Origin of the sequence: Ochrobactrum teleogrylli (genome assembly GCF_006376685.1) — a bacterium.
In the GTDB taxonomy this organism is placed as follows: domain Bacteria; phylum Pseudomonadota; class Alphaproteobacteria; order Rhizobiales; family Rhizobiaceae; genus Brucella; species Brucella teleogrylli.
In genome coordinates this window covers 172092-221854 of the sequence record NZ_VEWL01000008.1, presented here as the reverse complement: position 1 = coordinate 221854, position 49763 = coordinate 172092, and the positions used below count along the sequence as shown (strand labels likewise).

The following is a 49763-nucleotide window of genomic DNA, read 5'->3' as shown; positions in this document are numbered from 1 at the left end:
CGCCACCCGGCAGATGCCCGCACTGTCAGAAGCTGCTGGCACACGCCCGAGAATCTAAACTGCCAAAGTAGTGCTAGCCAGCTTCCATTTTTGGAAGATGGATTGCCGCGGTTCTCGGCAGTTTCGGCGAACCGTCGACGGGTTCGTCATTTTGCTCAAATTGCTCCCACAAATTTTGCAAAATCCACGGCTTGAACGGTTGATCCATCAATGGAACTCTGCTCAATAGTTCTATGAAAGCGGTGACTTAGGGAGGGGATCGCTGAATGTCTGTAATGCCCGAATTGCGTGCTGATACCATAATTTATAACGGCACGATCTGGTGTGGATACGAAGAGGGTACAGTCGAAGCCCTGGCAATCTGGCAAGGCAAAGTGCTTGCCACCGGCACTAAAGATCAGGTCTGGGGCCTCAAGGGCGATAAGACGCAGTTGATCGATCTGGAAGGGCGTTTCGCCACACCGGGACTAAACGATTCTCATCTTCATCTGATATCGGTCGGGCTGACGCTCAAATGGATTGATGCAACGGCTGATGCCGCACCCACGCTGGAAAGTCTTCTGAATGCAATCCGCGAAACGGCGGCTTCTGTTCCTCCGGGCACCTGGATCAAGGCGCGCGGCTACGACCAGACCAAGCTGGATATTGGTCGTCATCCGCATAAATCGGAACTTGATGCGGTTGCGCCAGACCATCCCGTGATGCTCGTGCGCGCCTGCGGTCACGTTTCGATCTTCAACTCGAAGGCCTTCGAACTTGCAGGGATCGATGAAAATTCTCCGGTTCCCGACGGCGGCTTGATCGAGCAGCGGAACGGCGTGCTGACCGGCATGGTTGCCGAAAATGCGCAAGGCGCGGTTCGCAAGGCCATCCCGACCGCGACGACAGAGGAAATGATCGAAGCTATCGAAGCAGCAGGCAATCTGCTGCTTTCTTACGGCATTACCAGCGTCATGGATGCAGCGGTCGGGCAGGTTGCAGGTTTCGACGAAATTCGCGCCTATAATATTGCCAAGCTGCAAAAGCGTTTGCCGGTGCGAACGTGGCTGGTACTGCTGGGCGATCCGGGCCCGTCAATCGTTGAAAAATGCTATGAGGCCGGGCTGGTCTCCGGTGTCGGTGATGACATGCTGACGGTTGGTGCCGTCAAGATATTCCTCGACGGTTCTGCGGGCGGTCGCACGGCCTGGATGAGCAAACCATATCTGGGTGACGACAACAATATTGGCGTGCAGATTTTGCCCGATGCGGAGCTTGAGGCACTTGTGCTTGATGCGCACAAGAAGGGATTTCAGCTTGCCTGCCACGCGATTGGTGATGCTGCCATCGGGCAACTCATCACCGCTTATGAGAAAGCTTTGACCGCCTATCCAGACCCGAACCGCCGTCATCGCATCGAGCATTGCGGATTTTCAACGCCGGAACAGCATGCGCGCATGCAGAAGGCGGGCATTTATCCATGTCCGCAGCAAGTCTTCATCTATGATTTCGGGGATGCCTATATTTCAGTTTTGGGCGAGGAGAGGGCTCTTTCAAGCTATCCGCTCAAGACGTGGAAAGACCTTGGTTTCAAACCGGCAACGGGAAGCGATGCGCCGGTCTGTCATCCAAATCCCTATCCCAACATCTATTCGATGCTGACGCGCGAAACGGGCAAGGGAACGGTGATGGATGCGCGACAGCGTGTGACCATTGAAGAGGCTCTTCAGGTCTATACGGAATATGGCGCGTTTTCGCAGAAGTTAGAAACCGTAAAAGGCAAACTGATCCCGGGACAAGTGGCTGATATTGCAGTCTTTTCGCGCAATATGCTCACCGCGAAGCCGAAGGAAATTCTCAACGATACGCATTGCGTGCTCACCCTTCGCGAAGGTGAAGTGGTGTTCGAACGTTCGTAGGGAGAACAGGCAGCGAAGCCTCGGTTGCGCTGCCTGAATACGTTCATTCATCCGATCTACAAAAATCAAAAGGGGAAGATCATGAGGAAATTTGCGTTGCTTGCGGCGGCGTCCGTCGCATTGTTGGCCGGAACTGCGGCCTTTGCTGCCGATACGCCGCGCTCGGGAGGCGTCGTCAACTTCGTTGCGCCTTATGGCGACAGTTTTTCGACACTGGATATTCAGGCATCGCCTGCAACACAGGACGAATTCTACGCCAAGGCCATTCATCGCACGCTCTATGACTGGGATGCGGATCTGAACAAGCCGGTTCTGGCGCTGGCGACAGATGTAGGTGTTTCGGACGACAAGCTCGTCTATACTTATAAGCTGCGTCAGGATGCATTTTTTCATGACGGCAAGCCATTGACGGCAGACGATATTATCTGGAGCTACACCCGGATAATGGACCCGAAGAAGGCCATGCCTCCAGCGCGCTATATAGCGGAAATCAAGGGCGCTGAGGATTATGCACAGGGCAAGGCCAAGGAAATTTCGGGTCTGAAGAAGATCGACGATCACACGCTGGAAATCACGTTGAAGCAGCCGATTGATCCGGGCTTCCAGTTCATGCGCAACAATACCGCAATCTATCCTGTGGGACAGGGCGACAGCGAAGAGTTTCAGCGCCATCCGATCGGTCTTGGACCTTACAAGTTTGCCGAATATGTGCCCGGCTCGCGTCTGACGGTCGAGAAGTGGGACAAATATTACGATAACGGCAAGCCCTACGCTGACAAGATCAATATCATGATCATGGGCGATGCGGCAGCGCGCGATGTTGCCTTTCGCAACAAGGAAATCGATGTGGCCGTGCTCGGGCCGGCACAATACAGCACCTATCGCGCGGATCCGGAACTTGGCAAAAACATGCTCGAAGTTGCTGAAGCCTATACGCGCGCGGTCGGTTTCAATCCCGATTTTAAGCCGTTTCAGGATAAGCGTGTTCGCCAAGCCATCAATTACGCCATCGACAGTGATCTGATCATCAAGCGTCTCGTCAAGGATAAGGCTTACCGTGCGGTTGGCTGGCTCCCGAACTCGTCGCCTGCTTTCGACAAGGATGCCAAGCCCTACCCCTATGATCCTGAGAAGGCAAAGGCTCTGCTCGCAGAGGCCGGTTATCCGGATGGTTTCGAATTTGAACTCACTGCCACGCAGAATGAAAGCTGGGGCTTGACCATTGTTCAGGCCATCATTCCGATGCTCGCAAAGGTTGGGATCAAGGTGAAGGCAAAGCCTGTCGAAGCATCGGTTCTTGCCGATGTGGTTCCGGCCGGTAATTTCCAGGCCTATATGTGGTCGCTGGAAAGCGGCCCGGACGCATTGACGGCGATGCAGTGCTTCTATTCCACGACACCGCAGTCGGCCTGTAACTATCAGAAGTTCTCCAACGCGGAATTCGACAAGATTGTCGATGCCGCGAAAGCCGCCAAAACCGACGAAGAGAAGAATGAGCTTCTGAAGAAAGCCAACAATCTGTTGCAGGACGAAGCGCCGGTCTGGTTCTTCAACTATAACAAGGCTGTCATGGCGCATCAGCCATGGCTGCATGGCTTGCAGCCAAATGCGGCAGAGATTGCAATTCAGTCCTATGAAAAGCTTTGGGTCGACGACACGGTTCCGTCGGGTCGTTAATCCGAGCCTCCATGGACCGGCCCGCTCTTTTTCGAGCGGGCCACAAATCCCCTTTGCTCCAGCGTTTCATCGCTGATCCGAAAGGAGGACTGCGTGCTCTATTTTATTGTCCGCCGCGTCTTGCAGATGATACCGACAGTTCTGGCGGTATCGTTGCTGGTCTTCGTCATATTCAGCGTTGTTCCGGGCAGTATTGCTTCCGGCCTCGTCGCCAGTGGCAAAGGCATGAGCGACCCGAAACTGGTCGAAAAGATCACGCAGGAATTCGGTCTCGACAAACCCGTTCACGTGCGTTTTGGCAATTATCTCGTGCAATTGGCGCAGTTCGATCTCGGTACGTCCTATCGCTCGCGGCAGCCCGTTGTTTCGCTTATTCAGGAGCGCATGTGGCCGACATTGAAGCTCGCTTTTGCGGCCATGGGACTTGCGATTTTGATTGGTGTGCCGCTGGGCTTTCTGGCCGCGCTCAAGCCCGGAAGCATACTCGATAGCACGACCATGATCGGCGCGGTGTCGGGCCTTTCCATGCCGCAATTCTGGCTTGGTTTGCTGGCGATGTATCTGTTTGCGCTGACACTCGGCTGGTTACCAAGCTTCGGTTACGGCGATGGAGGCATACGCAATATCATCCTGCCTGCTCTGACTTTGGGCGTTGCGCCCTTGGCGTTGCTGGCGAGAACCACCCGTGCAGCTGTGCTGGAAGTGATGGGGGCCGATTTTATCCGCACGGCGCGTTCAAAGGGCATGAACAGTTTCAGGCTGGTGAAATGGCACGTCATGCGCAATGCGCTGGTGCTGATCATCACGACCATCGGTCTGCAATTCGGATCGATGATGGGGCAGGCCGTGGTGGTGGAAAAGCTTTTCTCCTGGCCGGGGCTTGGTTCATTATTGATCGACAGTGTTTCGCTGCGCGATATCCCGGTGGTGCAGGGTGCAATTCTCGTGATCGTTTTATGGTTCCTCGTCATCAATACGATCGTTGACATTCTCTACGCGGTCATCGACCCGCGTATCAGCCACGAGTGACGCCCATGAAGCTCCGTTTCAATCTCATATTCGGCGGGCTGGTATGCATCATCATTTTGATGGCGGCAGTCTTTGCACCGCTGCTGGCGCATTATAATCCGGTTCTTGATGCCGACCTGATGAATGCCGAACTGCCGCCCGATGCCCAGTTCTGGTTCGGGACCGACGCACAGGGGCGAGACGTCTATTCGCGTATCCTCTATGGCGCGCAAGTGTCTCTGACGGTTGGTATCGTCTCACAGTGCATCAACACGGTGATCGGTCTTAGCTTTGGCATATCGGCTGGCTATTTCGGCGGCTGGTGGGATGATTTTGTCAACGGGTTGACCAATCTGATGCTTGCAATCCCGTCGCTGATCTTTGCGCTGGCCATCATGGCGGTTCTCGGTCCCGGTCTCCCAAGTCTCTTACTGGCGCTTGGGCTGACCAACTGGTCATGGACGTGCCGCATCGCCCGCAGCTCAACGCTTTCGCTTAAGAAGCAGGGCTATGTGCAGGCTGCAAAGATGCTCGGCTACAGCGATATTCGCATCATGATCACGCAGATCGTGCCGAATATGATCGGGCCGATCCTCGTTATCGGCACGCTTGGAATGGGCGACGCCATCCTTGCAGAGGCGGCACTTTCCTATCTCGGGCTCGGTATCAGCCCGCCAGATCCAAGCTGGGGCAATATGTTGACCGACGCGCGCGAACTGATCGTCAGCGCGCCATGGGCGGCAATCTTTCCGGGTCTGGCGATTTTCTTCACCGTGCTCGGCCTCAATCTGTTTGGCGATGGGCTGCGCGACTGGCTCGACCCGCATATGAGGACACGCAAGGTATGAGCGAAGAAACACTTCTGGAGGTGGAAAACCTTCGCATTGATATCGTTTCCGGTTCTTCCCGACACAATGTGGTGGAAGACGTGTCTTTCACCATTGGCGCGGGTGAAACCTTTGGCCTCGTGGGGGAATCCGGTTGCGGCAAAAGTATCACGGCTTTGTCGATGATCGGCTTGCTGCGCAAACCGCTGGCGATTACCGGCGGCGCCATACGCTTTAAAGGGCAGAATCTGGCTGCCCTGCCGTCCCGCGAGATGCGCAAGCTGCGGGGCAATCGTATCGCCATGATTTTCCAGGAGCCGATGACGGCACTCAACCCCCTATCGCCGGTAGGGCGGCAGATCGCGGAAATGTTTGTGCTGCATCAGGGCGCGACATGGCATGAGGCTGAACGCAGGGCCGTCGAAGCGCTTGCAAGTGTTCAGGTTCCGGCACCCGATCAACGGGTCAAAAGCTATCCCCATCAGATGTCGGGCGGCATGCGCCAGCGCGTGATGATTGCGATTGCGCTGGCCTGTGATCCCGATCTTTTGATCGCCGACGAACCGACCACAGCACTCGACGTGACGGTACAGGCAGAAATTCTGCGTCTGATGCAGGACCTTTGCACCGCCAGAGGAACCTCTGTGCTGATGATCAGCCACGATCTCGGCGTCATTGCCAAAATGTGCCGTCGTGTCGGCGTCATGTATGCCGGGCATCTGGTCGAGGAGCGCATAACGGCGGGGCTGTTCCGACATCCGTCGCATCCCTATGCGCACGGACTTCTGGCATCGCTGCCACAACTCGGTTCGCGCCAGAAGGAAGGTCAACGGCGACTTCAGGAAATCGAAGGCGTCGTGCCATCTATTTCCGCCTTTCCAAAAGGCTGCCGGTTCGAACCGCGCTGCACACGCGCAACCGAAATATGCCGTGCGGAAAAGCCCGGCTGGACTCCGCTTCAGGATATGGGTGTGGTGAGGTGTTTTCATCATGAATGACATGCGTTCAACCCAGACGACCGATGCGCTCGTTACTATTGACGATCTATGCGTCTATTTTCCCGTCAGCGGTGGACTATTCAGCCGTTCCGGGCAGTTGCTGCGCGCTGTCAACAATCTCAGCCTGACGCTCAATAAGGGCGAGTGCCTGTCGATCGTTGGCGAATCCGGCTGTGGGAAATCCACCCTCGCGCTTTCAATTGTCGGATTGCAAAAGCCGACGAGCGGCGAGATTTACTTTGAAGGCCGTCCGATCACTGGCAAGAACGAGCCATCGCGGCTTGAGCGCTCGCAAATGGCGCAAATGGTGTTTCAGGACCCGTTCGCTTCGCTCAATCCGCGCCAGACCGTTTATACATCACTCGCTGCGCCTTTGCGGCTGCATGGGGTGGCATCGCGCAGCGAAGTTGACGGGCGGGTTGAAGATATTTTGCGTCTGGTCGGTCTCAAACCTGAGCATGCGAAACGTTTCCCGCATGAGTTTTCCGGCGGTCAGCGTCAGCGCATCGGCATTGCGCGGGCGCTGTTGCTCAATCCGAAGGTGATTGTCCTTGATGAGCCTGTTTCGGCACTTGATGTTTCCATTCGCGCGCAGATCATCAATCTGTTGCTGGAATTGAAGGAAAGGCTTGGCCTGTCCTATATCATGATCAGCCACGATCTCAGCGTCGTGGAGCATATGAGCGACCGCGTGGCGGTGATGTATTTCGGGCAAATCGTCGAAAGCGGGCCATGGGACCGGATTTTCTCCAACCCCACCCACCCTTACACAAGGCGATTGATCTCAGCTATTCCCGATCCGATGACCGAACTTTCCGGTGGGCGTCTGCTCGACGATGGCGCAGCGCCGCCGGCGCCAGAAGGCTATATGTTCTATCCGCAGGGTTTTGGCGGGCATGATGTCCACCAGATACCACCGCCCACGCAATTCATCGACATTGGCGGCGGGCAGCGCATTCGCGTTATTGAGAGAGCGTGAGAAGCAGCGCAGATTGATATAACGCCGATATTGAAATGGGTCGCAGAACGCGCACCAGCATTTCTGTTGGAACGTCATCCGCTTCGCCTGCCACGGCGAAGCGGGTGACCAGAACTAACACTACTTCGGCGGAGCCACCGCGACATAGACGACACTGTGTCCGTTATACTTTGGCTCGAACCAGTTTCCGTTGCAGTCCTTGTAGCTTATGCCGTTGACCACGACGTTTGTGCAATCTGGTGGAACATTGGCAATGACCGAACCGATGGCCACGGCTGCGGCTGTGCCAACAATGGCCGCTGCTGCCGGATCCCAACCGCCATTCCAATAGCCCGGCCAATATGGACCCGGCGGTGGTGGAGGAGGTGGTGGTGGCGGTGGTAAAGGATGCGGTCCTGGCCCCGGATGAGGCGCGGGACCCGGTCCGGGATGCGGGGCTGGCCCAGGGCCGGGATGTGGTTTCGGCGCTGGGTGTGGAGCAGGATGCGGAGCGGGATGTGGACCAGGCGCAGGGTGGTGCGCTGGATGCGGACTTGGCCCCGTTCTCGCATGCGGAATATTGCCACCCCACGTGCGCGGCATGGACGGATTAAAGCGCGGCTCGAAATGGGCTGGCCCGTTGAAACCGCCCATCCGGGGGCCATGAAAGCCGCCACCGAACCCGTGCATCCCGCCGCCGCCCAAATTCATACGCGGCATGCGTCCGCCAAAGCCACCACGAGCCTCGGCAATCTGGGGGGCAATCATCGCCGTGGCAAACAAAATTCCTATCGTGACACGAAAGAGTTTCATTGCTGGTTCCCCTCTTCCAGGAAGCGGAGCTTTTGCGCATCAGCCGGCGGTGTGAATTCGAAAGCGCTCGCCTGAATATCGGGTGTTTCGTTCCAATTGAGAACGGCGGTCATGCGCGGACGGGTTTGGTCGTCACGATCCACCAGTGAAACCTTGAGAGGCAAGGGTGGGCCGTCCGATGCAATCCACACTTCAAAGTCCTGGTCTCCGGTACGATAAGCCCAATGATCTGTCGGCTTCCCGTTCACCATTGCATTGCCGACGTGAAATCCTTCGGCGATTTTGTCGATGGGCGCGTCCGGCGTACCCCAGGCGAACAGATCCGCCAGTGGGAACGTCAAATGATACTTCTGGGCGGCTTCCTCCAGCGTTTCTTTGATTGTCGCGGGGACGGGAGCTTGAGCATAGGTATTGTTGCTCGGAGAGACGTAGGTGAGGGTTGTTCCGTTATAAATGAATTCACCCTGCACGACGTCTGTTTTCAGGTCGATGCGGAGCTTGTTCGGTCTTTCCACCTCATAGGATACCTCGCCGCCGATCTCCAGTTTCTGGTCGGTATCCAGAACCGCGTCCACGCTGGTTTGGGAGTTCAGGGAGAATTTCTGCAAGGATTGCAGATGCTTGCCCATATTCTCTAAGGCCTGGATTGAAGCTGGTTCAATCCTGTCGGAAGCGGCCTCGCCCTCCTGTGCGGCAGATATGGTAATCATGCCGAGCAGAAATAACCCGCTTGCTGTACATCGGAGAATGCGCCTGTTGAGCGGCATTGGAGTCCTCCTCGAATGACTATGGATTGCGGATGATGCATGGGGAACGAGAGGCTTAGTCGAAGGCATAAATCTTCTTCCAATCATTCTTCATGTCGACGATTACCCAATTTCTCTCCGGAGCTTCGGTCAAAGCCTTGTCCAGTTTTCCGAATGAGGACTGCCGGTCATAGGCGTATTCCCGGTCTCCGTCCGTGTGATGGACGATGATACCAAGGCTGTTCGGGGAGGCAGTGCCCCACCGCAGCATTTCGTAATCACCATCCGAATTGCCCGCGACGAAAATCGGCCTTTTGCCGATGACCCGATTGATGCCGACAGGTTTGCCGGGACCATCATCGATAAAATCGATCTCCGGCAGGCGTTTCAGCACGGGTTGGTCGTTCTCGATTGCGTATTGCGTCTTGATACTGCTGCCGATGACCTGTTGCGAAGGTATGCCGTAAGCCTTCTCCGTCATGGGGCGCATGAATTCCACACCACCGCCAGACACGATGAATGTCTGGAAATCGTGAGTGCGGAGATAATCAAGCAGCTCGCGCATGGGAAGGAATGTCATTTCCGAGAATGGCTTGCCCGTCTTTGGGTGCTTGGCCGTTGTATACCATTCCGTGACGATTTTGTTGAATACGTCGGTCGTCATGCCAGCGTGGGTCACCATCCCAAGCTCCACAACACCTTTCTCGCCACTTTTGGCAATGCCGGCCAGATCACCGGTCAGGATGGATTTGAACGGTTCTGTTGTCTTCCACTCCGGATGGTCGGGCGCCAACGCCTTCACACGGTCAAGCATGAAGGCCAACTGGAAGTAATAGGGTTGCTCGGTCCAAAGCGTGCCGTCATTGTCGAAGACAGCGATCCGGTCCGCAGGCGCTACGTAATCTTTACTTCCCTCTTTTGTCACTTTATCGACGAAATCAACGATCTGCTGTTTGGATTTGACATCGTTCCAGGAGGCGAGGTCTTCAGCCCACGCGGAGGTTGAGATTTGAAGCGTGGCGATCAGTAAAATCTGCGCAAACAAACGCATGAAATTCCCCTCAATTTGTTGGTCTTTTCACACACCGGAATCCGACATGACTGGTGGAAGTGTCTTCGGGCTCTGCATGTCGCGCCGCCGGGCGATAACGGCGGCAATAGTCGGGTGAACAGAGGTGAGAACCACCTTTTAGAACACGTCTGGCAATGCGAATGGCGGGCTGCTGCGGGTCAAAACTTGCGAGAGCTTCGCCGCCGCGTGGATTGCGCGGGATGCAACACGGGCTTGCCGCTGGTTCGGCATGTCGGGACGTCCAGTAGTCATTCGTCCATTCCCAGACATTGCCGATCATGTCGTAAACGCCATAACCATTGGCTGGAAACGACCGCACTGGCGAGGTTCGTTCGCGTCCGGCGGGCTTGGTACTTTTCACGGGAAAAATGCCTTGCCAGGTGTTGGCCATGGCAACGCCGCCCGGCATGAGTTCGTCGCCCCATGCATATTCCAGATCTTCAAAGCCCCCCTTGGCCGCGAACTCGAACTCGGCTTCGGTCGGCAGATCAAGACCTGCCCATTGTGCATAGGCAAGGGCATCGCAGTGCGCCACATGGACGACTGGATGATCGAGTTTGCCGCGTAGATCGCTGAGCCCGCCCAATGGCTTACGCCAGTTCGCTCCGAACTTGAATTTCCACCACTGGCCGATATCCCGGCCCTCGACCCGCTTTGGGGGCGTGAACACAAGAGACCCAGCGCGCAACATTTCGGGCAGCGCGCCCGGATAGTCCTTCGGGTCCGGCGCTTTCTCGGCCATCGTGATATAGCCTGTTTCGTCGACAAAGCGCGAAAACTGTCGGTTGGTAACAGGTGTCGTGCTAATCCAGAACCCGTCCACCTTCACGGGATGGCGTGGCGCTTCTTCGGGATAATGGTTGTCGGACCCCATCAGAAATGTGCCCCCCGGTATCCAGGCCATTTCGTCTGAAAACTGCTCGGAATAACGTTTGCTCGAAGCGTCCATACCCATCGTCATCCTCCGCGAAATTATGGAAAGCTTGCCTTTGCGCTACTCCGGCGAGAAGTACGTTACGGTAAATCGGGTAGCTTCACGGGTTCAGTTCCAGAAGCGCGGGTGGTTTTGTGGCGTGTTTATGCGAAAGGCGGTTCATAACGCCGTGAGCAAGAACGCGCCGGTCGATTTCCCCGGAGTGGCCCTTTCCGTATAGCTGCCGCTGGAGAATTTCGACCTGTGCGGCAAGCGACCCGTCGTTCGCGGCTGCGGCCCAATCATGGATGGAAGAGTAACCAAGACGGCGCGACCAGACTTCCAGTGCCGCATTTATCCGGGCGTAATCGCCTGTACTGATAATGCGGAGGGTCTGCCGTCTTTGATGATGAAGCGAATTCCGGCGCTGCTCATTCCATCGGCGCAGCACGTCGACAAACCGAGACCTATACCGCATCGCGATGGCTAAAAGGCCGGCGATCAGAAGCGCGGCTATTGCCAATGTCCAAAGGAACTTGCCGTTAAGCGTGCCTTTACTGGCGGGTTCAACGGGCGTGGCAGATTTCGTGGCGCCTGTGGTGACGGTCACGGTTGTTTCCGGTAATGTGGCGGTCTGAACCTGCTGTGATTTCACGTCAAACCAGCGATACGAAATTGCAGGCAAGGTGAAGGTTCCGGGTTTGGAAGCGGTATAGACGATGGTTTCGATGCGACGGCTCGCAGTTTGTCGCCCGACTGAAACGTTATCTGCGACTGTCGCCGGTTTGACATACTGGTCCAGCCCTTCTGGAGTTCCAATATTGATGGGCGGGATGGTGATCGCTACGGTATCTGTGGCGGTAATGGTCAGGGTTCTGACCAGCGCATCTCCTGTTTGTAATTTATCCGGCGGCCGGTCGAAACTTTGTGACAGTTCCAGCGATCCCGCGGCAAATTGCGGCTGCCCTTTATTTTGTGCAGCGCCGACCGTGAAAGTTAGCGGCTGGCTCTTCACGGTGCCTTTTTTCGGGGCTCCATCCTCAAGGTAATCAAATGAAATCTGAATTTCTGGAATGCTATAACTGCCGCTGACTTGCGGTATGATGGAATACCGCTTTTGAATGCCACTGAACTGAACGCCATTTATCGTATCATTGGTGTTCTGGGACCGTTCGTCCGGCAAAGTGACCAAGGCATGCGGAAGCGCAAATAAAGGAAATTGCGGCGGTGAGGTGAAAAAGCCCGGAGCAAGTACATTAAGCACAAGGTGGACTTGCTGCCCCGGCACGATAGTGCCCGTTTCTTCAATTTTTGCGCGGACCATGGGTTCCTGCGCTGTAGCATCATTGATGAATAGTGCAGGTGAAACCAAGAGGATGAAAAGGACAAGCCGAAACAAAATGTTCATTTGGCGTCGCCTCTCGCTTCGATGGAAAAGCGACGCGCCAGCATGGCTGCCGGGCTGACAGCGATATTCTTGATCCACATCTGAGATGTCTGCTCGGACATGGCAATTTCGGCGTCTTTGCCTTGCTTGCCCTTATCGTCAAACTGGACACTATCAGGCTTCAGGTTCGGTGCTTCCTCCTGGTCCTGATCTTCCTTCTGCTGCGCGAGCAAGAGGCGTTTTGCTGTCGCGAGATTGGCCTGAATGTCTTCCGATGCGGGCTTCGCCTGAAGCGCCTTTTCGTAGGCCGTGACAGCCTCCGCGTACTTCTTCAAATGCATGAGCGCATTGCCCTGATTGTACCAACTGTCGGGGCTATCGATGATGGCGAAAGCGTTGATTGCATCTTGATATTTCCCAGCCCGATATGCGGCGACACCACGCCATATGGGATCGCGAAAAGTACTGGCAGCTTTGGAAAAATCGCCTTTACGAAAAGCGATTTGTCCCTGTTGATCCGGCGTCAGCCACATATCTTCGAATGACCCAGCGTGTGCCGGATCGTTGCCGATCAGATGCAAGGCAATGACAACGCTTCCCAACCGCACAACCCAGCCGCGTCTGAATGTGAATGCGAATAGCAGCACGGCGGGGATGAGAAACCACCATCCGCTGTCGCGCCAACGGCTTTCCTTGTCGGATTGCTGTTGCGCAAAATTTCCCTTTATCTGTTCGGCGATCCAGCGAACATCTGCATCGTCGTCGGTGACTGTGGTGACCGCGATTGAGTTCGAGATGCGCAGTTGCGCAAGGCTTTCGGTGTCGAGCTTGGTAACAAGGCGTGCACCACCATCGGAGGACAGAAAGCCGCCGTCGCCGGTCTTGATCGGTCCGCCATTTGCGGTGCCGATAACTAGCACTACGACGCCATCATTGCGCTCATCACCGAGCGTTTTAATCGCGGAGGCCTCAACGCCGTCCGTCATGAACAGTATCGTGCCGGGTGAACCGTCTTCTTTCAGAAGATTGGATGCAAGATCCAGTGCCGTACCCGTATCTTTGCCCGGACGCGGCATGATGCCGGTTGAAAGGGCATCGGTATAGGATTCAATCAAATCGGCGTCATCCGTGAGCGGCAGGACGAGATGAGTCGTTCCCGCATAAGCGATCACGGCGGTTCTGGCGCCAGCCCTGCTTTCCAGAATGTCGTGAATTTTAAGCTTGGCTCTCTCGATGCGGCTGGGGCTGATGTCAATCGCATCCATTGTCTGTGAAAGATCGACTGCGATCACCAGTGACGCCGTGTCGTGTACAAAGGGAGGCGTTTCCTTGTCCCAACTGGGACCGGCAATTGCGAGGATCATGATTGCCATGATGAGCGCAAGGAGTGTTGCCGGTTGAAGACGCCGCTTACTATCGCCTTCGATCACCAGTCGGTCGAGCAGATGCGGCGCGATCATGTTTTTCCACTTCTGCCTGATGTTGGCAGAACGGGCGGCAAGCCAGATCATGATCAGCGGCAATATCAGCAAAATCAGCCAGACCGGGCGCAGAAAGTGAAAGTCGGAGATCATGCTGAAGCTCTCCGCGCGATGCGTGCCTGCACAAAACCGAGGCAAAGGGAGAGTGCCAAGACCAAGAACGATATTGCAGCCGGATACTGGAACAGTTCCCGGCGTGGCCGCCATGAAAGCTCCTTCTGTTCCTGCGGCGTTATGCGGTCCAGCATATCGTAAATGGCAGACAGGCTGGCCTGATCCTGACCGAAGGAATAGCGTCCGCCTGTCTGCGCGGCGATTGCCTGCAGTGTTTGCGTATCGACCTTGTCTTCTCCTGTTGCCTTTGGGTCGCCAATGGCGACTGTGTGAATGACGATATGGTCGCCTTCGGCAATTTCAGCCGCTTTCAAAGGCGGCATCTTGCTGGCGGTATCGTTGCCGTCGGAAAGCAGGATGAGCACCTTTTCCGGCACGTTCGATTTTCCGAACATGCGAATGGCGAGACCGATGGAATCGCCCATTGCTGTTCGTGGTCCTGCTTCGCCCGGCACGAGCGAGCCGATCATAGTTCGGATCAGATCATGATCCATGGTGAAGGGCGCCAGTGGGTAGGGAGCGTCACCAAAGGCAATCAGGCCGAGCCTGTCGCTTGTCCGCTTCGAAACAAAGTCGGAAACCACTGTTTTGACCGCTTCAAGGCGGGTATCCATAGCTCCGCTTGGTGACGCGAAATCGCGTGTCTCCATCGATTGAGAGAGATCAAGCGCCAGCAGGATATCGCGCTGCGGTATGGATTTGACCATCGGTGGTTCGATCAGTTGCGGTCTCGCCAAGGCCAGCACCAGCAGGCACCAGGCCAGCATGTCGAGAACAATCTGCCACCAGCTCCGACGCGGAATGACCGACCCTTCCGTTGGTTCAACACCTGCCGCTCGTGCGACATCCTTAAAGAAGGGGAGCCGGATTGAAGCGGTCGAGACGCGATGGGTCGGCAAGAGCCACCACAAAAGCAGCGGCAGCGGCAGTAAAAGCAAAAGCCACGGATGGTCGAGCTCATACATGATGCCTCTCGATCCACAGGCGGGCCTGAGTGACGATGACAGGCATGTCGTTTGCTTGTTGGTCGGGTTCGTATTCGCGGCCCTTCAGGAATGCCTTCAGGTTGGTCCCAAGAGGTGCGGGACTGTGGCTTTCGAGGAAAGCCACCCATTGCCCGCCGGATAATGCTGCGACGTCGGCACGCGGAAAGGCCGACAAAGCCGTGCGCTTCAACAGTTCGGCGATTTCTGTTGCCGGTGCCGTGTTCGAAATGTTTTCGAGAATTTGAAGCGCTTCGCGCCGATAAGCATTTCGGCGATAGCGTTTCACCCACCGGAAGAGAAGGATGGCTAATCCTAGCAAAAGCAAAACTGCGACCAACGCCCATCCCCAGGTCTGAGGCAACCATGGCACCGATGGCGGAACAGCAATGTCGTGGAGCGTCCGCAGTGCAGTCTCCGTTGCCTGATCCATTATCGTCTCCTTTGACGCCACATGGATTTTTCCAGGAGATTACGCAGTTGCGGGGCGGTTTCTTCCGCCGCCGAGATGGGGAGCATCGGTAGGCCGAGCTCGCGTTGCCAGGAGCGAAATTCGCGCCCGCGATTGCGGGCGAAACTGTCGATGGAATTGCGCATCGATCCTTTGCCGAAGGTCAGTTCGGCCTGCGTGGTGCCTCCGCTGACGACCAGATCGCCGCTCGTCGGCAAGTCGAGCAGAAAAGGATCGTAAACCAGCAGGCAGATCACGTCATTGCGGCTTGATATCTGCAGCAGATAGTCGCGGGTTGCCTCATCATGTCCGTCGAAGTCGCTGACGACGATCACGAGATAGTCGTGATAGGCAATGGCGCTGACTTGGTGCAGAATATCATTCAACATAGATGGCGCAGGTTCATGGGCATAGCTGGCGTTCAGTGCGGCGTTCTTCTCCGCAATCTGGCTGGCCAGTCCGATGACCGCGTTGCGGCTGCGCTGTGGTTTGATCTGCGCGGTATCCGTGTCGCCGAATACGATGCCGCCGACGCGGTCGCCTGACCCCAGAATACGCCACGCACAGAGCATTGCGCATTCTGCTGCCGTTACAGATTTCATGGAGCGTCTGCTGCCGAAAAACATATTGATCCGCTGATCGACGATCACCAGCGCAGGGCGTTCCTTCTCTTCGCTATAAACCCGCACGACGGGTTTCATCGTGCGTGCAGTGACCCGCCAGTCGATAGAACGAATATCATCGCCGGGCAGATATTCGCGCAATTCCTCGAACGACAGACCACGACCACGGACCGCCGAGCGCATTCGCCCCGCAAGCTGGCGATGGCTGGGAGATTTTTGAACGAAGCTGACATCACGCGCTTGAGCTTCAAGAGCGACGAGCGCAAAAGTGTCTACGTAAACGCCGGTCTCAACGCTCGCGCCAGCCTTCATGACACGGCCACCAGTTCGGTGATGCGGTCGATGATCTGGTCTGGCGTTGTGTTGGAGGCATGGGCTTCATAGGACAACAACAGCCGGTGGCGGAAAACGTCATGCACGATTGCTTTTACGTCATCGGGGGTGACAAAGTCTCGCCCTTTCAGCCACGCATAGGCGCGGGACATGCGGTCAAGGCCGATGACACCGCGCGGACTGACGCCAACCTGTAAAAACTTGGCCAGGTCCGCATTGTAACGATCCGGATATCGTGTCGCGAAGACCAGCGCGACCATATATTTCTCGACGGGTTCCGAAACTGTAACCGTACCGATTTCCTTGCGCGCATCAAAAATGCTCTGTGCGGAGAGGCGCGTCGCCTTCTCTTTTGAAGCAGCCTTGCTGAGAGCTTCCTGTTCCTCGTTGCGGTTAAGACGCATGATCGCGGCTTCGGATTCTTCGTCCGGATAATCGACCCGGATATGAAGCAGAAAACGATCCAGCTGCGCTTCGGGCAGAGGATAGGTGCCTTCCTGCTCAATCGGGTTTTGGGTCGCCATGACCATGAACAGGTCCGGCAAAGGATAGCTCTTTCCGCCGACGGTTACCTGCCGCTCCTCCATCGCTTCCAGCAAAGCGGATTGCACCTTGGCAGGCGCGCGGTTGATTTCATCGGCAAGAATGAGATTGGCGAAGATTGGCCCCTGCTGAAACTGAAACGCGCTCTTTGTTCCGTCTGAGATATAGATCTCGGAACCGGTGACGTCCGCCGGCAGCAGATCTGGCGTGAACTGTATGCGGGAAAGTTCGGATTCGAGGTTTTTTGCCAGACTTTTGATTGCGCGGGTTTTGGCGAGACCGGGCAGCCCCTCGACCAGTATATGGCCGTTAGAAATGACCCCCAACAAAAGGCGTTCGACCATTTGCTCCTGCCCGATGACGGATTGCCCAACCCGTTCGCCGAGTTTCAGAATATCATCGCGTGCTGCCATATCGGGTGTCCTGAAATGGTGGGAAAAGGCGCGCAGTGAAAGAGCGCGCCTAAATCGTTACTTTTCTATACCGCGTTCTTTGAACGACTGATCAATCGCCTTGTCCACTTGGGCACGCACGCCTTCAAGGTTAAAGCTGGCGTTGCGTTGGCTCGGCGGAAACTGGACAAAGGTTTCCAGCAAAGCGGCAGCCTTTAGCTGGGCCTTCACAAGCAGGAAGTCATTTCGTACCAGCCAGTCATTATACTGATCGGATACGATATCGGCGCGTTCATACGGATCCATACGAAGGTTGAACAGCTTCGGTACGCGCCATGTGACCAGTGGTGTTTGCCACACGGCGAACCCTCCCGGGGCAGGCTGCTCATGGAATACAACCTTCCATTCGTCAAATCTGGTCGCCACCAGGTTGCCGTCATCATCGAAGTAAAAGAATTCATTCCGTGAACTTTTATCCGCTTTTCCGGTCAGATAATCGAGCTGGTTATAGCCGTCCAGGTGATTACGGAAAGTGGTCGTGCTGCCGTCCGGCTTCCAGCCTTTCAACAGCCTCTCCTTTACGTCCGGGTCTCCGGCTGCGGCCAGAAGTGTCGGAAACCAGTCCAGCCCGGAAAACATCTCGTTTGAAACCTGGTCGGGCTTGATATGTCCCGGCCAGCGGACCATTGCAGGAACGCGGAAAGCGCCCTCCCAATTGGTGTCTTTTTCCGAACGGAATGGTGTGGTGGCAGCGTCCGGCCATGACCACTGGTTGGGTCCGTTGTCGGTGGTGTAGACAACAATCGTATTGTCTGTGATGCCAAGTTCGTCAAGCTTCTTGAGAAGTTTGCCGACATCGCCATCGTGCTCGACCATGCCGTCGCCATACTCATTGTAAGCCATGCCGCTTTGGCCGCGCATTGACTCACGAACATGAGTGAAGGCATGCATGCGGGTCGTGTTCATCCAGGTGAAGAAGGGCTTGCCTGCCTTCGTCTGACGGTCAATGAAATCAATCGCTGCGGCTGTGGTTTCGTCATCAATCATTTCCATCCGCTTCTTGGTGAGCGGACCTGTATCTTCGACTTTGCCGTCAGCCGAGGCCTTCACGACGCCTCGCGGAGAATATGCCTTGAGAAACTCCTTGTCGTCTTTCGGCCAAGTGGGCTGCTCCGGTTCCTCTTCGGCATTCAGATGATAAAGGTTTCCGAAGAACTCGTCGAAACCATGTTGGGTTGGCAGAAATTCATCCTTGTCGCCAAGATGATTTTTGCCGAACTGGCCGGTTGCGTATCCCAGCGGCTTGAGGGCCTGCGCGATAGTGATATCGGTTGCCTGAAGACCGACCGGTGCTCCCGGCGCGCCGACTTTGCACAGGCCCGTGCGTAAGCATACCTGGCCCGTGATAAAGGTTGAGCGCCCCGCCGTGCACGAGTTTTCCGCATAATAGTCGGTGAACCTTATGCCTTCCTTGGCAATCCGGTCGATATTGGGGGTTCTATACCCGACAAGCCCATCGCTATAGGCGCTGATGTTGGTCTGTCCGATGTCGTCGCCGAAGATAACGAGAATGTTCGGTTTCCCTGCGGGTGCCGCGGGCGCAGCCTGCTGCGCATAAGCGGGCGTAACGACCGTCGCAGACGTCACTGTCATGGCCAAGGCAGCAGTCGCTGAAAGTAGTCTACGGATGACAGGCGTCTTCATAGCGGCCTCCTCAATGTGGATTTATTCAACATTCCGCACTCCTGTTTGCGAGGCAAATTGGGATGTCGTCGATGCTCTATCGATGGCAACGTCGGAAGGCTCGACCAAATCCGGAGGAAGCGTAAGTACGTTACTGTAAACATGCTCGGTGATCGGCATTTACGTTAAATCTGGCTGGCCAGCGCGAGTCGCAGAAGTGGCGCAGTGCCCACGATATTTACCGTAACGTACTGCCGTTCGTACAAATTGGTGTCATGCTTCGCAGTGAAAATCCGTTGAGGGGAGAACCGTGGCACGTGACCCAGGATGATGCAGTCCGTCGCAGCTTCAGTTCTGCATCGAGAAGCGGGCTTAGTAAACTCATGTTAAAGCTCCCATCTGTCCGTTCGCAGCTAAAGCAACTTTCCGGCGAACCGCTGATTGGTCTCTTCGAGGCTTATGACGAAGCCAGCAACATGTTGGAAAAATTGCGCAGAGCTGAAATTGGAGTCACCCCCCTTTCTCTGGAATACGAGACCATATGCAAGGAGATAGAAGAGGACGTACTGCAATATTGCTTACTACATAAATAGGGACATGCTCCGAAATGGAACATCTTATTCGCGGCAAGCTGTTATTATTGACATCGGCTTTTCGGGGACTATTTTAGCCTAAAACCGCTAATTTATTCTAATGTCGGGGCCCGAGGGGTGGTATGACACAGAATAGTAGTGCATTTGATGACCGGGGAGCGTCAGATCAAGAAGTTAAATCCGCGTTAGCCGATCTGATTGCGGATAAGCGATTTCGTGCGACCGAACGGGGCAGGGCGATCCTCAGTTACATTGCGGATCTGCATTTTTCCGGCAGTTCCGAAGGGGGTCAAGGGCTATTCGATAGCGATTGATGTTCTGGGGCGGCCTGATAGTTTCGATCCTTCCACTGACCCGATTGTACGCATAGAAATCAGCCGGTTGCGGGCAGCTTTGGTCCAGTATTACGAAGCTTTTGGCAAAGAAAAGCCGATTGAGATCGAGCTTCCTAAAGGCAAATATGCGCTTGCGTTCAACCACCGCGCCGTCGTGGATACATCTGTTTCGGACGAGGCTTCTGCGGGCGAGCCAATTCCGCCTCCGTTGCAAGCTCCATTAACTTTAAGGCGCCATCTCAAATATATGGATTTGGCGGTCGCTAGTCTGGTATTGCTTATTTCTTTTACATTAGTCTATTTTTTGACAAATCGGTCAGTCGATACCGTAAAGCCGACTGTTGCGAATGATTTCCGGGCTGAGAACCCCGCGTTCGATATAGAGGCCGAAAATGTACGGGATTCGGTGCTGATCGCACTTGGTAATTTTCATACGCTGGCGCTTCGTTCCGACAATAGCGGATCGATTGATCCACAGGTTCGGTTTCCAGCCTATACGGTTCGGATGCGCTATCGCGTTGAAGGTGAGATGAAAAGCATCTGGTGGCAGGTGAAAGACGAGGTCAAGAACGTCATTGTCAGCTCTGGTGTCGAAGAAGCTTCGGAAATGGGGCAATCCGCAGAACAGGTGCGAGCAGCTCTTTCCTCAGCTCTATCGCAAAAGCTTGCCGCCTCCACCGGGGTGATCAATACACGTCTGGTCGCAGATGTGAAGAGCCCGTTCATCGGCAATATTTGTGTTCTCAAAGCGGAAATATCGCTGGCGAAGGGACAGGCGCTATCGGACGACGAAACGTGTCTTGAGCAGACTTTAAAGAGTGATCCAAGGCAGAGTGACGCCCTGGCTGCTCTTTCCCGGGTGCTGGTGAACTCCAATGCGCCGATTATCAGCAAGGATGTGCTGGACCGCAGCCTGCAACTTGCGCAAGATGCCGTCGCTGTCGCGCCGGGATCGGATCGCGCCGAATTTGCCTTGATGGAAGCCAATTTTCGCAAAGGCAGGATCGATGAAGCGCTGGAGGCGGGTAAGCGCGCCGTGTCTCTTAACCCCAATAATCTGGAGGCGAAGGCGGCGCTGGCAATGGTGCTTTTCGCCAATGAGAATTGGGATCAAGCTGTGGCTCTCATTGAGGAAAGCGGGCAAGAATATCACAGTATGGCATTGAAGGCGCGCACCGTGCTTGCGCTTGATGCCGCCCGTCGCGGCGATTGGCACAACGTGCTGCTTCGTGCAAATCAGCTGCCTCCACAGAATGATTTCGCAACCGGTTTTAGATTGGCTGCGCTTGTTCAGTTGCGACCGGCTGATGCCCAAAAAGAACTTCAGGATGTCACACGATCCAATCCCAATCTACGCCAGTCAGTCGGTGAAAAATTGGAAGCTCTAAGTGTTCCAAACATTGTCACAAATGCCATTATCGACCAAATCCAGATCGGGCAAACAAAGTTGCAGCCGGACAAGCGATGAGAGCAAAACTGACGAACACGTTTCGCATTTGTTCATTGAACGCTTTGGAGCCAAGCTCCGTTAAGGTCAGCTTCAACGGCAATTACCAGCCCAACATTTACCGTAACGTACCCATTAGATATTGCGTGAAAAACAAATAGAAACGAGAATTATCCAAAATTAAGTATTGTTAGATTCGTCGGAATATTGAGCAGCCGTGCTCGTAGCCGAGGGGATGTTATGGGTCGAATTTCGCTTCATACGCTGTCACTGGGTTCAATTGCGGGACTGTTGCTTGTTCCGTCCGTGGCGATGAGTGCAGAAGGAGGCGCGGGTTTCTACCTGTTAGGATCGAAGGGACCAGCGGCGGGCATAACACCTCCACCCGGTGTCTATTTTCAGAACGATTTCTACTATTATCGCGGGAATCTCGGCGGAGATAAAAGCCTGCCAACTGGCGGTAAGCTGGCCGTTGGGGTCGTGGGCACCGCGGTCATTGAGGTCCCGACGGTCATGTGGGTGCTGCCGGAAACTATCGCCGGAGGCCATCTTGGTCTTGGCGGGACGATACCGGTCGGCTGGAAGAAAACCGAAGCGGATGTGGTTTTAAACGGTCCCCGGGTGGGTGAGGTCTCGACAGGTGTGCGCGATACGGCGTTCACCATTGGTGATCCGATCGTTAGCGGCTTCCTGGGCTGGCAGACGGGTAATTTCCATTACCAGATTGGCACCATGATCAATGTGCCCATCGGCGATTATCAGGACGGCGAGATATCCAATATCGCTTTCCACCATTGGGGCGCGGATGTGTTTGCAGCCGCAACTTGGCTTGACCCTGCAATTGGTTGGGATATTTCGGGCGCGGTTGGCGTAACTTTTAATGCGGAAAATCCGGCCACCGACTATCGAACCGGTAACGAGTTCCATTTCGAATGGGCCGCCGTAAAACACATCAATGCGAAATTCGATGCCGGTCTGGTGGGTTATTACTATCAGCAGCTATCGGGTGATAGTGGAGACGGTGCGGCGGCACCATTCAAGGGACGTGTGGCTGCCGTTGGTGCAACTGTCGGCTGGAACTTCGAACTGGGTGAAACACCGCTTTCCGCTCGTGTGAAGTATTTCCACGAGTTTGCTGCGGAAAACCGGGCCGAAGGAGACGCGGTTTTCCTGTCATTATCGATGCCATTGTCGATCAACAAACCGACCGTGTCTGCTGATTAACCCGGTGTGGAGATTGGCTTCTCTTTGAGGACATGGAGTATCTGAAACGCGCAGCGTGACTGATGAGGGAGAAGGATATGCATATCAGATCATTCAATACCGCCGGATTGGTTGGCATGGCTGGAATGATATTTGCGGTCCTGTCGTGTTCATCCACGCATGCTCAGAATGATAAACTGAGTGGATTTCCAGCGATGGTTCTGGGCGGGCAGACGGCCAAAGCGACTACTGTTCAATTCAGCGTTCCTTTCGACAATCTCATACGGCTGGCCGACAAAGATGTATCGCTGGGTAAAACGAGCCTCGATGAGATCCAAGCTGTCGTTGGAGGGACTGTGCACGGTCATACAACGTCATCCCTTAAAACGGCTTGGCTTTGCTATGAGGTGACGGGCGATAATTTGCCCCGTCGTATCTGGTTCATTTCGGACGGGATGAACACGAAGAAAGGTCAGGGGGCCGTTCTCAATCTGATTTCGGCGGAAATTATAAAGGACAAGTCTGCGAAATGCGGACGGCCTCGCATTGATCTGACGAACCTCAAATTGCCTATTCCTGCCTTGAAAGACAACAAACATGCGCTCGAAAAGCGGTTCGGCAAGGTAAGCGCCAAGCAATTTGCGCGTTATTCGAACGAACACAAAGTTTCAGGTGCGACAGTTGAGCAGTCGCTCGTCTACCAGCTGGATGGAGACCGGATTATTGGTGTGGCGTTCTCCCAGGCCGCAGCGAAGTAGCATATCTCGTGTCCAGTCAAGCATAGGTAAGAAAGTCGGGCATATGGGATTTCGCTTCGCGTTAGCCATGCTCATTGCAATACGGAATGTCATGGGTCTCGCGATTGGTATTTTCGTCTTATCGGCTCCATCATTTGCGCAGTCTGCGAGTGACGATATCGATGAATTGGCGCGAAAAGTCTCCAACCCCGCTTCGTTCATGATCAGTGTGCCAGTTCATTCCGATATTGATTTTGGTCGTGGAAGCGGAAAGGTGCGGGGCTTCTCTCTCGATATCGAACCAGTCATTCCAATGCGGTTCAATGATCGCTGGAACGTTATTTCCCATACCGATATTCCATTGGTTTACAGCAACACGTTTGGCGACGTCGGCAGCAATTTCGGGCTCGGCGACATAACGCAGACTTTCTCTTTCACTCCGTCCGCCCATGGCCCAGTCATATGGGCGATTGGACCGCAGTTCTCGTTCCCAACGGCGACAGACGATTTGCTGGGGTCTGGTAAGTTCTCTCTCGGGCCATCGGGTTTGCTGCTTTATCAAACAAGTGCAATCACGACTGGCCTCTCGGTAAACCATATCTGGTCCGTTCTTGGGGCAGATAGTAGGCCGGACGTGAACCGAACCGAACTCCAGCCGTTTATCGCCTGGCATATTGGCAAGGGACGAACAATTTCGGCAAATCTTGATGCTGACTATGACTGGACAGCCGATCAATGGACTGTGCCAGTGTCGGGGGCATTCTCAAAGATCGTGAAGCTTGGCGATCAAACGATGAATCTGTCGCTCGGAGCGAGGTACTGGCTGGAAGGTCCAGACGAAGGCCCCAAATGGGGAATAAAGGCGGGCGTAACCTTCCTTTTCCCCCAAACGGTCAAATAGCGCGGTTGCCACACACCGGAACACGGTGTCAAAGTCCAGCGACCTTTTTCAGATCATCGACAGCGCCGGGGGCGGCTGCAAATACAGGATGGCCTTTCAGGATATTCTCGCCGTTCACAGGGAATGGATGGGTGTACCCGCCAGCTTCGCGCACGAGGCAAAACCCAGCCATGCAATCCCATGCGTGCATGTAAGGCTCGTAGTAGCCGACAAGCCTGCCTGCCGCGACATAGGCGATCATTAGGGCGCCCGACCCGTTGCGTATGAACGTGCCACCGGCTTCCAGCAGATTTTCGACGATCTTCGCCACGGTTTGCGGAGTGACATAGTTATTTGCGCCAATGCCTGTGACTGCGTTTTGAAGAGTCTTCGTTGAATCGAGCGCCAGTTTCTTGCTATTCAGCGTCGCGCCAAGACCTTTTGCCGATGCATAGAGCTCATCGAAACACGGTGCCTTAATAACGCCAATGACAGGCTCGCCGCCTTTCAAAACGGCAAGCGACACACACCAGTTTGGCATACCGTTTACGAAAGGGCTTGTTCCATCAATGGGGTCTACAACCCAGGTAAAGCCCGATGATCCGTCGTTCAGTCCGTATTCCTCACCCAGAAAGCCGTCTTCCGGAAATTTTTCGGAAACAAGCGTGCGAATAAGCTGCTCCACTTCCCGATCAGCAATGGACACCACGTCTTGGGGATCACGTTTGAATTCTATGGTCAGCGCTTCGCGATTGTTGAAGTAGTCCAGCGCCTTGGCGCCAGCCGCCTGCGCAATGTCTTTGGCAAGCGCCAGCCGCTTTTCCAGGTCGTATTGGAGATTGTTGGTCATTCTTTGCTTCCGGCAAGAGTGATGATCGGCACGTTTTGGCGGGCTATTGATTGATAAGCGCAAGCCCGCGTGACTTGAAGTGTATCGAGACATCCGTGAGCGTTGGCAAGGCCTGTTCCGCTTCGGGGTCAACTATGAAGAGCTTGCCATGTTCGGTTTCGATCTCATACTCGATGTGATCGCCAAGATAAGCGGCATGCGCCACGCGCCCCGGAAAATCGCCTCCGGCGAGCGGCTGCAGGTTAACGGCGTTCGGTCGGATCGCCAGTTGTGCGGCCCCTGTTTTGGCGTTACGCGCAGCGACACGGTGGGTCATTGCGCCAATGCGTATGACGGCCTCGTTATTCTCGGTGGCGATCACTTCGCAGGGCACGACATTGGCCTCGCCCATGAAGTCCGCGATAAACGCCGACGCCGGTGACTCATAGAGTTCACGCGGTGTGCCTTTCTGCGCAATATTACCATCCTTCATTACGATGATCGTATCGGATACGGCCAGTGCTTCATCTTGATCATGCGTTACATAGACTGCCGTGAAACCAAGCCGTTGCTGCAATTCGCGGATTTCCGTGCGCACGCGCCGCCGAAGCCGTGCATCGAGGTTGGATAGCGGTTCGTCGAGAAGCAGCACTTGTGGTTCTAGCACCAGAGCACGCGCCACGGCCACGCGCTGCTGTTGTCCGCCCGAAAGCTCGGCGGGCAGTCGGTGGCCCATGCCGCCCAAACCAACCAGCTTCAGTCCTTCTTCTGCTCGATCGCGGGCTTCGGCTTTCTTGATGCCGGAAGATTCCAGCCCATAGGCGACGTTATCCAGCGAATTCATATGTGGAAACAGTGCGTAGGACTGAAACACCATCGAAACATCGCGTTCATTGGCTGGCAGATTGGTAACATCCTTGCCGCCGATCAGAATGCGGCCCGAGCTTGGGTGTTCCAGCCCCGCAAGCAATCGCAATGTGGTGGTCTTTCCACAGCCTGAAGGGCCAAGCAGAGTGACCAGCGTTCCCGGTTCGACAATCAGGGACAAATCGGGCAGGGCGGTGAAGTTTCCAAATTTCTTGGAGACATTCTCGAATGTGACGGAGCCGGGGCGGATCGTCGTCATGCTACTTTCTCCTGATTGGCGGATTTGATCGGCGTGACAGCGGCGACACGATTTTCTCGCCTGAGTTTTCGTTCTCCGACAAGCAACTGAAAGCCGGTGATGATGACGATCATCACCACAATCAGCATTGAGGAGTAGGCAATGGCGACCCCGAATTGCCCATTTTCAACCAGTCCGACGATGTAGGATGTCGCCATGTTATACTGCGCGGACACCAGAAAGATGACGGCGCTGATCGATGTGATCGCGCGCACGAAGGAATACACCAGCGCTGCGGTTATGGCGGGGCGCAGGAGTGGCAGAATGACCTTGCGAATGGTGCGGAAGCTGTTTGCCCGCAAGGTCAGGGAAGCTTCATCAAGGCTTTTGTCGAGTTGGCTCATTGCAGCGACGCCGCCCCGAACGCCGACAGGCATGTTGCGGAAAACGAAGCAGGCGATGAGGATTGCTGCAGTGCCGGTCATTTCGAGCGGCGGCAGATTGAACGCCATGATGTAGCTGACACCGATCACCGTGCCCGGAATTGCAAAGCTCAGCATCAATGCGAATTCGAACAGATTGCGGCCGACAAAGCGTTGCCGAACAATCAGATATGCGGTGAGCAAGCCAACAGCGGCTGTGAGCGGTGCTGAGATCAGCGAGATTTCCATCGTGGTCCAGAACGAGTTCCATGCAACACCGGTCCATGCAATGCCGGTCTCGGTCCAGCCAATGGAGAAGGCGCGGGTATAATGCTCCAGCGTCAATGTATTATCGAGTCCCCACTGGCGCACAAAGCCGCCGATAAGGATCATGAGATAGACGATGACGGTGAATATCATCCACGGGATAACAAGCACGTAGACGCCGACTTTCAACCCGTGTGGCAAGGCGGCATGCATGCCTGAGTCGCCCTTGCCGGTCACGGTCGCGAAGTTTTTGCCAGCGAGCCAAAGGCGCTGGATAAGGAATGCGGTGAGCGTGAAACACAACAACACCATGGCGAGGACAGCTGCGCGCGATGGATCATTTTGCGCACCCACCACTGCAAAGAAGATTTCCGTCGACAGCACGCCGTTGCTGCCGCCCAGAACCATCGGATTGCCGAAATCGGCCATGCTCTCGATGAAAGCGATAAGGAAGGCGTTGGCAAGGCCCGGCGCCATCAATGGCAGCGAGACCTTTCGGAAAGTGCGCCAGCGGTCTGCGCGCAAGGTTTGCGACGCTTCCTCCATCGACGGCGACACACCCTCAACAACGCCGATGAGGACCAGAAATGAAATCGGCGTAAAGGAAAGAACCTGCGCAATCCAGATGCCGGTCAAGCCATAGAGCCAACGCCCCGGCTCGACACCGAATATGTTGGAGATCTGTTCCGTGACCACGCCCGCGCGCCCGAACAACAAGGTAAGGGCCAAACCGACGACGAAAGGCGGCGTGATGATTGGAAGGATGGTGAGAAGTCGAAGCCCTTTCTTGAAAGGGAAGTTTGTGCGCGTCGCCACCAGGGCAAAGGCAAGGCCCATGATTGTCGAGCCAGAGGCCGTCATCAGTGCAAGCCATAAGGTGCGCCATGCAACACCGCAGCGACCTTCCCCCACCACGCAGGCGAGGCTCCAGATGGAGGAATCTTGTATGTTTCCGATGAACCCCTCCGGCTTGAATGAACCGTCGAAGTCCTGAACGGAACCGACAAACATGCTGAGCACCGGGTAGAAGACAAATACACCTACCAATGCGACGAGCAAGGTAATGGAGGAAACGACGAAAGCATCGCCTTTCATCACGCCACGTTCGGCAAGACCGAATGCGAAAATTAACAAAAAGCAGAGACAGGTCAGGATTGCGCCTGCACCAAAGGCTGGTTGTCCATCGGCGAGCGTGCCAAAGAGACTTTCACTGATTGTCCAATTCCAACCGGAACCGCCAACAGCCAGCCCTTGAAGGACGAGAAACCCCAGACCAAAAAGGCTTGCCCAGATCAAGATGGAACTGCGCCTGCCCACAGACAAGGCTATGCGGGCAAATGCACAAACAAGCATAAGGGCCGCCGCCACGCCGAGCCAGGGACGGGAAAAAGCAACGATTTGCAGGATGCCGGGTGCAGTTGTGCTTTCGCTGAACAGGTCGCCAAGCCAGCCAAAACCAAGAAAGCCGTCTTCTATCCGATACCAGGGCAGGAAGACGAAGGCCACCAGCGCAAATGCGAGAACAATATCCAGTCTGCGGTTTTGCTGTACCATAGTGCGTCCGCTTCATTTCGGGTCTTGGAATTGTTGCGATGAATGGCGAGGCGTTAGCGGCAACGCCATTCAGGCAGCCGCGTTGCCGGAAGCAGCAACGCGTTCAAACGGTGATCGAAGGTTTAAAACCCATCAGTTGGCGTGCGCGCCAATTTCCTTGTCCCAGCGCTCCAAGAGCTCCTTGCGTTTTGCAGGGTCACCATAGGTCTTGAAGTCATAATCGATGAGTTTGATGTCTTCGAAGCGCGGCGATTCCTTCGGCACTTCGGCAGACTTGTTCGATGGAAGCTGGAAGGATTTGGCATCCTTCATATGAGATTGTACTTCCGCGGTCAGCGCCCAGTCATACCATTTCTTGGCGTTGTCGAGGTTCTTCGCGCCTTTAATGATGGACATGGAACCGATTTCGTAACCGGTGCCCTCACACGGCGCGACGGATTTGACTGGGAAACCTTCGGCAGTCATCGACACCGCATCATGCATGAAAACGATACCAATGCCGGTTTCACCACGCGCGGCCGATTTGACTGGTGCCGAGCCTGATTTGGTATATTGGGAGACGTTCTCATTGAGCTTCTTGAGGTAATCATAGGCCTTGTCTTCGCCCATGATCTGTACCAGCGTTGCAAGCGCCGTATAGGCCGTGCCGGAAGAGTTGGGATTGGCCATCTGAATTTCGCCCTTGTAGGACGCATCCAGCAAGTCAGCCCAGCATTTTGGTTCTTTGAGCTGCTTCTTGGCAAGAATATCGGTATTGTAGCCCCAGCCGAGCGCGCCGGCATAGACGCCAACCGTGCGATAGTTCGCGCTTTCCGCCTGCTTCTTGGCCCAATCCTGCAACTGATCAAGCATCGGTGATTTATATTCGAGCGTCAGCCCTTCGCCAGCGGCCTGCAAATGGGGATCGCCCGTGCCCGCCCACCAGATATCTGTTTTTGGATTGCGGGCCTCTGCGCGAACCTTGGCATAGGTTTCGCCTGAAGAAAGCCGCACCATGTTTACACTGATGCCGGTGTCTTTTTCGAACATGTTTTTCATTTGCTCGCAGATCACTACATCTGCCGAACAAATCAGATTGAGATTGCCAGCCGCATGGGCCGCAAAAGCCATTGACGAAATACCAGCGGCAAGCGCCGCAACCAAAAATGTCGAACGCATTCTTTCCCTCCCATTTTACGACGCCTCCACGTCGACGTTTTTGCAAACGTGTGCACAGTCTTTGCCTTTTATCGATAGCTGTCAACGGTTTTGCAAAATTCATTCTGAATTTCCCAGAAATAGTTCAATTGTTCTGTTTGTTGCGAAAATATGCACAGCCGTGCAGGGTGCGAACTAATTGCATTGGCGATTATATATGAATCGTATATGGTATGCGTATCAACCGTAAGTTTGGAGCCAACGATGGGTATAGTGAAGATCGCCGATGATTTGCATGAAGAATTGCGCAAGGCGAGCGATGTCATGTGCCGTTCGATCAACGCGCAGGCAGAATACTGGATGAAAATCGGCATGCTGGCGCAGGCCAATCCAGATATGTCGTTCAACGAAATCGTGCAGATGCAGTTGCGCGCCGCACAGGTGGAAATTCCGGTCATGGCTGTACGGCCATCATGACCAAGACGCCCGCCGAATTGGAACAGATGGCGATTTCAGGAGCGTTGTTGGCTTCTGTTTTCACACTGCTGGACCGTACACCGCTTGCCGGTATGACAACGATGCAGGTCAACGATCTGGTTGAGGGTTACATTAAGGGTGAGTTGAAAGCGCGACCCGCCAGCAAGGGACAATATGATTATCCCTTTGTTCTGAACTGTTCGAAGGACGATGTCGTCTGCCACGGAATGCCGTCCCATGGTGATGTTATCGCTAATGGCGAAATCATCAATTTCGATATTACGCTTGAAAAGGGTGGCTATATCGCGGATTCCAGCAAGACTTACATGATCGGCGACGTCGCGCCGTTTGCCTCCCGTCTTGTACGCGTGACTTATGAAGCCTTGTGGAAAGGCATTGCAGCGGTTCGACCCGGCGCCACGCTGGGCGATATTGGCTATGCCATTGAGCGTCATGCCAAGCGGAACGATTACAGTATTGTGCGCGAGTATTGCGGCCACGGCATCGGACGAGAGATGCATGAAGAACCGCAGGTTCTGCATTTCGGCAAACCGGGTACGGGGGTTCGCTTGCGCGAAGGCATGGTTTTCACCATCGAACCGATGCTCAATCAGGGAACGGCCAAGGTGAAAACCGAAAAGGATGGATGGACCGTCGTTACACGCGACGGAAAACTATCGGCGCAATTCGAGCACACAGTTGCTGTCACCGGCAATGGCGTGCGCGTGCTGACCTTGCGTCCGGACGAAAAGAAAATGCTGGCAGCCATAAAGCATGCAGTATGACTGCCGATTTTGCTATCGATTGTTCTCACGCCGCCATGTCTGGAATTTCTGCTCGAATTTCTCCTTGGTGCAAGGATAAAGCCCAATTATCGCTTCACCGTTCTTGACCTCTTCGAGCACGAAATCTTCGTATGTTTCCATCCCGATGCACTCCTCGGCGATTTCTTCGCAAAGATGCGCCGGAATGACCATGACGCCATCCGCATCGCCGACCAGCACGTCTCCGGGAAACACGGCGGCGTCGCCGCACGAAATCGGTACATTAATGTCGATGGCTTCGTGCAAAGTCAGATTTGTTGGCGCCGACGCTTTTGCGCAATAGGCGGGCATGGATAATTCGCCAATTCCGGTCACGTCACGAAAGCCGCCATCGGACACAATGCCTGCCGCGCCACGCAGCGCAAGTCGCGTTACCAGTATCGACCCGGCGGTTGCCGCACGTGCATCCTTGCGTGCATCCATAACCAGCACCCAGCCGGGTGGGCAGGTTTCGATCGCAACACGCTGTTTGTGATCAGGATTGCGGAAAACAGTAATCGGGTTTCGATCTTCACGCGCGGGAATGTAACGTAAGGTAAAGGCCTGCCCGACCATGTTTTCGGGCTTGCGCGCCACTTGAAGCGCACCTTGAATGAACTGATTACGCAAACCGCGTTTATAAAGCGCCGTAGCAACCGAGGCCGTCGAAACTTTCTTCAGTTTGGCGCGGGTTTCTTCCGAGAGAACATAATCGGTCATGGTCTGCCTCTTAATAGATCACCGGTTCATCAACCGGACGGCCAAAATCGGTTTTCAGGAAATCAAAGTCGCAACCCTTGTCGGCCTGTTCCACATGTTTGGAAAACACAAAGCCGTAGCCGCGTTCATATTTGGGTTCGGGTGTTTTCCAGGCGGCGCGGCGTTCAGCCAGTTCTTCGTCTGGAACAAGCATGTTCAGGCTACGGGCGGGGATATCCAACTCCACCATATCGCCGGTCTTAAGCAGGGCTAGCGGCCCTCCAATGAAGGATTCCGGTGCAACGTGGAGCACACAGGCGCCAAAACTTGTCCCCGACATGCGAGCATCGGAAATGCGCACCATATCGCGCAGGCCGAGCTTCAAAAGTGCCTTCGGCATCGGGATCATACCCCATTCCGGCATGCCCGGTCCGCCTTGTGGACCGGCATTGCGCAAGACAAGCACGGTGTCCGGCGTCAGGGGATAATCGGGATCATCAATGATCTTTTTCAGCTCGGGGTAGCTGTCTGCAACCAATGCCGGGCCTTTATGACGATGGAATTTCGGGTCGCAGGCCGCTGGCTTGATAACAGCTCCATCAGGACAAAGGTTCCCCTTCAATACCGCCAGCGAACCCTCATGATAGACGGGGTTGGACAGTGGACGTATAACATCATCGTTCCAGACCTGGACCTTCTCCAGCCCTTCCACCAAAGCCTCACCTGTCACGGTGATAGCCGTGGGATCCAGCTTGTCCGTGAGTTGTTTCATCAATGCGCGGATGCCGCCTGCATAATAGAAATCTTCCATCAGATATGTCGTTCCCGACGGCCGAATATTGGCGATCACAGGTGTGGTGCGCCCGATGCGGTCGAGGTCGTCCAGCTCCAGTGGAATACCTGCGCGCCGCGCCATGGCAATCAAATGAATGATGGCATTGGTTGAACAACCGGTGGCCATGGCGACGACAACGGCATTTTTGACAGCAGCAGGTGTAATGATCTGATTGGGTTTCAAATCGTCCCAAACCATATCAACAATGCGGCGTCCGCATTGGGCCGACATGCGTTGGTGGTTGGCGTCGGCTGCCGGTATGGACGATGCGCCTGGAAGGGAGAGACCCATGGCTTCGGCAATCACGGTCATCGTCGACGCGGTGCCCATCGTCATGCAATGCCCGTAGCTGCGCGCAATACCGCCTTCTATGCCTTGCCATTCTTCCTTACCGATGGTGCCTGCGCGGCGCTCGTCCCAGAACTTGAACATATCCGTGCCGGACCCCAGCGTTTTCCCGGCATAATTGCCGCGAAGCATTGGACCTGCGGGCAGGAAAATGAAGGGTAGACCGGCGCTTGTTGCACCCATGATGAGTGCCGGCGTGGTCTTGTCGCATCCGCCCATCAAAATGGCTCCATCGACCGGATGCGAGCGCAACAGTTCTTCGGTCTCCATCGCGAGCATGTTGCGATAGAGCATTGTTGTGGGTTTCACGTAGCTTTCAGACAAGGACAGAGCGGGCAGTTCAAGGGGAAAGCCGCCTGCCTGCAATATGCCGCGTTTGACCCATTCGACCCTGTCCTTGAAATGGGCATGGCAGGGTTGCGCATCCGACCATGTATTGATGATCGCGATGATGGGCTTGCCCTCCCAGTCCACGGGATCATAACCCATCTGCATGGTTCTGGAACGATGGCCCGAAGAACGCTGATCATCCGGCAACATCCAGCGCGCAGAACGCAGATCGTCATATTGCTTTCTGGGCATTTCAATATCTCCCCGAAATTTTTCGGCCCGGCCTGTTATCAGCGAGCCTGCTTTAGTTGTGACTGTGCCCCACGGATCGGCGCATGAAAGCTAATCGCCACGCGTATAGTCTTGTGCTGTGAAAGCGCCGCCCTGATAGCGCCGCGTGATCGGATCGCCAGTTTCGGCGAGGTCGCCAAAACGCGAGGCGTCATCCTGCGGCACATAACCGATGCGGCTGGCATCGTCCTTTTCCCACCAGCGCCCGGCATTGGCGGAAATCCCCCAGACAACGGCAAAGCCGGTTTCCTGCGCCTCGACCGATCCGATCAACAACCGCACAAGATCGTCTTGCGAAAGCCACGTGGCGAGGTGTCGTGCTTCGGTTGGTTCAGGAAGGCAGGAGCCGATGCGCACATGAACGCTTTCGATGCCATGTTTGTCGAACATCATTTGCCCAAGCAGTTCACCATAAGCTTTCGACAATCCGTAATAGCCATCAGGCTTGAAGGGATCATCGCTGCTCAGCACCGCATCGCGTTCATAAAAGCCAATCGTATGATTGGAACTTGCAAAAATCACCCTTTGCTTTTCAGCGCGCGCAGCCTCGAAAATATGGGTAACGCCGAGAAGGTTAGCACGGGCGATCAGATTGTAAGGCTTTTCGATACTGATACCGCCAAAATGCAATATCGCATCGGTCCCGCGAACCAGTTCGGCAACCGCGTCGGCATCGCTCAGATCCGCCTGTATGAATTCTGTACCTTCGGGCAAGGCATCGGGGAATGGTTCAATGTCGGATAAGCGCAGACGGTAACCGGCTTGTGACAGTTTTCGGGTGAGCATACGGCCAAGATTGCCGGAAGCCCCGGTCAAAAGGAGGTGTTTCATTCAATTAAATTCCCTTCATGCGCGCCACTTTTGCCCCGGCAACGGTGCTGGTTGCGAGATGCACACCGCCCGATTGCGGAGCTTCGGCCAATTTGTCGGCGGGCGCCAAGCGATGCGAAGTCAGCGCGATCTGCTTCAGACCGGGACCGCAGAAACAAGGCATTGTCGGTGCAGGAACCGGAACCGAAAAGCTTGCGAGCAGATTTCCATCCGCATCGAAGCGGTTCAGGACACCAGCCGACACACCCGCACTCCAATAAGCACCTTCGGCATCGCAAGCGCCGCCGTCCGGTCTGCCGGTACCTTCGTCGAGGTCGCGAATGCGTCTCTGGTTGCTAATACGGCCCGCCATGCGGTCAAAGGCGTAACGGTCGATCCATGGTCCCCGGGAATCCGTATGGAACATCGTGGTCGCGTCCGGTGTCCATGCAAGGCCGTTTGAAACCTCAAATCCCTTTGCCATGACCGCAGCTTGCCCATCGGCAGTAACACGATAAAGTTTCGCGATAGGTTCGCGTGTCGGGCGACAATCCATGCTGCCGATCCACAGCGCACCGTCGGGACCGATCTTGCCGTCGTTGAGCCGCGATGTTTCTGGCTCATCATAGCCGCCCCACAGGAGTTGCCTGTCACCGCTATCTGGGTCGAACAGAATGACTTCGCGTGCCAGCGCGACGATCAGCTTGCCGCTTTCGGCAAGCGCGACGCATGGAACTTCGGCTTCAAAGGTCCAGTCTCGAACCGGGCCATGTTCAAGATCGATTTCGTAAAGCTTGCGCCCATTGATATCGCAGGCAAAAAGCTTCGCCCGGCGCTCGTCCCAGACGGGGCTTTCCATCAATGCGCCGCGCAGATCGGCAATACAGTGAAACGGTCCAATCATAATGCGTCTGTCTTTCTGCGGATAACATCCGGGTGGTTAAGAACGAAATCGGAGAGCTCCAAGCCAAGCCCGGCCCCTTCAAAGGGATAGATCATCCCGTTTTCAATCCGTGGCATCACCGTGACCAGATCGCGATACCATGAAGTGTAATAGGCCCGGACCGACTCTTGATAGATGGCATTGGGCGCATTGAGCGACAGGTGAATGGAGGCTGCGAAAACGACTGGTCCCGTGCAGTCATGCGGCGCAATAGGGCGCTGGAAGGCTTCGGCCATGGTGGCGATCTTCTTCGCTTCGGAAAGTCCGCCGCACCATGAAATATCCAGCATCACATAATCGGACGCATCGGCGCGCAGGACGTCGAGGAATTGCGCGCGGGTTGCCATTGTTTCGCTTGCACAAACCGCAATGCCGGATTTCTGGGCATAAACCGCAAGCGCTTGCGGATTCATCATTTTGATCGGGTCTTCCGACCAGAACGGGCGGAACGCCTTTAGCTCGCGCGCAATCGTCAGCGCCGATGTCAGGTCCCACATGGAATGGAACTCGACCATGATTTCCATTTTGTCACCGACAGCATTGCGTATCTGGCGGAACGGCTCAAGAGCCTTGTCCAGATCCTGCGCATGGATGAAATTTCCCCCCGAAACCACGGCGAATGGATCAAACGGCCATATCTTCATGGCCGTTATGCCTTCGGAAAGAAGACTTTCGGCAAGCGCGCCCGCGTCACGGTGAAAGGCAAGCTGGTCCTCGTAAGGTCCTTCCTTGCCTTCGTCCGTGTCGCCGATATAGCGACGCGCACCGCTTTTATTATAGGTGTAGCCTGCACAGGTATTGTAGGTGCGGATGGATGGGCGCGACAACCCGCCCAGCAGCTGGTGAATTGGCTGTCCGGTGACTTTGCCAAAAATATCCCAAAGCGCGATGTCGATGGCGGACGCAGCACGAATTTCCACGCCGGAAGACCGAAAGCCGACATAAGGCTCCAGCAGGAGTTTGGATATCCGGTCGATCTCCAGTGGGTTCTGCCCGATCAGTTGCGGTGCGATATCACTATGGATATAGGCCGCCACGGCATTCGCGCCGCGAAACGTCTCGCCCAGACCCACAATCCCCTCATCGGTGTGGATTTGAACCCACAAGATGTTGTTGAGGTGCGGCAACTGCACCGTCTCGACAGCCGTGATCTTCATCATAGGCTCCTGTTCAGTCTGTCACGCTAATGCGCGGATGGTTGACGGTTGCGCGCAACAATTTGCGTGGGGTTGACGAAGCGCAGCGCCAAAAGAAGCCATACCAGCGAAGTCACCATGTAGATCACGGCCATGGCGTCGATGGATTGGACGGAACGAACACCGGCTGCGAACACCGAATAATAGAGTGCCACGACGAGTGTTTGCGATGTTGGGCCCGCTGTCAGAAAGGTAAGCTCGAACATGGCCACCGTTCGCACCAGAACCAGAAGCATGGCGGCGAGAACACCGGGCAGCAACATGGGCAGGAGCACATGGATGAAGAGCTTGAATGTTCCGGCGCCGAAAACCCGCGCCGCCGCCTCAACTTTGGGGTCGATCTGTTCAATGAAAGGGATCATGACAAGAATGACGAAAGGTACGGTCGGCACGAGATTGGCAAGAACGACACCCCAGAATGTTCCACCGACGCCGAATTTATAAAGTACGGTTGCAAGCGGAATACCGAAGGTTATTGGTGGCACGAGCAGGGGTAGAAGGAAGATCAGCAGCACGAATTTCTTGCCGGGGAAATCGCGCCGCGCCATGGCATAGGCGGCGGTTACACCGAGAATGCCGGATAGGATCACAACGGCAAAGACCACCTGAAACGTCACCAGCAAGACTTGATCCAGCTGGAATTCCGCCCATGCGGCTGCATACCAGCGTGTCGTGAAGGCATCCGGCAGCCATGTGCCAAGCCAGCGTGTGCCGAAACTCGACACGACGACAGCCGTAATAACCGCCAGAACGTTGAGGACAAAGAAGCCGGTGAGAAGCCAGACGGCGGTGATCCAGAGTTTGGAGAGAAGGGATGTGTCGCGAACCATGATTTATCCCTTTCCGCCGGCTGTCGAGCCACGATAGAAAAGCGAGCGGACGCCAAGAAGTGTGCCAACGACGACCAACTGTACCGCTGCCATGATCATGGCAATTGAAGACGCCATGGAGTCGTCATATTGCTCGAACGCGGCCTGCGCCGCGGCAATGGATATGACGCGCGTGGGGCCGGATGGAGCGCCCAGAAGCACGGCGGATGGGAATACCGCGAAGGCCTGAACGAAGGTGAGGCAGGCCGCCACGACCAGACCGGGAACCAGCAGGGGCAACATGACATATCGAAAGCGCTGCCAGCTATTGGCTCCATGGGTGGCCGCCGCCCGTTCCAGTCCCGGATCGATGCCGGTTATATAGGAGAGCGTCAGTAGAAACGTGAATGGAAAAACGGTGATGACAAGTGAAGCGAACACACCCCAGTAATTATTGGTCAGCTTCAGCGGGCTGTCGATCAGGCCGATGAAAATCAGCGTGCGACTGAACCAGCCTTGCGGACCGAGATAGTTGAGAAGGCCTTCCGCGATCAGAACTGTGCCAAGCGTAATGGGCAGGACAAGTATGGTCGTCAGCAGCCGCTGGCGTCGCATCAATCGAACGCGCAAGGCGATTGGTACGGCAAACATCACACTGATGATCGTCACCGGAACAGCAAGCCAGAGGGTCGCGCCGATGGTTTTGTAAAGAAATGGATCGGAGAAGAATTTGGCGTAGTTGGCGAACGCGCCGCCTCCGTCCAGCGGATTGAACGACAGCACCAGCCCATAGAGGAATGGGTAGATGAAGACACCCACCACAAACAGCAATGCTGGGAGGATCAGTAATGTCACACCGTCGAAGCCGCGATTGGCGAGCCTTTGTCGCAGACTGGGCGTTAATGGCGCCTCGGCGTATCGCTCCTGAGCTAGATCAACCATGCCTCAGTCCTCCGCCGGAAAGACGAGTGCATTGGCTGCATCAATGCCGAGCGCAATCTGGCTGCCCGGTTCGACGCCTTTCGGGCCGTGAAAAATCAATTCCAGACCTGTTTGCGTGCGCGCTGTGCCCACATATTCGCGACCGCGATATTCGATGGTTTCAACGGTTGCCTGCAACGTATTCTGATGGCCCGAGCCGGAAACGACATCGTCGCCGCGTGCCATCAAAACGGCTTCGTCGCCAGTTTTTAAGGCGTCAACCGCACGTCCCGTCAGCGCGCTACCAGCGACGTCAACGGTTGCCTGACCATTGACAATGCGCGTGACCTTGCCGGGAAGGGCGTTTCTGAACCCCATGAAGGCTGCAACATCTCTGTAGAGCGGCGCTTCATAAAGTTCGTTGGGCCTGCCGACCTGACGAATTTCACCATCGCGCAACACCACAATGCGGTCTGCAAGCGACAGGGCCTCGTCCTGATCGTGCGTAACGTAGATCGTGGTGGAACCAAGCTGATTGTGGATGCGACGAATTTCGGCGCGCATTTCGAGGCGCAGTTTTGCATCGAGATTGGATAATGGTTCATCCATCAAGACGAGAGGAGGTTCAATGACAATTGCGCGGGCGATAGCCACACGCTGTTGCTGACCGCCAGAAAGCTGTCCGGGGAGTTTTTCTTCCTGTCCCTGTAAACGCACCAAAGCCAGCGCCGCACGCGCGCGCTTTTCGATCTCGCTTTTGGCGAGCCCGCGCATTTTAAGGCCAAAGCCGACATTCTGCAGAACGTTCATATGCGGAAACAGCGCATAGTTCTGAAAGACCATGCCAAAGCCCCGATCTTCGGGCTTCAACTGGTCAACGCGACGATTGTCGATATAGATGCCGCCGCCCGTAGTGCCGAGAAGACCGGCAATACAATTAAGAGCCGTAGATTTTCCGCAACCGGAAGGGCCGAGAAGTGCGATGAATTCGCCTTTCCGGATGGTGAGGTTGATTTCCCTCAGCGCATTGAAAGTTCCGAATGAACGGCTCATCCGGTCTAGCCGGAGTTCTTGAAAGGACATTGACGCAAACACCATGATTTGTTTGGCGATCATGGGCGCTTCCAGACGAGCCGATGTGGCTCGCCTGGAAATACCCGCTTAAGAGCGCATCCCGAAAAGTGTGAAACGGTTTTCGGAAAGGATGCGCTTTAAAACGAAGGCCTTAGCTGGCCGCGACCTCTTCATCCCAGCGCCGGAATGCTGCGACAAGCGCCTCTGGTTCAAGTGGAAGTTCAATCGGGTTGTTGGCGATCCACTCGGCATATTCGGGCCGACCGAACTCAGCTATGATGTTCTGGCTTTCCTTCGGCGCCATCTCGATCGTAACGTCTTTGACGGCTGGGCCCGGATAGAAATAACCAGCATCGTAAGAATAAGCCTGCTGGTCCGGCTTTAGCGCAAATTTGATAAACTCCATCAGGACGGCGATCTTCTCTTCCGAAACGCCTTTTGGAATTGCGAAATAATGCGCATCACAAACCCAATGGAAACCGTCGAGCTTGCTGACGCCCATTTCCTTCGGCACCACGCCGAGTGCACGTGGATTGATATCCCAGCCGGTGGTGGTCACCGTCATGTCGCGGGTGCCTTCGCCCAGTTCCTTCATCAGGGCGCCAGTGCCTGCCGGATAATATTCTATGTTTTTGTGCAGTTCCTTCAGATAGGCCCAGGTTTTATCCCAGCCCTTGATCGGGTCTTTTGGATTGCTGTCGCCGAGAAGATAGGGGAGCCCCATCAGGAACGTGCGGCCGGGGCCTGAATTAGCCGGACGTGCATAAATGAACTTCTTGGGGTTGTCCCTTGTCCAGGCTAAAAGCTCTTCAGCGTTTTTTGGCGCGGTCTTGACCTTGTCGGGATGGTACTCAAGCAGCGGTCCCGACGGGTAGTAGGACACCACCACGCCTTTGCCCTTCGACATTTCCTGCATGCGCCATGCTGGCTCAAGATAGATGTCCTGAAGCTTGGGCAGGCCGTTTTCCGGCAAGGCGATGATATCGGTCCAGATATCATCGGCAAGTCCTGCCGAAAGCGCATCAGGGCCAACAATGACCAGATCGATATCGATGCGGTTGGCGCGCTGTTGGGCCTTGATCTTGCCCGGCAGTTCCGGCGCTGGTGCTTTATTGAAGGTAAAGCGCGAAACAAGCGCCTTTTGTTCGGATGCAAAATTATCAAATATGGGCTGGGTCAAAGCGAGGTTGCCCGCAGCATCGATAACGTTCAGCGCAACGGGCGATGATGGCAGTTTTGCTGACTGGGCCCAAGCACCTTTCGGCAGCATGATGCCCATACCTGTTGCAAGCCCGGCCCCCGCCATGAATGTACGGCGTGAAATTCCCTTATTCATGTTCTCCTCCATTTTTGGTTCTGCGGTGCGCCCATCTTCTCCCTGTCAGGACGCCCTGATTTCATCTGTCAGACTAAGCCATCTGTCTCCCAACCCGCGACAATCTGCTGGAGCGTTTCGCGGTCATGTTTTTCGAGTTGCGGCAATCCGGGAAGCCGGACCTTGCCCACAGCAAGCCCCTGAATTTGCAGGGCTTCCTTGACGACCGTAACATTGGCGCCATTGCGGTATTTCGTGCGCATGGTTTCAAATTCAGCGATGCTTTCGACGACCGACCGCGCGCGGTCGTAATCACCGGCCTCCAACGCATTCCAAACAGCAAGCGAACGCTGCGGTGCGACATTGACCAGTCCTGAAGTGAAGCCCCGTCCGCCAAGCGCGTAGAAGGGCAGGGCCCAGCTTTCCGCGAGACCGCAAATCCAGGTCGCGTCCATGCCTTTGGTCGCACGGCAGCATTCGAAGAAAAGCATCGTGTTTTGCGATGCGAATTTTACCCCGGCAACTTTCGGATGGGTGGCGAGCCTGACCATTTCATCAAGCGGGATCAAGTCAGAACGGATATAGGCGACGATGGGTAGATCAATCGCTTCAGCAATCGCGATAAAATAATCAACCTGCGCATGCGGGGCCGCGAAGGGATCGAGCGGATGATGGATCATCACGCCGTCCGCGCCTGCGGCGCTGGCTGCCTTTGCCACTTTTATGGCTTCACGCACCGAACGGCCCGCAGCAGCTGTGACCGCTGCCTTACCGGCGGCAGCTTCAATCGCTATCGATTGCAGGCGAATAACTTCGTCTTCCGTCAGGCTGTAGAACTCACCGGTGTTACCACCGCTGACGATATTATGAACGCCCGCATCGGCGATGCGCGAAACGATTTTCGCCGTCAGCACCGGGTCGATTTCGCCCTGTGCGTCATAAGCGGTTGCATGCACGCCCGAAATGCCGCGAAGCACTTGGCGATAGCCTGCTAGATCCATTGTTTCCTCCCAATAGGCTGGTCAGAAGACCAGCTCGATATGCGTCTCCCCTGCCTTTACGATGTGCTCACGCATCAATCGCTCGGCCAAATCTCCGTTTCTTTTGGTAATCGCCAGCATGATAGCCTCATGCTCGTTGAATGATTGACGCCGAACGTCATCGCGAGAAAGCACCGTCACCCGGGCCGCATGGTCATACATGCGCTGAGCGTTTTGCAGTCGTCGCAGATATTCACATCCGGACGCTTCATGAATGCCGTCGTGAAATTTCTCGTTCAGTTCGATCAATTCATCGACGTCGCCGGTTTCCACCGCCGCGCGCATTTCCTCAATGGTGGCGCGAAGAAAATCAAAAGCTTCCTCGCTTCCGTGTTTTGCAGCCTGCCGCGCAATGATGCTTTCCAGCGCAGCGCGCGCCAGCATCATCTCTTCCGCCTGACGTTCGTTGAAGCAGACAAAGGTGCCGCGACGCGATTCCGTTCGAACCAGCCCTTCGCCCTCAAGCTGCCTCAGCGCTTCCTTGAGCGGACTAGTGCTGATGCCAAGATCGGCTGCAAGCTGACGTTCATTCAATTTCTCGCCGGATTTCAGCCGACCGGAAATAATCGCTTCCCGCAAGCTGTCATGCACATGGTCTCTGAGATTTCTCAGCTTAATCGGCTTGAGAGCTAATGCTTGCGAATCCAAAGCTCAAATCTCCTTGAAACTCCTCGATGAAAGAAATAGCCGCCTACTTTGTGATATGTCAATATCTGATGTATCAGATTTTATGTCGCTAAGGCCTGCCTGTCACATAACGCATGAAGCGCATTTTGTTATTTTATGGAGGCGGCGTCGTTATGCGATTGAGTTTTACGTACTGGAAAACAAAAATGGCGCCGCAGCGCCATTCTCAATAAGCCCAAAAGTGAGGTGAGAGTTATTCCGTCAGCGCCAGACGACGGCGAAGCCGTGCGGCCCTTCCACCAGCAACGTTGGCCGACAACTTTTGAAAAGCGTCGAGATAATTGTCCTTGGTGCGAAGAATATGCGCAGCCAGTATCGTGGATAGTTGGTCACGCTTGTTCTCGGCAAAGAGGCTGATCATATGCGCATGATCTTTATAGGAGCGGTCCGGTTCACCTTCTGCGCGAATGGCAAGATGAGTTCTCAAAGATGCCACGCGGCCTAGAATAAGATCGTAAGCATTTTTGAGATAGCGATTGCCGCAGTGATGAAAGAAGGCAAGGTGGAATGCGGTATCGGCGCGGCCATAAGCTTGCATATTGCCACGATCAATGGCCTCAGTCATGGCTTGCAACTGCTTCTGCAATTCGTTGACCGTCAGCGGAAGCGATTGTTGGGGCGTAAGCGCTATCGCTTGCTTTTCCAATCCAACGCGATAGTCGCAAAGTTCGGCAATGTCCTCCAGCGTCGGTGTGAAGACATAGGTGCCGGATTTTGGGACGATGATTACCAGCCCTTCCATCTGCAACAGATTGAGCGCTTCACGCACAGGCGTTCGGCTGACTTCAAATGCAGAGGCCAGAGTGTCTTCGGAGAGGTTTTCCCCAAAATCGAGCTCGGCGTCGACGATAGCCGCGCGTATTTTATCAGCGATCGTCGGGACAAGACTCTTGCGCGGGGGCGTTTTCGGCTTTGTCATGCCAGTACACGGTCTCCTCAAAGAATTTCCGGCAGCGCGTTCAAGATCGCTGCCGGTAATGTGGTCTAGTCGCGTTTCGCTTTCAAGCTCATGCAGAGGAAGAAGCTGATGATCGGAAATACTGCAAGTACCAGAAGCGAGATAGAAAAACTATCGGTCGCCGTTTTGACCCAACCCACAATATAGGGACCTGTAAAGCCGCCAATCTGTGCAAAGCCGTTGATTGCAGCCAGACCGCCAGCCGCTGCTGCACCAGTGAGGAACTGCGTCGGCAGGGTCCAGAAAACACCGAGATAGGACCAGAGAAAGAACGCGCAGATGCAAAGCAGCAGCAGGCCCAGATAGGGATTGGGCGCAAGCGCGCTGGCTGCGAGGAAGAGCCCGCCGAACAGACCGGCAATGGCCGTGTGAATCTTGCGCTCGCCGGTGCGGTCGGAACTGCGCGAAATGACGACCAAACCGAGTGCCGCGAAAATGAACGGTATGGCCGAGACAAAGCCAGACTGCAGGGTCGTCAAGCCAAAAGTCTTCACGATCTGCGGCAGCCACATAATCACACCATACACGGCGATACCGTTGAACATGTAAACCAGCGTGAGGAGCCAAACCCGGAAATCGCTGAAGATCTCGCGCAGGCTGTGACGGGTATCGGCCTGGACGTTCTTTTCGTCGGCGGCGAGCTGTTCCAGAAGCCAGGCGCGTTCGTCCGCGTCCAGCCATTTGCTGTCTTTCTGCGGTGAATCGACAAGATAGAAGAACGTGATAATGCCCAGCAGGACTGCGGGCAATCCTTCAAGGATGAACATTGCCTGCCAGCCGTGCAGGCCGAACAGACCTTCACCAGCGTCAATCAGCCAGCCCGAAATCGGTGCGCCGATGACAATCGACAATACGGTTGCGGCCATGAAGAGGGCCGTCGCACGGCCACGTTCTTTGGCTGGGAACCAGTAAGTCAAATAGAGGAGTACGCCTGGCGCAAAACCAGCTTCGGCTACACCGAGCAGAAAACGCAGGATATAGAAGGACGTCGGTCCCTGCACGAAGGCCATCGCACAGGAGACAATGCCCCAGGTGACCATGATACGGGCGATCCAGATGCGCGGACCGACCTTGTGCAGGATCATGTTGCTGGGGATTTCAAAAGCCAGATAGCCGATGAAGAAAATTCCCGCGCCGAGACCGAACATATAAGGCGTCAGGCCGATATCTTCGTTCATATGCAGTGCGGCAAAGCCGATATTCACGCGATCCAGATAGTTCACGATGAAGCAAATAAAGCAGAACAGGACAATGCGCATGTTGAGCTTGCGGATCGTCCGGTCGCGTAGACTGGTATTCAATTGAGCGCCGTCAGCACGGATAGCATCCGCCATGACATTCCTCCCTAAGCTTTGATGTCGCCCTCCGCGACACCTTTCGGCGGCACCTATAGACTGGAAAAGAAGTACGCACAAGTGGAATACATAATCTAGAACCCTAGTTGACAATCGGACCGATCTGGTCATTCTTGCCGCGGAATGAAACATGACGCCCTTTGAGGCGGGAGGATAGAAGTGCAGCAATCACAATCGGCAAACATCGGCTCCGGTTATTTCGTTGACCGAACGGTTTTGGTCACCGGCGGCGCATCGGGGATCGGACGCGCCGTTACCGACAAGCTGGTCGGTCTCGGCGCGAAAGTTGCGGTGTGGGATATCAATGCTGAACGGCTTGCTGAATGTCAGTCCCTTCACGGCGACCGGGTGCTGACGGCCAACGTCAATGTTGCGGACCGCGCATCCGTTGAAGTTGCCATGAACGCGCTTGTAGGGTCGCTTGGTGGTGTTGATCATCTCTTGAACAATGCGGGTATAATCGGTCAGCGCATGACTGTCGAAGATATGAACGAGCCGGAACTCGACCGGGTTCTCGGGGTCAATCTGAAGAGCGCTTTCTATGTTTCCAGCGCCTTCATTCGCGCTCCTTCCAGTCGTGCGGATCGTTCCGTGGTGAATTTGTCTTCGATTGCCGCGCGCACCGGCGGCATGGTTGGCAATATCGTTTACGCAACTACCAAAGGTGCGATTGCGTCCTTTACTGTCGCACTTGCCAAAGAGCTTGCGCCGAAGGCACGGGTTAACGCATTGGCGCCCGGCGTCATCAACACGGAAATCCAGCAGGACGTTTTTGCCGATCCCGCCAATATTGAAGCGATGGCCAATATGATTCCGCTCAAAAGGCTTGGCACCGCCGCTGAAGTTGCAGATGCTGCTGTTTGGCTCCTGTCCGGAGAGGCGTCCTATATCACCGGTGTTGTCGTAGACGTATCCGGCGGTCGCTAACAGGGAGAGCATAATGAAGAACACAGCTGAAAAATTGAGAGCTGATATTGAGTCGGGTCGTCTGCTTCAAGCTCCGGGTGCCGCCGACGCATTGACTGCACGTCTGGTTGAGATGGCACAATTTCCCGCCATTTACATGACGGGTTTTGGGGCGACGGCCTCGCGGCTCGGTCTGCCGGATATCGGCCTGCTGTCGCAAACGGAAATGACAACCCATGCGCGTGACATGGTCCGCGCGGTTGATATTCCTGTGATTGCTGATGCTGACACCGGTTACGGTGGCCCCGCCAATATCTGGCGAACGGTTGAAGAGTATATTCAGGCTGGCGTTGCTGCAATCCATCTTGAAGACCAGCAATTGCCAAAGCGATGCGGCCAGCGGTCGGGCGTACGCGTCATTCCGGCAGAAGAAAACATTCGTCGTTTGCGTTGCGCTGTCGAAGCGCGCGACCAGCATCCCATGTTATTGATTGCGCGGACGGATGCAATCCAGAGTGAGGGCATCGATGAAGCTATTCGTCGCGCAAAACTCTATCAGGATGCAGGCGCCGACCTCGTTTTTGTCGATGGTATCAAGAAGATCGCTGAAGTTGAGGCGGTTTCCAAGGGCGTGCAAGGTCCCAAGGTAGTCAGCATTGTTGATGGCAACGAGACCACCGCACTCAAGGCAAAAGACCTGGAAGAGCTCGGTTTCAACGTTGCTTTCTATGCGCTTTCTGCTCTTTTCTCTGCGGTTAAAGCCGTTCTAGATACACTTGATGTGTTGAAGGCAGAAGGAACCCCGCATAATCGCGCAAGCGCCATGGTATCATATGCAGAGTTCAGTGCTGTTACTGGACTTGCAGGCTATGATGCACTGGACGATCGTTACGGCTGGCCGGAACACAAGGAATAACCTCAAACGAAAACAGGTGGCCCGCTTTCCGGCGGGTCACCTGTTTTATGTCATAGTCAGGTTGGGGCAGGGGCTGCCCCAAGTGGGTTGTTTGTTATGCCTTGCCTAGACGCTTGCGCAGTTCGGTGTTTTCGGAGCGAAGCTTTGCAGCCAGTTCCTTGCGCAGTTTGAGGTTTTCAGCTTCCAGTGCAACAAGCGCCTTGAGATCGTCACTCGACGATGCCTTGGCAGCAGCCGGTGCTGCGGTCTTTCCAGCAGCATTCTTCCAGTTGTAATAGGTCTGTTCGCTGACTTCAGCCTGCTGCAATGCAGCTTTCAACGTGACCTTGCCACCCTTGGTAGCCTTCTCAACGGAGGCAAGAATAGAAGCGCGTTCGGCTGGCGTATATTTCTTGACCTTGCGACCAGTTGGTGCTGCAGCAACTGCAGCGGCCTTGGGTGCGCTCTTGGCAGCTTTGGGAGCCTTGGCTGCCTTCGCCGCAGGCTTTGCAGCGGCTGCTTTAGGCTCGGCCTTCTTGCGCGGTGCGCGGGTTTTCGGCTTGCTGCTTGCAGGCTCTGCGGCAGCGGTCTGGTTTGCTTCTACAATGGTTTCATCAGCCATGTTCAGTTTCTCCTGAATTGATACTCGGGTAAGCTTTCCGGGTGCCGAATATATGGGACAATGCTTAATGCAACCATAAGTGCCATTACTTTGACAATTTGTGAAGAGATGCCATCCAAAGACATGCGGCGAGCGATCTATTGTGAAGGCGGATTGATTGTTGAAAACGGGGCCCGAAATCTATAGGTAGAGCGCAGTACCTGTCGTACACTTCCATGGAATTTGATCGAGAAAGCTATTTTCGGATGAAGAATCCAATCCGCAATGTTGTGGTTGAATATAAGAACCGGCGTGCGCGCAAGAGCGGCAACTCTCTTTGGGGCAACCTTGATCTGAAATCGATTGCCCGTGAAGTGGATGAGGATGTCAAGGCACCGCTCGCAGCCGAGCCGTCAAAGCCCGCTATCCCGCAAACTGGCAGCAAGCCTGCTGAGACCATCCAAGAACCCGCCCCACAGGGGAAATCCATTGTTGAGCCGGTAATCTTGGAAGCAATCGCGCCCCAACAAGAAACCGAAACGCTTCCGGCTATCGCCGCTCCCGCCTCGGCAACGCCTGAAAGGAAAAAGCGAAATACTCGCCGTCACTTGAAGCCGATTGCTGACAAGCCGGTAAAAGCGAAACCATCTCCGAGAGCGAAACTTGATATTCTGGATGAACTGCAAGCACTTGAGGCCGAGAATGCTGCACTAAAACGACAGCTGGCTGAAAAGCTCGCCGCCGAAAACCAGAAAATGCGAAAAATGCTCCATCGTATAGAGACGCAGATCGAACCTTAGTCCTGACCGTCTGGTGGTAACGTCACAAGTTTTTCTAGATCGATAGCGGCTTATCAAAGGCTGCGAAACATGCATGCCATCGCATCAACGAGCTTTGGCTTCAGGCGCTGGCGTTTCCTTCTTTATGAGAAGCCCTTCCAGCAAAGTGCGAAATGTCTGCACAGCCTTTTTTGAGGTGACTTGCGGGTCTTCTGCATTGGCGATCCATTGGGCGGCGCTACTGCTGGCTGCATTAATGAGGCGCGCGGCAGCTTCCGGGTCAATGTCTACGATAATACCAGCCTTTTGCAGATCCGTGAGACTGCGGGCGACCGTTGCAATACAGCCATTGGCATTTGGCCAGCCGGACGGGTCTCCAAGCACCGCGGGACCGTCTCTGAACATGATGCGCTGAATTTCCGGCTCCAGCGCCATCTCAACATAGGCGACATTCTCATCCACAAAGCCCTGCCAGGGTGTCGCGGCGCGGGACGAAATCGCGCAAAGCCTGCCGGTCATTTCAGCATCAATCTGATTGACGACAGCTTGCAGGAGGCCTTTTTTGTCGCCGAAGTGGTGGTAAAGCGCGCCTCTGGTCAGACCGGCTGCGCCCGTAAAGTCATCCATTGAGGCATCGGCATAGCCCACTGTACCGAATGCCTTCCGTCCCGCGGCCAGCAGCTTTTCCCGGGTTTCAGCAATCATTTCGCTACGGGGTTTGCGCACATTACTCTCCAGTTTTCACATACGTGACGTATATTAGTTGACATGCGCTGCGTATCAAGTAATTAATTGACATACGCCACGTATGTAAATGGCAAAATCCTTTGCATCAAGGAACACGTCCATGTCCAACCCCTATAAAGAGATATTCAGCGCGCCCGGCGCGCTTGGCTTTTCCGCCGCTGCGGGTTTTGCGCGGCTTCCAATGGCAATGGCTCCAATCGGAATCGTCGCGATGCTGTCTCTGACGCACGGCGAATATTGGCTGGGTGGCGCAGTTTCCGCTACCTTTGCCTTGACCAACGCGTTTCTGTCGCCGCAGATATCGCGGGCTGTCGACAAATTTGGGCAACGGGCCGTCGTAGGGCCGGTAACCATTGTTTCGGTGGTTGCGTTCGCGGCGCTGATTTTGGCTGCCAATCAAAAATGGCCCAACTGGACCCTATTCGTATCGGCCTTTTTGGCCGGAACAATGCCAAGCATATCCGCGATGGTACGGGCACGTTGGACCGAGATCTTTCGTGACCGACCAGAGTTGAACACCGCCTTTGCATTTGAGTCGGCTGCCGATGAATTGGTCTATATCGCCGGCGCTTCGCTCTCGGTTGGCTTGACCGTAGCTCTTTTCCCAGAGGCCGGGATGTTGATCAGCACGGTCTTTCTCGCTGTTGGCACCATTGCTTTTCTCGCTCAGCGTTCAACAGAGCCCAAACTCCGTATGCCTGACCAAAATGTTTCGCAGCGTTCCGCTATCAGGCTTCGTTCGGTTCAAATTATCACCCTGGCTTTGGTATTCGTGGGATCGACTTTCGCCACAGCGGAAGTTAGTGCTGTCGCGATCACCAGGGAGCTTGGCCAGCCCAACATGGCAAGCTTGGTTATTGGTGTATACGCCATCGGATCCTTTGTGGTCGGTCTGACGCTAGGCGCGCTCAAACCCAGAATTCAATTGCCGCTACAGCTGCTCATTGCGGTTAGCGTCCTTGCAATCACCGCCCTGCCGCTCTTGTTTGCAAGCTCGTCGGTCGCTCTACTGGCCGTGGCTGTCTTTGTCAGCGGCATAGCCATTTCGCCGACTTTCATCACAGCTTTCGGTCTCATCGAACGCCGCGTGCCGGAAAGCATGCTTACTGAAGGTATTACCTGGGTCATGACGGGGATCGGTATCGGGATGGCGCTCGGTGCGTTCATCGCGGGCTGGGTCGTCGATAATTTTGGTGCTGCGAACGGCTTCTGGGTGTCGATTGTTGCAACTGTGACGACCGTTTTAATCGTCGGATTGGGACAGAGGGCTTTGTCTGGCGAGCGTACAACATTGGCCGTCGACGAGCGCTGTTCGGCGCAGCCTGCTGAATAGCAGCTTTTATAATCATGAGGCCCCTGACGGAAAAATCGTTGGGGGTCATTTTATATTTGCATTACCACATAGTGGAGCAATGCTCTATTTTTGATCGCTATTTTTAGTGAGGCCTGTCCGCCTTGCCAGCTCTGCTATCGGCTTCGAATTGTTATGCTTCCTACCAATAAAAGAAGAGACAAGGGCGAGGGCAATCCTGTTG

The 49763-nt window shown here is 55.0% G+C and carries 48 protein-coding genes (1 of these 48 only partly in view); 18 read left to right on the top strand and 30 right to left on the bottom strand.

Going from position 1 to position 49763, the window contains the following annotated elements; translation table 11 throughout:
- Positions 1-275 precede the first annotated feature (275 nt).
- The 6 genes from FIC94_RS14475 (at position 276) to FIC94_RS14450 (ending at position 7387) form a co-directional block, all read left to right on the top strand.
- A complete protein-coding gene (locus FIC94_RS14475) occupies positions 276-1898 on the top strand; it encodes an amidohydrolase (protein WP_371830919.1) in 1623 nt (540 codons plus the stop codon).
- A gap of 81 nt (positions 1899-1979) precedes the next feature.
- Positions 1980-3575, top strand: coding sequence for an ABC transporter substrate-binding protein (locus FIC94_RS14470; RefSeq protein WP_140025352.1), 1596 nt, complete (start codon positions 1980-1982; stop codon positions 3573-3575).
- A gap of 93 nt (positions 3576-3668) precedes the next feature.
- On the top strand, positions 3669-4604 hold the full coding sequence (locus FIC94_RS14465; RefSeq protein WP_121538038.1) for an ABC transporter permease: 936 nt from the start codon (positions 3669-3671) through the stop codon (positions 4602-4604).
- 5 nt (positions 4605-4609) lie between these two features.
- Positions 4610-5431 (top strand): ABC transporter permease, encoded by an 822-nt coding sequence (locus tag FIC94_RS14460; protein WP_109365946.1) that lies wholly within the window; start codon positions 4610-4612, stop codon positions 5429-5431.
- Positions 5428-6408, top strand: coding sequence for an ABC transporter ATP-binding protein (locus FIC94_RS14455; protein ID WP_140025351.1), 981 nt, complete (start codon positions 5428-5430; stop codon positions 6406-6408). The genes FIC94_RS14460 and FIC94_RS14455 overlap by 4 nt, the downstream gene beginning before the upstream one ends.
- On the top strand, positions 6401-7387 hold the full coding sequence (locus FIC94_RS14450) for an ABC transporter ATP-binding protein (RefSeq protein ID WP_140025350.1): 987 nt from the start codon (positions 6401-6403) through the stop codon (positions 7385-7387). Before FIC94_RS14455 ends, FIC94_RS14450 begins: the two co-directional genes overlap by 8 nt.
- Before the next feature lie 120 nt (positions 7388-7507).
- On the opposite strand, the gene FIC94_RS14445 is transcribed toward FIC94_RS14450, so the two are convergent.
- From FIC94_RS14445 to FIC94_RS14395, 11 genes are all read right to left on the bottom strand, one after another.
- Positions 7508-8179, bottom strand: a complete 672-nt coding sequence (locus tag FIC94_RS14445) for a hypothetical protein (protein ID WP_140025349.1) — start codon at positions 8177-8179, stop codon at positions 7508-7510.
- Positions 8176-8946, bottom strand: coding sequence for a DUF2092 domain-containing protein (locus tag FIC94_RS14440; protein WP_180917991.1), 771 nt, complete (start codon positions 8944-8946; stop codon positions 8176-8178). The genes FIC94_RS14445 and FIC94_RS14440 overlap by 4 nt, the downstream gene beginning before the upstream one ends.
- A 55-nt stretch (positions 8947-9001) precedes the next feature.
- A complete protein-coding gene (locus FIC94_RS14435) occupies positions 9002-9976 on the bottom strand; it encodes an HAD family hydrolase (RefSeq protein ID WP_140025348.1) in 975 nt (324 codons plus the stop codon).
- Positions 9977-9986: 10 nt separating this feature from the next.
- Positions 9987-10952, bottom strand: a complete 966-nt coding sequence (locus tag FIC94_RS14430; RefSeq protein ID WP_371830918.1) for a formylglycine-generating enzyme family protein — start codon at positions 10950-10952, stop codon at positions 9987-9989.
- A gap of 79 nt (positions 10953-11031) precedes the next feature.
- Entirely contained in the window at positions 11032-12318 is a 1287-nt protein-coding gene (locus FIC94_RS14425) for a BatD family protein (RefSeq protein ID WP_140025346.1), read from the bottom strand.
- Positions 12315-13871, bottom strand: coding sequence for a vWA domain-containing protein (locus FIC94_RS14420; protein ID WP_140025345.1), 1557 nt, complete (start codon positions 13869-13871; stop codon positions 12315-12317). The genes FIC94_RS14425 and FIC94_RS14420 overlap by 4 nt, the downstream gene beginning before the upstream one ends.
- Positions 13868-14857: a vWA domain-containing protein gene (locus FIC94_RS14415; protein ID WP_140025344.1), complete on the bottom strand. Its 990-nt coding sequence runs from the start codon at positions 14855-14857 to the stop codon at positions 13868-13870. Before FIC94_RS14415 ends, FIC94_RS14420 begins: the two co-directional genes overlap by 4 nt.
- Positions 14850-15308: a DUF4381 domain-containing protein gene (locus FIC94_RS14410; protein WP_235892014.1), complete on the bottom strand. Its 459-nt coding sequence runs from the start codon at positions 15306-15308 to the stop codon at positions 14850-14852. The genes FIC94_RS14415 and FIC94_RS14410 overlap by 8 nt, the downstream gene beginning before the upstream one ends.
- Entirely contained in the window at positions 15308-16261 is a 954-nt protein-coding gene (locus FIC94_RS14405) for a DUF58 domain-containing protein (protein ID WP_140025342.1), read from the bottom strand. The genes FIC94_RS14410 and FIC94_RS14405 overlap by 1 nt, the downstream gene beginning before the upstream one ends.
- Positions 16258-17238 (bottom strand): AAA family ATPase, encoded by a 981-nt coding sequence (locus FIC94_RS14400; protein ID WP_140025341.1) that lies wholly within the window; start codon positions 17236-17238, stop codon positions 16258-16260. The genes FIC94_RS14405 and FIC94_RS14400 overlap by 4 nt, the downstream gene beginning before the upstream one ends.
- A 57-nt stretch (positions 17239-17295) precedes the next feature.
- Positions 17296-18921 carry an arylsulfatase gene (locus tag FIC94_RS14395; protein WP_140025340.1) on the bottom strand — a complete coding sequence of 542 codons (1626 nt, stop codon included), beginning with the start codon at positions 18919-18921 and terminating at the stop codon, positions 17296-17298.
- Positions 18922-19217: 296 nt separating this feature from the next.
- Here FIC94_RS14395 and FIC94_RS14390 point away from each other — a divergent pair, with 296 nt between their 5' ends.
- From FIC94_RS14390 to FIC94_RS14370, 5 genes are all read left to right on the top strand, one after another.
- A complete protein-coding gene (locus FIC94_RS14390) occupies positions 19218-19493 on the top strand; it encodes a hypothetical protein (RefSeq protein WP_140025339.1) in 276 nt (91 codons plus the stop codon).
- A gap of 252 nt (positions 19494-19745) precedes the next feature.
- Positions 19746-21296, top strand: a complete 1551-nt coding sequence (locus FIC94_RS14385) for a tetratricopeptide repeat protein (protein ID WP_140025338.1) — start codon at positions 19746-19748, stop codon at positions 21294-21296.
- Between the two features lie 219 nt (positions 21297-21515).
- Positions 21516-22499: a SphA family protein gene (locus FIC94_RS14380; protein WP_140025337.1), complete on the top strand. Its 984-nt coding sequence runs from the start codon at positions 21516-21518 to the stop codon at positions 22497-22499.
- A 77-nt stretch (positions 22500-22576) separates the two neighbouring features.
- Positions 22577-23236 carry a hypothetical protein gene (locus FIC94_RS14375; RefSeq protein WP_140025336.1) on the top strand — a complete coding sequence of 220 codons (660 nt, stop codon included), beginning with the start codon at positions 22577-22579 and terminating at the stop codon, positions 23234-23236.
- Positions 23237-23279: 43 nt separating this feature from the next.
- Entirely contained in the window at positions 23280-24116 is an 837-nt protein-coding gene (locus FIC94_RS14370) for a transporter (protein WP_140025335.1), read from the top strand.
- Between the two features lie 28 nt (positions 24117-24144).
- Here FIC94_RS14370 and FIC94_RS14365 read toward each other — a convergent pair whose 3' ends face one another.
- The 4 genes from FIC94_RS14365 to FIC94_RS14350 all read right to left on the bottom strand — a co-directional run bounded on the left by FIC94_RS14365 (position 24145) and on the right by FIC94_RS14350 (position 29430).
- Positions 24145-24945 carry an inositol monophosphatase family protein gene (locus FIC94_RS14365; RefSeq protein WP_140025334.1) on the bottom strand — a complete coding sequence of 267 codons (801 nt, stop codon included), beginning with the start codon at positions 24943-24945 and terminating at the stop codon, positions 24145-24147.
- A 43-nt stretch (positions 24946-24988) separates the two neighbouring features.
- Positions 24989-26050, bottom strand: a complete 1062-nt coding sequence (locus FIC94_RS14360) for an ABC transporter ATP-binding protein (protein ID WP_109365952.1) — start codon at positions 26048-26050, stop codon at positions 24989-24991.
- Positions 26047-28272 (bottom strand): ABC transporter permease, encoded by a 2226-nt coding sequence (locus tag FIC94_RS14355; RefSeq protein WP_140025333.1) that lies wholly within the window; start codon positions 28270-28272, stop codon positions 26047-26049. The genes FIC94_RS14360 and FIC94_RS14355 overlap by 4 nt, the downstream gene beginning before the upstream one ends.
- 132 nt (positions 28273-28404) lie before the next feature.
- Entirely contained in the window at positions 28405-29430 is a 1026-nt protein-coding gene (locus FIC94_RS14350) for an ABC transporter substrate-binding protein (protein ID WP_121538022.1), read from the bottom strand.
- Positions 29431-29673: 243 nt separating this feature from the next.
- On the opposite strand from FIC94_RS14350, the gene FIC94_RS14345 reads away from it, so the two are divergent.
- Both FIC94_RS14345 and map read left to right on the top strand, forming a co-directional pair.
- Positions 29674-29886 (top strand): ParD-like family protein, encoded by a 213-nt coding sequence (locus FIC94_RS14345; protein ID WP_109365955.1) that lies wholly within the window; start codon positions 29674-29676, stop codon positions 29884-29886.
- Positions 29883-30671, top strand: a complete 789-nt coding sequence (gene map / locus FIC94_RS14340; protein ID WP_140025332.1) for a type I methionyl aminopeptidase — start codon at positions 29883-29885, stop codon at positions 30669-30671. The genes FIC94_RS14345 and map overlap by 4 nt, the downstream gene beginning before the upstream one ends.
- A 12-nt stretch (positions 30672-30683) precedes the next feature.
- On the opposite strand, the gene FIC94_RS14335 is transcribed toward map, so the two are convergent.
- From FIC94_RS14335 to FIC94_RS14275, 13 genes are all read right to left on the bottom strand, one after another.
- The gene (locus tag FIC94_RS14335) at positions 30684-31409 is read right to left on the bottom strand and encodes a ribonuclease activity regulator RraA (RefSeq protein ID WP_109365957.1); all 726 of its coding nucleotides are present in this window, start codon (positions 31407-31409) and stop codon (positions 30684-30686) included.
- Positions 31410-31419: 10 nt separating this feature from the next.
- The gene (araD, locus tag FIC94_RS14330; RefSeq protein WP_140025331.1) at positions 31420-33153 is read right to left on the bottom strand and encodes an L-arabinonate dehydratase; all 1734 of its coding nucleotides are present in this window, start codon (positions 33151-33153) and stop codon (positions 31420-31422) included.
- Positions 33154-33243: 90 nt separating this feature from the next.
- Positions 33244-34023, bottom strand: coding sequence for an NAD-dependent epimerase/dehydratase family protein (locus FIC94_RS14325; protein ID WP_140025330.1), 780 nt, complete (start codon positions 34021-34023; stop codon positions 33244-33246).
- Between the two features lie 4 nt (positions 34024-34027).
- Complete coding sequence (locus FIC94_RS14320; RefSeq protein ID WP_109365960.1) at positions 34028-34906, bottom strand: SMP-30/gluconolactonase/LRE family protein; 879 nt, start codon at positions 34904-34906, stop codon at positions 34028-34030.
- Positions 34903-36102, bottom strand: a complete 1200-nt coding sequence (locus FIC94_RS14315; RefSeq protein WP_140025367.1) for a mandelate racemase/muconate lactonizing enzyme family protein — start codon at positions 36100-36102, stop codon at positions 34903-34905. The genes FIC94_RS14320 and FIC94_RS14315 overlap by 4 nt, the downstream gene beginning before the upstream one ends.
- A gap of 26 nt (positions 36103-36128) precedes the next feature.
- Entirely contained in the window at positions 36129-36971 is an 843-nt protein-coding gene (locus FIC94_RS14310) for an ABC transporter permease (RefSeq protein ID WP_121538010.1), read from the bottom strand.
- A 3-nt stretch (positions 36972-36974) separates the two neighbouring features.
- Entirely contained in the window at positions 36975-37892 is a 918-nt protein-coding gene (locus FIC94_RS14305) for an ABC transporter permease (protein WP_140025329.1), read from the bottom strand.
- A 3-nt stretch (positions 37893-37895) separates the two neighbouring features.
- The gene (locus tag FIC94_RS14300) at positions 37896-38969 is read right to left on the bottom strand and encodes an ABC transporter ATP-binding protein (RefSeq protein ID WP_180917992.1); all 1074 of its coding nucleotides are present in this window, start codon (positions 38967-38969) and stop codon (positions 37896-37898) included.
- 127 nt (positions 38970-39096) lie between these two features.
- Complete coding sequence (locus FIC94_RS14295; RefSeq protein WP_235892018.1) at positions 39097-40251, bottom strand: extracellular solute-binding protein; 1155 nt, start codon at positions 40249-40251, stop codon at positions 39097-39099.
- A gap of 98 nt (positions 40252-40349) precedes the next feature.
- A complete protein-coding gene (locus tag FIC94_RS14290; protein ID WP_140025327.1) occupies positions 40350-41261 on the bottom strand; it encodes a dihydrodipicolinate synthase family protein in 912 nt (303 codons plus the stop codon).
- Between the two features lie 21 nt (positions 41262-41282).
- The gene (locus FIC94_RS14285) at positions 41283-41891 is read right to left on the bottom strand and encodes a GntR family transcriptional regulator (RefSeq protein ID WP_109366420.1); all 609 of its coding nucleotides are present in this window, start codon (positions 41889-41891) and stop codon (positions 41283-41285) included.
- Positions 41892-42180: 289 nt separating this feature from the next.
- Positions 42181-42906, bottom strand: coding sequence for a GntR family transcriptional regulator (locus tag FIC94_RS14280; RefSeq protein ID WP_140025326.1), 726 nt, complete (start codon positions 42904-42906; stop codon positions 42181-42183).
- Positions 42907-42971: 65 nt separating this feature from the next.
- On the bottom strand, positions 42972-44279 hold the full coding sequence (locus FIC94_RS14275) for an MFS transporter (RefSeq protein WP_140025325.1): 1308 nt from the start codon (positions 44277-44279) through the stop codon (positions 42972-42974).
- A 180-nt stretch (positions 44280-44459) separates the two neighbouring features.
- Between FIC94_RS14275 and FIC94_RS14270 the strand changes: the two genes are divergently transcribed.
- Together FIC94_RS14270 and FIC94_RS14265 are read left to right on the top strand one after the other, a co-directional pair.
- Complete coding sequence (locus FIC94_RS14270; protein ID WP_140025324.1) at positions 44460-45227, top strand: SDR family NAD(P)-dependent oxidoreductase; 768 nt, start codon at positions 44460-44462, stop codon at positions 45225-45227.
- Positions 45228-45240: 13 nt separating this feature from the next.
- Positions 45241-46122: an isocitrate lyase/PEP mutase family protein gene (locus FIC94_RS14265; protein WP_109365967.1), complete on the top strand. Its 882-nt coding sequence runs from the start codon at positions 45241-45243 to the stop codon at positions 46120-46122.
- Between the two features lie 94 nt (positions 46123-46216).
- On the opposite strand, the gene FIC94_RS14260 is transcribed toward FIC94_RS14265, so the two are convergent.
- Complete coding sequence (locus FIC94_RS14260) at positions 46217-46723, bottom strand: transposase (RefSeq protein ID WP_140025323.1); 507 nt, start codon at positions 46721-46723, stop codon at positions 46217-46219.
- 215 nt (positions 46724-46938) lie between these two features.
- On the opposite strand from FIC94_RS14260, the gene FIC94_RS14255 reads away from it, so the two are divergent.
- A complete protein-coding gene (locus FIC94_RS14255) occupies positions 46939-47502 on the top strand; it encodes a hypothetical protein (RefSeq protein ID WP_140025322.1) in 564 nt (187 codons plus the stop codon).
- Between the two features lie 84 nt (positions 47503-47586).
- On the opposite strand, the gene FIC94_RS14250 is transcribed toward FIC94_RS14255, so the two are convergent.
- On the bottom strand, positions 47587-48207 hold the full coding sequence (locus tag FIC94_RS14250; protein ID WP_180917990.1) for a TetR/AcrR family transcriptional regulator: 621 nt from the start codon (positions 48205-48207) through the stop codon (positions 47587-47589).
- A gap of 121 nt (positions 48208-48328) precedes the next feature.
- On the opposite strand from FIC94_RS14250, the gene FIC94_RS14245 reads away from it, so the two are divergent.
- The gene (locus FIC94_RS14245) at positions 48329-49561 is read left to right on the top strand and encodes an MFS transporter (RefSeq protein WP_140025321.1); all 1233 of its coding nucleotides are present in this window, start codon (positions 48329-48331) and stop codon (positions 49559-49561) included.
- Between the two features lie 153 nt (positions 49562-49714).
- Positions 49715-49763, top strand: partial view of a capsular polysaccharide export protein, LipB/KpsS family gene (locus FIC94_RS14240; protein WP_140025320.1) — the 5' portion only. The gene runs 1328 nt beyond the window's last position; 49 of the gene's 1377 nt are visible here — the first part of the coding sequence; the start codon lies at positions 49715-49717; its stop codon lies beyond the right edge, outside the window.

What these genes read in the sequence shown, in the direction of transcription:
- FIC94_RS14315 (WP_140025367.1), bottom strand. Translation starts at nt 36,102, where the DNA reads ATGAAGATCACGGCTGTCGAGACGGTGCAGTTGCCGCACCTCAACAAC.
- FIC94_RS14305 (WP_140025329.1), bottom strand. Translation starts at nt 37,892, where the DNA reads ATGGTTGATCTAGCTCAGGAGCGATACGCCGAGGCGCCATTAACGCCC.
- FIC94_RS14320 (WP_109365960.1), bottom strand. Translation starts at nt 34,906, where the DNA reads ATGATTGGACCGTTTCACTGTATTGCCGATCTGCGCGGCGCATTGATG.
- FIC94_RS14335 (WP_109365957.1), bottom strand. Translation starts at nt 31,409, where the DNA reads ATGACCGATTATGTTCTCTCGGAAGAAACCCGCGCCAAACTGAAGAAA.
- FIC94_RS14355 (WP_140025333.1), bottom strand. Translation starts at nt 28,272, where the DNA reads ATGGTACAGCAAAACCGCAGACTGGATATTGTTCTCGCATTTGCGCTG.
- FIC94_RS14400 (WP_140025341.1), bottom strand. Translation starts at nt 17,238, where the DNA reads ATGGCAGCACGCGATGATATTCTGAAACTCGGCGAACGGGTTGGGCAA.
- FIC94_RS14360 (WP_109365952.1), bottom strand. Translation starts at nt 26,050, where the DNA reads ATGACGACGATCCGCCCCGGCTCCGTCACATTCGAGAATGTCTCCAAG.
- map (WP_140025332.1), top strand. Translation starts at nt 29,883, where the DNA reads ATGACCAAGACGCCCGCCGAATTGGAACAGATGGCGATTTCAGGAGCG.
- FIC94_RS14435 (WP_140025348.1), bottom strand. Translation starts at nt 9,976, where the DNA reads ATGCGTTTGTTTGCGCAGATTTTACTGATCGCCACGCTTCAAATCTCA.
- araD (WP_140025331.1), bottom strand. Translation starts at nt 33,153, where the DNA reads ATGCCCAGAAAGCAATATGACGATCTGCGTTCTGCGCGCTGGATGTTG.
- FIC94_RS14425 (WP_140025346.1), bottom strand. Translation starts at nt 12,318, where the DNA reads ATGAACATTTTGTTTCGGCTTGTCCTTTTCATCCTCTTGGTTTCACCT.
- FIC94_RS14430 (WP_371830918.1), bottom strand. Translation starts at nt 10,952, where the DNA reads ATGGGTATGGACGCTTCGAGCAAACGTTATTCCGAGCAGTTTTCAGAC.
- FIC94_RS14405 (WP_140025342.1), bottom strand. Translation starts at nt 16,261, where the DNA reads ATGAAGGCTGGCGCGAGCGTTGAGACCGGCGTTTACGTAGACACTTTT.
- FIC94_RS14460 (WP_109365946.1), top strand. Translation starts at nt 4,610, where the DNA reads ATGAAGCTCCGTTTCAATCTCATATTCGGCGGGCTGGTATGCATCATC.
- FIC94_RS14380 (WP_140025337.1), top strand. Translation starts at nt 21,516, where the DNA reads ATGGGTCGAATTTCGCTTCATACGCTGTCACTGGGTTCAATTGCGGGA.
- FIC94_RS14395 (WP_140025340.1), bottom strand. Translation starts at nt 18,921, where the DNA reads ATGAAGACGCCTGTCATCCGTAGACTACTTTCAGCGACTGCTGCCTTG.
- FIC94_RS14245 (WP_140025321.1), top strand. Translation starts at nt 48,329, where the DNA reads ATGTCCAACCCCTATAAAGAGATATTCAGCGCGCCCGGCGCGCTTGGC.
- FIC94_RS14365 (WP_140025334.1), bottom strand. Translation starts at nt 24,945, where the DNA reads ATGACCAACAATCTCCAATACGACCTGGAAAAGCGGCTGGCGCTTGCC.
- FIC94_RS14265 (WP_109365967.1), top strand. Translation starts at nt 45,241, where the DNA reads ATGAAGAACACAGCTGAAAAATTGAGAGCTGATATTGAGTCGGGTCGT.
- FIC94_RS14290 (WP_140025327.1), bottom strand. Translation starts at nt 41,261, where the DNA reads ATGGATCTAGCAGGCTATCGCCAAGTGCTTCGCGGCATTTCGGGCGTG.
- FIC94_RS14300 (WP_180917992.1), bottom strand. Translation starts at nt 38,969, where the DNA reads ATGGTGTTTGCGTCAATGTCCTTTCAAGAACTCCGGCTAGACCGGATG.
- FIC94_RS14375 (WP_140025336.1), top strand. Translation starts at nt 22,577, where the DNA reads ATGCATATCAGATCATTCAATACCGCCGGATTGGTTGGCATGGCTGGA.
- FIC94_RS14350 (WP_121538022.1), bottom strand. Translation starts at nt 29,430, where the DNA reads ATGCGTTCGACATTTTTGGTTGCGGCGCTTGCCGCTGGTATTTCGTCA.
- FIC94_RS14280 (WP_140025326.1), bottom strand. Translation starts at nt 42,906, where the DNA reads ATGACAAAGCCGAAAACGCCCCCGCGCAAGAGTCTTGTCCCGACGATC.
- FIC94_RS14450 (WP_140025350.1), top strand. Translation starts at nt 6,401, where the DNA reads ATGAATGACATGCGTTCAACCCAGACGACCGATGCGCTCGTTACTATT.
- FIC94_RS14415 (WP_140025344.1), bottom strand. Translation starts at nt 14,857, where the DNA reads ATGTATGAGCTCGACCATCCGTGGCTTTTGCTTTTACTGCCGCTGCCG.
- FIC94_RS14475 (WP_371830919.1), top strand. Translation starts at nt 276, where the DNA reads ATGCCCGAATTGCGTGCTGATACCATAATTTATAACGGCACGATCTGG.
- FIC94_RS14310 (WP_121538010.1), bottom strand. Translation starts at nt 36,971, where the DNA reads ATGGTTCGCGACACATCCCTTCTCTCCAAACTCTGGATCACCGCCGTC.
- FIC94_RS14370 (WP_140025335.1), top strand. Translation starts at nt 23,280, where the DNA reads ATGGGATTTCGCTTCGCGTTAGCCATGCTCATTGCAATACGGAATGTC.
- FIC94_RS14325 (WP_140025330.1), bottom strand. Translation starts at nt 34,023, where the DNA reads ATGAAACACCTCCTTTTGACCGGGGCTTCCGGCAATCTTGGCCGTATG.
- FIC94_RS14440 (WP_180917991.1), bottom strand. Translation starts at nt 8,946, where the DNA reads ATGCCGCTCAACAGGCGCATTCTCCGATGTACAGCAAGCGGGTTATTT.
- FIC94_RS14420 (WP_140025345.1), bottom strand. Translation starts at nt 13,871, where the DNA reads ATGATCTCCGACTTTCACTTTCTGCGCCCGGTCTGGCTGATTTTGCTG.
- FIC94_RS14455 (WP_140025351.1), top strand. Translation starts at nt 5,428, where the DNA reads ATGAGCGAAGAAACACTTCTGGAGGTGGAAAACCTTCGCATTGATATC.
- FIC94_RS14445 (WP_140025349.1), bottom strand. Translation starts at nt 8,179, where the DNA reads ATGAAACTCTTTCGTGTCACGATAGGAATTTTGTTTGCCACGGCGATG.
- FIC94_RS14295 (WP_235892018.1), bottom strand. Translation starts at nt 40,251, where the DNA reads ATGGCGGGGGCCGGGCTTGCAACAGGTATGGGCATCATGCTGCCGAAA.
- FIC94_RS14255 (WP_140025322.1), top strand. Translation starts at nt 46,939, where the DNA reads ATGGAATTTGATCGAGAAAGCTATTTTCGGATGAAGAATCCAATCCGC.
- FIC94_RS14275 (WP_140025325.1), bottom strand. Translation starts at nt 44,279, where the DNA reads ATGGCGGATGCTATCCGTGCTGACGGCGCTCAATTGAATACCAGTCTA.
- FIC94_RS14260 (WP_140025323.1), bottom strand. Translation starts at nt 46,723, where the DNA reads ATGGCTGATGAAACCATTGTAGAAGCAAACCAGACCGCTGCCGCAGAG.
- FIC94_RS14345 (WP_109365955.1), top strand. Translation starts at nt 29,674, where the DNA reads ATGGGTATAGTGAAGATCGCCGATGATTTGCATGAAGAATTGCGCAAG.
- FIC94_RS14470 (WP_140025352.1), top strand. Translation starts at nt 1,980, where the DNA reads ATGAGGAAATTTGCGTTGCTTGCGGCGGCGTCCGTCGCATTGTTGGCC.
- FIC94_RS14410 (WP_235892014.1), bottom strand. Translation starts at nt 15,308, where the DNA reads ATGGATCAGGCAACGGAGACTGCACTGCGGACGCTCCACGACATTGCT.